Source organism: Streptomyces sp. NPDC051567 (assembly GCF_044454165.1).
Lineage (GTDB): Bacteria > Actinomycetota > Actinomycetes > Streptomycetales > Streptomycetaceae > Streptomyces.
This window is the reverse complement of the sequence record NZ_JBITDK010000027.1, coordinates 19,270-76,940: the sequence shown is the minus strand read 5'-3', so window position 1 is coordinate 76,940 and position 57,671 is coordinate 19,270. Positions and strand designations below refer to the sequence as shown.

The 57,671-nt window shown below is 73.8% G+C and carries 44 protein-coding genes (1 of these 44 running past the window's edge); 26 read left to right on the top strand and 18 right to left on the bottom strand.

Annotation, left to right across the window (positions count from 1 at the left end):
* Both ACIA5F_RS24900 and ACIA5F_RS24895 read right to left on the bottom strand, forming a co-directional pair.
* Positions 1 to 261: the 5' end (the start) of an FtsW/RodA/SpoVE family cell cycle protein gene (locus ACIA5F_RS24900; protein ID WP_399356546.1), read on the bottom strand. It extends 1,134 nt beyond the left edge of the window; only the first 261 of its 1,395 coding nucleotides appear in the window; its start codon is at positions 259 to 261; its stop codon lies off the left edge, out of view.
* Positions 249 to 407 carry a hypothetical protein gene (locus ACIA5F_RS24895; RefSeq protein WP_399356544.1) on the bottom strand — a complete coding sequence of 53 codons (159 nt, stop codon included), beginning with the start codon at positions 405 to 407 and terminating at the stop codon, positions 249 to 251. Before ACIA5F_RS24895 ends, ACIA5F_RS24900 begins: the two co-directional genes overlap by 13 nt.
* Positions 408 to 705: 298 nt before the next feature.
* Between ACIA5F_RS24895 and groES the strand changes: the two genes are divergently transcribed.
* A complete protein-coding gene (gene groES, locus ACIA5F_RS24890) occupies positions 706 to 1,014 on the top strand; it encodes a co-chaperone GroES (protein ID WP_399356542.1) in 309 nt (102 codons plus the stop codon).
* A gap of 112 nt (positions 1,015 to 1,126) precedes the next feature.
* The gene (gene groL / locus ACIA5F_RS24885; protein ID WP_399356540.1) at positions 1,127 to 2,749 is read left to right on the top strand and encodes a chaperonin GroEL; all 1,623 of its coding nucleotides are present in this window, start codon (positions 1,127 to 1,129) and stop codon (positions 2,747 to 2,749) included.
* A 105-nt stretch (positions 2,750 to 2,854) separates the two neighbouring features.
* On the opposite strand, the gene ACIA5F_RS24880 is transcribed toward groL, so the two are convergent.
* From ACIA5F_RS24880 to ACIA5F_RS24870, 3 genes are all read right to left on the bottom strand, one after another.
* Entirely contained in the window at positions 2,855 to 3,556 is a 702-nt protein-coding gene (locus tag ACIA5F_RS24880) for an ester cyclase (protein ID WP_399356538.1), read from the bottom strand.
* Between the two features lie 128 nt (positions 3,557 to 3,684).
* A complete protein-coding gene (locus ACIA5F_RS24875; protein WP_399356537.1) occupies positions 3,685 to 4,458 on the bottom strand; it encodes an SDR family NAD(P)-dependent oxidoreductase in 774 nt (257 codons plus the stop codon).
* Between the two features lie 64 nt (positions 4,459 to 4,522).
* Positions 4,523 to 5,218, bottom strand: a complete 696-nt coding sequence (locus ACIA5F_RS24870; RefSeq protein ID WP_399356535.1) for an MOSC domain-containing protein — start codon at positions 5,216 to 5,218, stop codon at positions 4,523 to 4,525.
* Between the two features lie 64 nt (positions 5,219 to 5,282).
* On the opposite strand from ACIA5F_RS24870, the gene ACIA5F_RS24865 reads away from it, so the two are divergent.
* Positions 5,283 to 6,191: a LysR family transcriptional regulator gene (locus tag ACIA5F_RS24865; RefSeq protein WP_399356533.1), complete on the top strand. Its 909-nt coding sequence runs from the start codon at positions 5,283 to 5,285 to the stop codon at positions 6,189 to 6,191.
* Positions 6,192 to 6,336: 145 nt separating this feature from the next.
* Here ACIA5F_RS24865 and ACIA5F_RS24860 read toward each other — a convergent pair whose 3' ends face one another.
* Positions 6,337 to 6,684: a WhiB family transcriptional regulator gene (locus ACIA5F_RS24860; protein WP_399356531.1), complete on the bottom strand. Its 348-nt coding sequence runs from the start codon at positions 6,682 to 6,684 to the stop codon at positions 6,337 to 6,339.
* 379 nt (positions 6,685 to 7,063) lie between these two features.
* Here ACIA5F_RS24860 and ACIA5F_RS24855 point away from each other — a divergent pair, with 379 nt between their 5' ends.
* The 4 genes from ACIA5F_RS24855 to ACIA5F_RS24840 all read left to right on the top strand — a co-directional run bounded on the left by ACIA5F_RS24855 (position 7,064) and on the right by ACIA5F_RS24840 (position 11,785).
* A complete protein-coding gene (locus ACIA5F_RS24855; RefSeq protein WP_003948568.1) occupies positions 7,064 to 7,675 on the top strand; it encodes a response regulator transcription factor in 612 nt (203 codons plus the stop codon).
* A 405-nt stretch (positions 7,676 to 8,080) separates the two neighbouring features.
* A complete protein-coding gene (locus ACIA5F_RS24850; RefSeq protein ID WP_399356529.1) occupies positions 8,081 to 8,710 on the top strand; it encodes a sigma-70 family RNA polymerase sigma factor in 630 nt (209 codons plus the stop codon).
* 252 nt (positions 8,711 to 8,962) lie between these two features.
* A complete protein-coding gene (guaB, locus tag ACIA5F_RS24845; protein WP_399356527.1) occupies positions 8,963 to 10,477 on the top strand; it encodes an IMP dehydrogenase in 1,515 nt (504 codons plus the stop codon).
* Positions 10,478 to 10,660: 183 nt separating this feature from the next.
* Positions 10,661 to 11,785 (top strand): GuaB3 family IMP dehydrogenase-related protein, encoded by a 1,125-nt coding sequence (locus tag ACIA5F_RS24840; RefSeq protein WP_399356525.1) that lies wholly within the window; start codon positions 10,661 to 10,663, stop codon positions 11,783 to 11,785.
* A gap of 81 nt (positions 11,786 to 11,866) precedes the next feature.
* On the opposite strand, the gene ACIA5F_RS24835 is transcribed toward ACIA5F_RS24840, so the two are convergent.
* The 4 genes from ACIA5F_RS24835 to ACIA5F_RS24820 all read right to left on the bottom strand — a co-directional run bounded on the left by ACIA5F_RS24835 (position 11,867) and on the right by ACIA5F_RS24820 (position 16,629).
* On the bottom strand, positions 11,867 to 13,651 hold the full coding sequence (locus ACIA5F_RS24835; protein ID WP_399356523.1) for a M16 family metallopeptidase: 1,785 nt from the start codon (positions 13,649 to 13,651) through the stop codon (positions 11,867 to 11,869).
* Between the two features lie 9 nt (positions 13,652 to 13,660).
* A complete protein-coding gene (locus ACIA5F_RS24830) occupies positions 13,661 to 14,623 on the bottom strand; it encodes a hypothetical protein (RefSeq protein WP_399356521.1) in 963 nt (320 codons plus the stop codon).
* A 176-nt stretch (positions 14,624 to 14,799) separates the two neighbouring features.
* The gene (locus ACIA5F_RS24825; RefSeq protein ID WP_399356519.1) at positions 14,800 to 15,273 is read right to left on the bottom strand and encodes a hypothetical protein; all 474 of its coding nucleotides are present in this window, start codon (positions 15,271 to 15,273) and stop codon (positions 14,800 to 14,802) included.
* A gap of 126 nt (positions 15,274 to 15,399) precedes the next feature.
* On the bottom strand, positions 15,400 to 16,629 hold the full coding sequence (locus tag ACIA5F_RS24820) for a nucleotide sugar dehydrogenase (protein ID WP_399356517.1): 1,230 nt from the start codon (positions 16,627 to 16,629) through the stop codon (positions 15,400 to 15,402).
* Positions 16,630 to 16,874: 245 nt separating this feature from the next.
* On the opposite strand from ACIA5F_RS24820, the gene ACIA5F_RS24815 reads away from it, so the two are divergent.
* The 6 genes from ACIA5F_RS24815 (at position 16,875) to ACIA5F_RS24790 (ending at position 29,714) form a co-directional block, all read left to right on the top strand.
* The gene (locus ACIA5F_RS24815; RefSeq protein WP_399356515.1) at positions 16,875 to 18,593 is read left to right on the top strand and encodes a glycerol-3-phosphate dehydrogenase/oxidase; all 1,719 of its coding nucleotides are present in this window, start codon (positions 16,875 to 16,877) and stop codon (positions 18,591 to 18,593) included.
* Positions 18,594 to 18,872: 279 nt separating this feature from the next.
* Positions 18,873 to 21,107: a serine/threonine-protein kinase gene (locus tag ACIA5F_RS24810; protein ID WP_399356513.1), complete on the top strand. Its 2,235-nt coding sequence runs from the start codon at positions 18,873 to 18,875 to the stop codon at positions 21,105 to 21,107.
* 113 nt (positions 21,108 to 21,220) lie between these two features.
* The gene (locus ACIA5F_RS24805; protein WP_399356511.1) at positions 21,221 to 23,992 is read left to right on the top strand and encodes a serine/threonine protein kinase; all 2,772 of its coding nucleotides are present in this window, start codon (positions 21,221 to 21,223) and stop codon (positions 23,990 to 23,992) included.
* A 125-nt stretch (positions 23,993 to 24,117) separates the two neighbouring features.
* The gene (locus ACIA5F_RS24800) at positions 24,118 to 26,073 is read left to right on the top strand and encodes a protein kinase (RefSeq protein WP_399356509.1); all 1,956 of its coding nucleotides are present in this window, start codon (positions 24,118 to 24,120) and stop codon (positions 26,071 to 26,073) included.
* A gap of 152 nt (positions 26,074 to 26,225) precedes the next feature.
* Positions 26,226 to 27,854 (top strand): succinic semialdehyde dehydrogenase, encoded by a 1,629-nt coding sequence (locus tag ACIA5F_RS24795; RefSeq protein ID WP_399356507.1) that lies wholly within the window; start codon positions 26,226 to 26,228, stop codon positions 27,852 to 27,854.
* A gap of 33 nt (positions 27,855 to 27,887) precedes the next feature.
* A complete protein-coding gene (locus tag ACIA5F_RS24790; RefSeq protein WP_399356505.1) occupies positions 27,888 to 29,714 on the top strand; it encodes an FAD-dependent oxidoreductase in 1,827 nt (608 codons plus the stop codon).
* A 593-nt stretch (positions 29,715 to 30,307) separates the two neighbouring features.
* Here the strand turns inward: ACIA5F_RS24790 and ACIA5F_RS24785 are convergent.
* The gene (locus ACIA5F_RS24785) at positions 30,308 to 30,598 is read right to left on the bottom strand and encodes a chorismate mutase (RefSeq protein WP_399356503.1); all 291 of its coding nucleotides are present in this window, start codon (positions 30,596 to 30,598) and stop codon (positions 30,308 to 30,310) included.
* A 294-nt stretch (positions 30,599 to 30,892) separates the two neighbouring features.
* On the opposite strand from ACIA5F_RS24785, the gene guaA reads away from it, so the two are divergent.
* The 3 genes from guaA (at position 30,893) to ACIA5F_RS24770 (ending at position 34,485) form a co-directional block, all read left to right on the top strand.
* Complete coding sequence (gene guaA, locus ACIA5F_RS24780) at positions 30,893 to 32,479, top strand: glutamine-hydrolyzing GMP synthase (protein WP_399356501.1); 1,587 nt, start codon at positions 30,893 to 30,895, stop codon at positions 32,477 to 32,479.
* A 220-nt stretch (positions 32,480 to 32,699) separates the two neighbouring features.
* Complete coding sequence (locus tag ACIA5F_RS24775; RefSeq protein WP_399356499.1) at positions 32,700 to 33,965, top strand: hypothetical protein; 1,266 nt, start codon at positions 32,700 to 32,702, stop codon at positions 33,963 to 33,965.
* 19 nt (positions 33,966 to 33,984) lie between these two features.
* Complete coding sequence (locus ACIA5F_RS24770) at positions 33,985 to 34,485, top strand: TQO small subunit DoxD (RefSeq protein ID WP_399356497.1); 501 nt, start codon at positions 33,985 to 33,987, stop codon at positions 34,483 to 34,485.
* Here the strand turns inward: ACIA5F_RS24770 and ACIA5F_RS24765 are convergent.
* Together ACIA5F_RS24765 and ACIA5F_RS24760 are read right to left on the bottom strand one after the other, a co-directional pair.
* On the bottom strand, positions 34,431 to 34,655 hold the full coding sequence (locus ACIA5F_RS24765; protein ID WP_399356495.1) for a hypothetical protein: 225 nt from the start codon (positions 34,653 to 34,655) through the stop codon (positions 34,431 to 34,433). The genes ACIA5F_RS24770 and ACIA5F_RS24765 overlap by 55 nt on opposite strands.
* Positions 34,642 to 35,961: a PspC domain-containing protein gene (locus ACIA5F_RS24760; RefSeq protein ID WP_399356493.1), complete on the bottom strand. Its 1,320-nt coding sequence runs from the start codon at positions 35,959 to 35,961 to the stop codon at positions 34,642 to 34,644. The genes ACIA5F_RS24765 and ACIA5F_RS24760 overlap by 14 nt, the downstream gene beginning before the upstream one ends.
* Positions 35,962 to 36,086: 125 nt before the next feature.
* Between ACIA5F_RS24760 and ACIA5F_RS24755 the strand changes: the two genes are divergently transcribed.
* The 3 genes from ACIA5F_RS24755 (at position 36,087) to ACIA5F_RS24745 (ending at position 39,422) form a co-directional block, all read left to right on the top strand.
* Positions 36,087 to 37,391 carry a PspC domain-containing protein gene (locus ACIA5F_RS24755; protein ID WP_399356491.1) on the top strand — a complete coding sequence of 435 codons (1,305 nt, stop codon included), beginning with the start codon at positions 36,087 to 36,089 and terminating at the stop codon, positions 37,389 to 37,391.
* Complete coding sequence (locus tag ACIA5F_RS24750; RefSeq protein WP_399356489.1) at positions 37,388 to 38,149, top strand: LuxR C-terminal-related transcriptional regulator; 762 nt, start codon at positions 37,388 to 37,390, stop codon at positions 38,147 to 38,149. The genes ACIA5F_RS24755 and ACIA5F_RS24750 overlap by 4 nt, the downstream gene beginning before the upstream one ends.
* A gap of 169 nt (positions 38,150 to 38,318) precedes the next feature.
* Positions 38,319 to 39,422, top strand: coding sequence for an alpha/beta hydrolase (locus tag ACIA5F_RS24745; protein ID WP_399356487.1), 1,104 nt, complete (start codon positions 38,319 to 38,321; stop codon positions 39,420 to 39,422).
* Positions 39,423 to 39,496: 74 nt separating this feature from the next.
* On the opposite strand, the gene ACIA5F_RS24740 is transcribed toward ACIA5F_RS24745, so the two are convergent.
* The gene (locus ACIA5F_RS24740) at positions 39,497 to 40,522 is read right to left on the bottom strand and encodes an NlpC/P60 family protein (protein ID WP_399356485.1); all 1,026 of its coding nucleotides are present in this window, start codon (positions 40,520 to 40,522) and stop codon (positions 39,497 to 39,499) included.
* Positions 40,523 to 40,702: 180 nt separating this feature from the next.
* Positions 40,703 to 41,056 carry a hypothetical protein gene (locus ACIA5F_RS24735; protein ID WP_399356483.1) on the bottom strand — a complete coding sequence of 118 codons (354 nt, stop codon included), beginning with the start codon at positions 41,054 to 41,056 and terminating at the stop codon, positions 40,703 to 40,705.
* Between the two features lie 196 nt (positions 41,057 to 41,252).
* Here ACIA5F_RS24735 and ACIA5F_RS24730 point away from each other — a divergent pair, with 196 nt between their 5' ends.
* Positions 41,253 to 43,883, top strand: coding sequence for an ATP-dependent DNA helicase (locus tag ACIA5F_RS24730; RefSeq protein ID WP_399356481.1), 2,631 nt, complete (start codon positions 41,253 to 41,255; stop codon positions 43,881 to 43,883).
* An 82-nt stretch (positions 43,884 to 43,965) separates the two neighbouring features.
* Here the strand turns inward: ACIA5F_RS24730 and ACIA5F_RS24725 are convergent, their stop codons facing one another.
* Entirely contained in the window at positions 43,966 to 45,600 is a 1,635-nt protein-coding gene (locus ACIA5F_RS24725; protein WP_399356479.1) for a peptidoglycan DD-metalloendopeptidase family protein, read from the bottom strand.
* Between the two features lie 540 nt (positions 45,601 to 46,140).
* Between ACIA5F_RS24725 and ACIA5F_RS24720 the strand changes: the two genes are divergently transcribed.
* The gene (locus ACIA5F_RS24720) at positions 46,141 to 46,542 is read left to right on the top strand and encodes a cobalamin B12-binding domain-containing protein (protein ID WP_399356477.1); all 402 of its coding nucleotides are present in this window, start codon (positions 46,141 to 46,143) and stop codon (positions 46,540 to 46,542) included.
* Positions 46,543 to 46,721: 179 nt separating this feature from the next.
* Here the strand turns inward: ACIA5F_RS24720 and ACIA5F_RS24715 are convergent, their stop codons facing one another.
* Entirely contained in the window at positions 46,722 to 48,302 is a 1,581-nt protein-coding gene (locus ACIA5F_RS24715; RefSeq protein ID WP_399356475.1) for a DUF5691 domain-containing protein, read from the bottom strand.
* Between the two features lie 303 nt (positions 48,303 to 48,605).
* Positions 48,606 to 49,940, bottom strand: a complete 1,335-nt coding sequence (locus ACIA5F_RS24710; protein WP_399356473.1) for an SWIM zinc finger family protein — start codon at positions 49,938 to 49,940, stop codon at positions 48,606 to 48,608.
* Positions 49,941 to 50,074: 134 nt separating this feature from the next.
* On the opposite strand from ACIA5F_RS24710, the gene ACIA5F_RS24705 reads away from it, so the two are divergent.
* From ACIA5F_RS24705 to sucD, 5 genes are all read left to right on the top strand, one after another.
* On the top strand, positions 50,075 to 51,181 hold the full coding sequence (locus tag ACIA5F_RS24705; RefSeq protein WP_399356471.1) for an AAA family ATPase: 1,107 nt from the start codon (positions 50,075 to 50,077) through the stop codon (positions 51,179 to 51,181).
* The gene (locus ACIA5F_RS24700; RefSeq protein ID WP_399356469.1) at positions 51,178 to 53,589 is read left to right on the top strand and encodes a DUF5682 family protein; all 2,412 of its coding nucleotides are present in this window, start codon (positions 51,178 to 51,180) and stop codon (positions 53,587 to 53,589) included. The genes ACIA5F_RS24705 and ACIA5F_RS24700 overlap by 4 nt, the downstream gene beginning before the upstream one ends.
* A 191-nt stretch (positions 53,590 to 53,780) precedes the next feature.
* Positions 53,781 to 54,893 carry a VWA domain-containing protein gene (locus ACIA5F_RS24695; protein WP_399356580.1) on the top strand — a complete coding sequence of 371 codons (1,113 nt, stop codon included), beginning with the start codon at positions 53,781 to 53,783 and terminating at the stop codon, positions 54,891 to 54,893.
* 420 nt (positions 54,894 to 55,313) lie between these two features.
* Complete coding sequence (gene sucC / locus ACIA5F_RS24690) at positions 55,314 to 56,492, top strand: ADP-forming succinate--CoA ligase subunit beta (RefSeq protein WP_399356468.1); 1,179 nt, start codon at positions 55,314 to 55,316, stop codon at positions 56,490 to 56,492.
* Positions 56,493 to 56,513: 21 nt separating this feature from the next.
* Positions 56,514 to 57,404, top strand: a complete 891-nt coding sequence (sucD, locus tag ACIA5F_RS24685; RefSeq protein ID WP_399356466.1) for a succinate--CoA ligase subunit alpha — start codon at positions 56,514 to 56,516, stop codon at positions 57,402 to 57,404.
* Positions 57,405 to 57,671: the final 267 nt, after the last annotated feature.

The window sequence follows — 57,671 nt, the reverse complement described above, 5'->3', positions numbered from 1 at the left end:
CCCCAGCCCGGTCAGCAGCATGGCGAGGGGGAGGACCAGCGGGTCCGCGTAGGCCGCGAACCGGCGCACGCCCAGGTGCCCCACCAGCGACAGCAGCGTCATGCTGATCGTGAAGCCGGCCAGGTTGGGCGGCAGCTCGTCGTTCATGGCCAGACCGGCACTGGCACGGCCGGCGACGGTGATGAGGACGACGAGGGCCAGCAGCAGCGCCTCGGTACGGCGGCGGGCGCCCGCCGCCGTCAGGGGCCTCAGGCCACGCACCGCGCGCCGCCACCGCTCGGCTCCGGCACGGCGGCGGCCCCCGCGGCACCCGCCGCGCCCACGCCCGCCGCGCCCACGCCCGGTGTGTCCGGGCTCGCGGGGCTCGGGAGCCCGGTCCGTTCGGCGGTGCGGAGCGTTGTTTTCATGCCGTTTACGACGTTGTCGCCCTCCCCGTGGTTCCTGACGGCCGCCTCGGCGGGCGGTCCGGAGGCGGTCCGGGCGGCGGACGGAGCGCCGGTTTCCGGCCGTCCGCATCACACCCGGGGGTCGGGAATTGGCACTCCGCTTGACCGAGTGCTAATCGCCGGAATAGTGTCGCACCTGGCACTCACCCCTGGTGAGTGCCAACACAGCGACAGGCAGATCCGGCACCCGCGACGACGGATCGACCTGGTCGCCACCTCAGACAGTTAACCCCGGATCTCCGAAGGGGGAGGTCGGATCGTGACGACCACCAGCTCCAAGGTTGCCATCAAGCCGCTTGAGGACCGCATTGTGGTCCAGCCGCTCGACGCCGAGCAGACCACGGCCTCCGGCCTGGTCATCCCGGACACCGCGAAGGAGAAGCCCCAGGAGGGCGTCGTCCTCGCGGTGGGCCCGGGTCGCTTCGAGGACGGCCAGCGTCTTCCGCTGGACGTCACCGTGGGCGACGTCGTGCTGTACAGCAAGTACGGCGGCACCGAAGTGAAGTACAACGGCGAGGAGTACCTCGTCCTCTCGGCTCGCGACGTTCTCGCGATCATCGAGAAGTAGTCACTTCACCAGTCTTGCTTTGAGCTGCGCCCCTGGTCACCCCGCTGATTGCCGGGCGGCGAGGGGCGTAGTTCGTTGAACCCCGAGTATCCGAGAGGGCTGAACCGCTTCCATGGCGAAGATCCTGAAGTTCGACGAGGACGCCCGTCGCGCCCTTGAGCGCGGCGTCAACAAGCTTGCCGACACGGTCAAGGTGACGATCGGCCCCAAGGGCCGCAACGTCGTCATCGACAAGAAGTTCGGCGCTCCGACCATCACCAACGACGGTGTCACCATCGCGCGTGAGGTCGAGCTGGACGACCCGTACGAGAACCTGGGCGCCCAGCTCGTCAAGGAGGTGGCGACCAAGACCAACGACATCGCGGGTGACGGCACCACCACCGCGACCGTGCTGGCCCAGGCGCTGGTCCGCGAGGGTCTGCGCAACGTCGCCGCCGGCGCCTCCCCGGCCTCCCTGAAGAAGGGCATCGACGCCGCGGTCAAGGCCGTGTCCGAGGAGCTCCTCGCGACCGCCCGCCCGATCGAGGACAAGTCCGACATCGCCGCCGTGGCCGCGCTCTCCGCGCAGGACCAGCAGGTCGGCGAGCTCATCGCCGAGGCGATGGACAAGGTCGGCAAGGACGGTGTCATCACCGTCGAGGAGTCCAACACCTTCGGCCTGGAGCTGGAGTTCACCGAGGGCATGGCCTTCGACAAGGGCTACCTCTCCCCGTACATGGTCTCCGACCAGGAGCGTATGGAAGCCGTCCTCGACGACCCGTACATCCTGATCAACCAGGGCAAGATCTCCTCGATCCAGGACCTCCTGCCGCTGCTGGAGAAGGTCATCCAGGCCGGCGCCTCCAAGCCGCTGCTGATCATCGCCGAGGACGTCGAGGGCGAGGCGCTCTCCACCCTCGTCGTCAACAAGATCCGCGGCACCTTCAACGCGGTCGCCGTCAAGGCCCCCGGCTTCGGTGACCGTCGCAAGGCGATGCTCCAGGACATGGCCACCCTCACCGGTGCCACCGTCATCGCCGAGGAGGTCGGCCTCAAGCTCGACCAGGCCGGTCTGGACGTGCTGGGCACCGCCCGCCGCGTCACGATCTCCAAGGACGACACGACCATCGTCGACGGTGGCGGCAGCCACGAGGACGTCGTCGGCCGCGTCAACCAGATCAAGGCCGAGATCGAGTCCACCGACTCGGACTGGGACCGCGAGAAGCTGCAGGAGCGCCTGGCGAAGCTCGCCGGTGGCGTCTGCGTCATCAAGGTCGGCGCCGCCACCGAGGTGGAGCTCAAGGAGAAGAAGCACCGCCTTGAGGACGCCATCTCGGCGACCCGCGCCGCGGTCGAGGAGGGCATCGTCTCCGGCGGTGGCTCCGCGCTCGTCCACGCCGTCAAGGTCCTTGAGGGCAACCTCGGCCTGACCGGTGACGAGGCCACGGGTGTCGCGGTCGTCCGCCGCGCCGCCGTCGAGCCGCTGCGCTGGATCGCCGAGAACGCCGGTCTCGAGGGTTACGTCATCACCGCGAAGGTCGCCGAGCTCGACAAGGGCCAGGGCTTCAACGCGGCCACCGGCGAGTACGGCGACCTGGTCAAGGCCGGTGTCATCGACCCGGTCAAGGTCACCCGCTCCGCGCTGGAGAACGCCGCTTCCATCGCCTCCCTGCTGCTCACGACCGAGACCCTGGTCGTCGAGAAGCCTGCGGACGACGAGGGCGACGCCGGTCACGGTCACGGCCACAGCCACTGATCGCGGCCCCACCGAGGAAGGCCCCGGCCACCCCGCCGTTCAGGCGGCGGTGACCGGGGCCTTCCCGCGTGTGCGGGGCTGTACGGGTGCCGTTCCGGGCCGGGGCTACCGCGCGGCCAGCTGGCGCATGAGGCCCGGCGCGTCGTAGTACCACCAGCCCTCGGCGATCCGCCCGTCCTCCAGGCGGAAGGTCGTGCAGCCCGCCATGGTGACCTCCCTGCCGGTCGGAGCGACGCCCATGAACTCGCCCCGGTGCGTCCCGGTCCAGTTCCACAGGGTGGTGACGGTGTCGCCCTCGGCGAGCTGGCGCGTCCGGTCGAAGGAGAAGTCGAAGCCCTCCCGCCAGGTGGCCGCGGTGGCGCGCAGGCCCTCGCGCCCGGTGGCCCCGCCGGCGCCGGCGCCGGACATGATGTCGTGCTCGGTGTAGCCCGCCGCGACGCACTCCTCGAAGAAGCCGTCGTCGCCGCCCTTGCCCGCGAGCCCGTCGAAGACCTGGTTCACGACCAGCTTGTCCAGGTGCTCGTCCCGGATCACGTCGAGGTTCCTGAAGGTGGGCATGGACTCGCAGAGCGCCACCATCTCCTGGAACAGGGCCTCCGTCTCCGGGAGCCGGGAGTTGCGCATGGCCTCCTCGTACGAGGGGAACTCGACGAGGTCCACGTAATGGGTCCCGGCGTCGCGGTCCCGCCCGATCAGGGTGTGGGTGGCCGTGCGTCTGCCGCTGCTGCGCTCCGCCCAGTGGTCGATGAGCGAGTTCATCTCATCGGACTGCTTCGTCTCGTAATCGATGAGCTGTACGAATGTCATCGTGTCGCCTCCCAAATGGACGGGACACATCCAGTTTAGGGATATTTCACCCGATTGACGGGTTTACCCACAGGTAGACGGGGAAAGCGAAACCGGGCGGGCAGGGCAGGCCTGGGCCGGGCCCGGGGTCACTGCGGCCCGTACTTGCGGCCCGTACGGGAGGACACCCCGCCCAGGACCCCGCGCGGGGTCAGCTTCACCAGGCCCATCAGTGCCTTGTACCGGGGGTCCGGGATCGAGACCGTCCGGCCCCGCGCCAGGTCGGTCAGGGCCTCCGCCACCAGCTTGTCGGCGTCCAGCCACAGCCAGCGCGGGATGTTGCCCGTGCCCATGCCGGCCCGCTGGTGGAACTCGGTCCGCACGAAGCCGGGGCAGAGCGCCATCAGCCGCACCCCCGACCCGGCCAGGTCCTTCGCCGCGCCCTGGGTGAACTGCACGACCCACGCCTTGCTGGCCCCGTACGTGCCGCGCGGCAGGAAGGCCGCCACCGAGGACACGTTGATCACACCGCCCCGGCCCCGGGCGCGCATCGACTCGGCCGCCGCCGAGGTGAGCCGCAGCACGGCCTCGATGTGCACCTTCACCATGGCCAGCTCGTCGGCCATGGGCACGTCGAGGTAGCGGCCCTTGTTCCCGAAGCCCGCGTTGTTGACCAGCAGGTCCACCGGGTGCGTACGGTCGCCGAGGCGCCGCTCGACCGCCGCGATGCCCTCGTCGGTGGAGAGGTCGGCGGTCAGCACCTCGGCCTCGATGCCGTGCCGGTCGTGCAGCTCGGTGGCCTGTTCCGTGAGCCGCCGGGTGTCCCGTGCCACCAGCACCAGATGGTGTCCCTGGGCGGCGAGCCGCCGGGCGAAGGCGGCGCCGATGCCCGCCGTGGCTCCCGTGATCAACGCAGTCGTCATAGGCGCAACCTAACCGGCGCCTCCGCGCGGCCCGACCCCGGTCCCGCTCCGGCCCGTGCGCCCCTCAGGCAGGCCCGTACTTCTCCAGGTGGCGCAGGGCTCTCTCCCGGGCCTCCGGCTCCAGGGCGGCGCCCGCCGCCAGGGTGCGCGGGAGCAGCGAGCGGTCGGTGGTGAAGGCGCGGAACCAGAGCTCGACCGTCACGTCGTGGTCCGGGCGGTGGACGATCGCGATGGTGTCCCCGGGGGAGACCGAGCCCTCCCGGAGCACCCGCAGGTACGCGCCCGGGCGGGCCTCCCGGGTGAACCGCCCGACCCAGCCGGGCTCGCCGAGGGCGCCCTGGAAGGTCCGGCAGGGGATGCGGGCCGAGGCCACTTCGAGGACGAGCTCCGCGCCGACCCGCCAGCGGTCGCCGATCCGCGCGGTGTTCAGGTCGATGCCGGAGGTGGTGAAGTTCTCGCCGAAGATCCCGCCGGGCAGCTCGCGCCCCAGCGCCCGCTCCCACCGGTCCAGGTCCTCGCGGGCGTACGCGTAGACCGCCTGGTGGTCGCCGCCGTGGTGGCGCCCGTCGCAGACGTCGTCCCCCTCGACGCCGCTGCCCCCGGTGCCCTTGGGCCCCGGGGCGAAGACGCGGACCGGCCCGGGGACGGGGCGCTTGCCGATGCCGGTCACCCCGCCCTCCGCGTCGGTGTGGTCGACGACCGTCGCGCGGCCGGTGTTCACGGAGAGCAGGCGCGGGGGACCCGGGGGAATCACGCTCACCCCCTTACCCAAAGTGGCGTGAAGATATTCGCCCCACGGTCAAAGCGGGGCTTATGCTCGAAGGGTGATCGAGGCACGTCATCTCCGGGTTCTGCGCGCTGTCGCCGGGACCGGTTCCTTCTCCGCCGCAGCCCGCGAGCTCGGCTGCACCCAGCCCGCCGTCTCCCAGCAGATGAAGGCGCTGGAGCAGTCGGCGGGCACCCCGCTGCTCATCCGTACCGGCCGCGAGATGCGGCTGACCCAGGCCGGTACGGCCCTGGTCCGCCACGCCGCCGGGATTCTCGCCGGGCTCACCGCCGCCGAGGAGGAGGTCGCGGCCATCGCCGGGCTGCGCGCGGGCCGGGTCCGGCTCGTCTCCTTCCCCAGCGGCAGTTCCACCCTGGTACCGACCGCGCTCGCGGCGATGCGCGCCGCGCACCCGGGAACCCGGATCTCCCTGGTCGAGGCCGAACCCCCGCGCTCGGTGGAGATGCTGCGCGAGGGCGACTGCGACGTGGCGCTGGCCTTCCGGTACGGCGGGGAGCGCGGGGCGGCGGGGGCCGCCGCCGAGTGGGAGGAGCTCGTGGTGCGCCCGTTGCTGACCGACCGGCTCGTCGGGCTGGTCCCCGAGGGGCACCGGCTGGCCGGAGCCGGGCGGGTGGGCATGGCGGAGCTGGCCGACGACCCCTGGATCGCGGGCTGTCCGCGCTGCCGCCGCCATCTGGTGGAGGTGTGCGAGGAGGCGGGCTTCACCCCGCGCATCGACTTCGCCACCGACGACTACCCGGCGGTGGTCGGCCTGGTCGGCGCGGGGCTGGGCGTCGCGGTGCTGCCGGAGCTGGCGGTGGAGTCCGTCCGGGCCAAGGGCGTCGCCACCCTGTCCGTGGAACCGGCCGTCGAGCGGGAGGTCGTGGCGCTGACCCTGCCCGACCTGGCCCGGGTGCCGGCCGTGGCCGCGACCCTGGCCGAACTGGAACGGGCCGCCACCCGCTGACCGGCCGTACGGCGGTACGGCCGGGCGGGTGGGTGCGGTGCAGGGCTGGCGGGGGCCGGCGGGGCGTCCGAGGAAACGTTCCTTCGTGCCGTCGCGTCCGTCGCGTCCGTCGCGTCCCGTCCGTCCGGCCGGCCGGTGCGGCGGGTCAGTGCGGCGGGGTCGGTCCGGTCGCCGCGGTGGTCGCGGTCGTCACGGTCGACGCGGGGACCAGACGGTGCCTGGCGCGGCCCATCAGCTCCTCGCGCTCGTCCTCGGTGAGGCCGCCCCACACCCCGTAGGGCTCACGGACGGCGAGGGCGTGCGCGGCGCATTCCGAACGCACCGGGCAGCGCATGCAGACCTCTTTAGCCGAGGTCTCGCGCGCGCTCCTGGCCGCGCCCCGCTCGCCTTCCGGGTGGAAGAAGAGGGAGCTGTCGACCCCGCGGCAGGCTGCCAGCAGCTGCCAGTCCCAGAGGTCGGCGTTGGGTCCGGGGAGGCGGGAGAAATCTGCCATGGGTAGTCCTCTTGGTGCCGGTACTGAGGCGGATACGGTTCATGTCTCCACACCTACTGTCGTAGTAGATGTAAATATGACTCACTGGGAATCTAGCCTCAGACACGGGCAAAACGGAAGGAAAGCCGCCAAATAGGGCATAGCTCCAGATGGTGGACGGAAGGCTCGTGGCTCCTGTCCCGTGACCGCTTCCTCACGTAGAGTGCCGAAGGTGTCCGTCCGACCCGTAACTCTTTCGAGTGACCATCGTTGAGAGTGCGAAGGCGGTTGAACCAAGAAGCCCTCGGACAGCTGTCCGAGGGCATCGACCGCACAGGTGACGATACGTACCAGCCTGGAGGCTCAAGGTGACGCGCATCAGCAGCTGCGGAGGGCGGTCATGACATCCGTCCTCGTCTGCGACGACTCCCCGCTTGCCCGAGAGGCGCTCCGTCGCGCGGTTGCCACCGTGCCCGGCGTCGAGCGTGTGACGACGGCTGCCAACGGCGAGGAAGTCCTCCGCCGCTGGGGTGCCGACCGCTCCGACCTGATTCTGATGGATGTACGGATGCCCGGACTCGGCGGTGTGGAGACGGTTCGCCGCCTGCTCTCGGCCGACCCGGGCGCCCGCATCATCATGCTGACGGTCGCCGAGGACCTGGACGGCGTGGCCCTCGCGGTCGCCGCCGGCGCCCGGGGTTACCTGCACAAGGACGCCTCGCGCGCCGAACTGCGGGCCACGGTCACCCAGGCCCTCGCCGACCCCACCTGGCGGCTGGCCCCGCGCCGGCTCCGCTCGGCCGAGATGGGCGCCGCGCCCACGCTCACCGCGCGTGAGATCCAGGTACTGGAGGGCATGAGTCACGGCCGGTCCAACGCGGAGATCGGGCGCGAGCTCTTCCTCTCCGAGGACACGGTCAAGACCCACGCCCGCAGGCTCTTCAAGAAGCTCGGGGCCTCCGACCGGGCGCACGCCGTGGCCCTCGGTTTCCGCTGGGGCCTGGTCCGCTGACCTCCGGGTCACGGGCCGCCGGGAGCGGTCCCGTCCGCCACGGCGGACGGGACCGCCCGCCGCTCACCGGCGGCCCCGTGCGGCGCCCCGGAACAGCGCCGCCCGCCGCCTCGCCGCGTGCGTCGTGCGCGGTTTCCCCGCCCCGTCCTGCCCGGCGCGCCGCCGGGGACCGGCGGGGTGAGATCCGGGGGACGTGACGTTTCAGGGCCGCGTCCCGGTGCGCGCCGTAGTCCGCTTCGCGCGCGATGCCGCATCCTTGGGAGTGTGGAGTTCCTCGGGGACCATTCGGCCGAGCGGGAGGGGAGGGCGCAGAGCATGACTTCCGGCGCACCCGCTCATAACGCTTCGACGCACAACACGGACCGTGGTGCCGCGAATCGGCCCGGGTCCAGGCACCATGGACCGATGCGCGACGACGAGGCCCCGGGGTCACCCACGGCCACCGGCCCCACCGACGCCGCCCACAGCGGCGGCACCGGGGGTGCCAGCGCGCTCGTACGCCGTGCGGTGGAGGGCGACGAGCAGGCCACGCACGACCTGCTCGCCTTCGTGCACCCCCTGGCCATCCGCTACTGCCGCACCCGGCTCTCGCGGCTTCCCGGTGACGCTCGCCACTTCGTGGAGGACCTGGCGCAGGAGGTCTGCGTCGCCGTCCTGATGGCCCTGCCGCGCTACCGGGACACCGGGCGGCCCTTCGAGGCGTTCGTCTTCGCCATCGCCGCGCACAAGGTCGCCGACCTCCAGCGGGCCGCGATGCGTCACCCGGGCAGCACGGCCGTGCCGTCCGACGAGATGCCCGAGCGGCCCGACGACTCCCTGGGCCCCGAGGAACGGGCACTGCTCAGCAGTGACGCCGCCTGGGCCAAGAAACTTCTGGCCAACCTGCCGGAGAACCAGCGCGAGCTGCTCGTCCTGCGGGTGGCGGTCGGGCTGACGGCCGAGGAGACCGGGCAGATGCTCGGGATGTCCCCCGGAGCGGTCCGGGTGGCCCAGCACCGGGCGCTCAGCCGGCTCCGGGCCCTCGCCGAGCAGTAGGCCGCGGCGGGGGGACCGCAGGGCCGGGCGGCGGAGAAACCGCAGGACAGGCGGGGGTCGGGCGCGCGGCGAGTGCGCGGCGGACGGGCGCCGGGCCTCCGGTGGGGCGGATCTGCGCGGATCTTTGCGGGCCGTCGCGGGCCGTCGTAGGAAGCGACGAAACTTCCGCGCGGCCCGGCTCGTGGAATGAGACGCGGTGGTAGGCCGTTAGCATGGACATCCGCGCTGAGCAAGACCATTCGGGAAGGTGTCATGACTGTCAACGGCGGTAATTCCGACGGGATGCCCGACAAATTCGCCACGCTCGGGCTGACCTACGACGACGTCCTGCTGCTGCCGGGTGTGTCGGACATGGCGCCTGACCAGATCGACACCTCCTCCCTCATCTCCCGGAACGTGCGGGTCAACGTTCCGCTGCTGTCCGCCGCCATGGACAAGGTGACCGAGTCGCGGATGGCGATCGCGATGGCCCGCCAGGGCGGCGTCGGCGTCCTGCACCGCAACCTCTCCATCGCCGACCAGGCCAACCAGGTCGACCTGGTCAAGCGCTCCGAGTCCGGCATGGTCACCGACCCGATCACGGTGCACCCGGACGCGACGCTGCGCGAGGCCGACGAGCTGTGCGCGAAGTTCCGCATCTCCGGCGTCCCGGTCACCGACCCGGCGGGCAAGCTGCTCGGCATCGTCACCAACCGTGACATGGCCTTCGAGACCGACCGCAGCCGCCAGGTGCGCGAGGTCATGACCCCGATGCCGCTGGTCACGGGCAAGGTCGGCATCTCCGGTGTGGACGCCATGGAGCTGCTGCGCCGCCACAAGATCGAGAAGCTGCCGCTGGTCGACGAGGCGGGCGCCCTCAAGGGCCTCATCACGGTCAAGGACTTCGTCAAGGCCGAGAAGTACCCGAACGCGGCCAAGGACAAGGACGGCCGGCTGCTGGTCGGCGCGGCCGTCGGGGTCGCCGGGGACGCGTACGAGCGCGCCCAGGCCCTGATCGAGGCGGGCGCCGACTTCATCGTCGTGGACACCGCCCACGGTCACTCCCGGCTGGTCGGCGACATGGTCTCCAAGATCAAGTCGAACTCCTCGGTCGATGTCATCGGCGGCAACATCGCCACCCGTGACGGCGCCCAGGCGCTCATCGACGCCGGCTGCGACGGCATCAAGGTCGGTGTCGGACCCGGCTCGATCTGTACCACCCGCGTCGTCGCCGGCATCGGCGTCCCGCAGGTCACCGCGATCTACGAAGCGGCGCTCGCCGCCAAGGCCGCGGGCGTCCCGGTCATCGGCGACGGCGGTCTCCAGTACTCCGGTGACATCGCCAAGGCGCTCGTCGCCGGCGCCGACACGGTGATGCTCGGCTCGCTCCTCGCGGGCTGCGAGGAGTCCCCGGGCGAGCTGCTCTTCATCAACGGCAAGCAGTTCAAGTCCTACCGGGGCATGGGCTCGCTCGGCGCGATGCAGTCCCGCGGCGACCGCAAGTCCTTCTCCAAGGACCGCTACTTCCAGGAGGGCGTGGGCGGCGACGACAAGCTCATCCCCGAGGGCATCGAGGGCCAGGTGCCCTACCGCGGCCCGCTCTCCGCGGTGGTCCACCAGCTCGTCGGCGGCCTGCGCCAGTCGATGTTCTACGTCGGCGGCCGTACGGTGCCGGAGCTCCAGGACCGGGGCCGTTTCGTCCGGATCACCTCGGCGGGGCTCAAGGAGAGCCACCCGCACGACATCCAGATGACGGTGGAAGCGCCGAACTACTCCCGTAAGGGCTGAGTGCGCCAGGCGTGACGAAGGGCGGGCCCGGACGGGCCCGCCCTTCGCCGTTGCCGGGGCTGCGCCCCGCGCCGGCCGGGCGTACGGGGGGGCGCGGGCGGGTCCGGTCCGTGGTCGCGGGAACGCGGGCCTCCGGCGTTCGGGGATACTGGACGGGCAGACCCAGAGGAAAGGCCACCACACGTGACTGAGATCGAGATCGGGCGCGGCAAGCGCGGCCGCAGGGCGTACGCGTTCGACGACATCGCCATCGTCCCCAGCCGGCGTACGCGCGACCCGAAGGAGGTCTCGATCGCCTGGCAGATCGACGCGTACCGCTTCGACCTCCCGTTCCTGGCCGCCCCCATGGACTCGGTCGTCTCCCCGCAGACCGCGATCCGCATCGGCGAGCTCGGCGGCCTCGGCGTGCTGAACCTCGAAGGGCTGTGGACCCGGTACGAGGACCCGCAGCCGCTGCTCGACGAGATCGCGGAGCTGGACGAGGAGACCGCCACCCGGCGCCTCCAGGAGATCTACTCCGCGCCGATCCAGGCCGACCTGATCCGCCGGCGGATCAAGGAGGTCCGCGACGCGGGTGTCGTCACCGCCGCCGCGCTCTCCCCGCAGCGCACCGCCGAGTTCTCCAAGGCCGTGGTCGAGGCGGGCGTGGACATCTTCGTGATCCGCGGCACCACCGTCTCCGCCGAGCACGTCTCCGGCGCCGCCGAGCCGCTCAACCTCAAGCAGTTCATCTACGAGCTCGACGTCCCGGTGATCGTCGGCGGCTGCGCCACCTACACGGCGGCCCTGCACCTGATGCGCACCGGCGCCGCAGGTGTCCTGGTCGGCTTCGGCGGCGGCGCCGCGCACACCACGCGCAACGTGCTCGGCATCCAGGTCCCGATGGCCACCGCCGTCGCGGACGTGGCCGCGGCCCGCCGCGACTACATGGACGAGTCCGGCGGCCGGTACGTGCACGTCATCGCCGACGGCAGCGTGGGCTGGTCGGGCGACATCCCGAAGGCCGTCGCCTGCGGCGCCGACGCCGTGATGATCGGCTCCCCGCTGGCCCGTGCCACCGACGCGCCCGGCAAGGGCAACCACTGGGGCATGGAGGCCGTCCACGAGGACGTGCCGCGCGGCAAGAAGGTCGACCTCGGCACCGTCGGCACCACCGAGGAGATCCTCACCGGCCCGTCGCACACCCCGGACGGCTCGATGAACATCTTCGGCGCGCTGCGCCGCTCGATGGCCACCACCGGCTACAGCGAGCTCAAGGAGTTCCAGCGGGTCGAGGTCACCGTCTCGGACGCGCAGCACAGCCGCTGACCTCACGGTCTTGTCCGGCGTACGGCGAAGGGCCGGCACCCCCAGGACGGTTTCCCGGGGGTGCCGGCCCTTCGCCGTGGGTCAGCCCCGGCCGCGCAGCCTCCGGCGCAGACAGACGCTCCACGGGACGAGGAAGACCGCCGAGACGATCCACAGGACGCCCAGGACCACCCAGTCGGACCTGCCCTGTGCGCCGGGATCGGAGAGCATCACCAGGGAGGCGATGGCCGAGAGCGCGCCGAGGAGCAGGGCGGGGGTGCCGAGCAGCCAGAGCACGACGGTGAGCCAGGTGCGCCGCGGCGCGGGGACCTCCTCCGGTTCGGGGAGGGCGGGCCGCGGCACGGACTCCGGGTCGCGGGCGGCCATCCGGACCACCACGGCGGGCGGGACACCGGCGTCCAGGGGGGCCAGTTCGGCCGCGGTGATGCCGTGCAGGGCCGGTTCGACGGTGAGGGTGAAACCGTCGTGGCCGACGAGGTGGCGGGCGCCGTCCGGGTAGACCTGCATCAGGGAGCAGGCGGCGTAGCGGACGGTGACCTGGCTCCCCGGGCGAACCATGCTGACGCCCTCGGCCGACACGAGCAGGGCGACGCCCTTCTCGCCCACCGCGGAGTACCGCCGTCCGGTGATCAGCTCGGCGGAGTCGGTGGGCGCCGCCGTGAGCCCGGCCCACTCCAGTCCCCGGCCGGGCACCTGCACCAGGGCGTTCGACCAGAGTTCGCGGGCGACCCGGTGGAGCGCCTCGACGGTGACGGCCTCGATCGCGGCGCGTGCCTCGGCGACGGTGCGTTCGTCGCGGCGCAGCAGCAGGTTCATGGCGTACCCGGGGAGCATGGCCGCGGCGAGCTCCGGGGTGTCGAAGCGGGCCAGCGCGGTGGCCCGTACGGAGTCCAGGTCGGCCTGTTCGATCCGGCCGGCCCGCAGCGCGGCGAGGACGTCGACGAAGGCGCCGATCATCGCGTCCTGCTTCTCGGGCAGGGAGTCGGCGTACGCGGTGACGGTGGCGTGGCCGCTGTCGCGCGAGCTGTACTCGGCGGCGGCGGTGTAGGAGTAGCCGCCCTTCTGGCGCAGGGCCCGGAACAGTTCCTTGCTCAGGATCTCGGTGAACAGGCCGGCCTCGGTGGAGCGGGGCACGACCGAGGTCAGCACCAGCGCGCCGTCCTGGCCCCGGAAGTACGCCGGGGTGGCGGGCAGGGCGGAGGTGGGCTTCGGGGCGGGGCGCCACTCGCCGTCGGGGAGGGTGAGGTCGAGGCCCTCGGGGAGGGTGTCGCTGGTGATCCACAGGACGGCGTTCTCGGCGGTGAACCAGGTACGGGCCCACTCGCGGACGTGGTGCGCGGTGATGCCGCGCAGCCCGGCCTCGGCGTAGCTGGTGAGGCCGTAGGAACGGGAGCCGTACCGCCACAGGGACATGCCGTGGCCCGGACCGTGGCTGCGGCCGGCGGCCTCGGTGCGCAGGATCTCCTTCTCGGTCTCCAGGCGGTCCATGGGCAGGTCGCGCAGGGCGGCGCAGACGCCGTTGAGGTACTCGACCACGTCGGAGGGGGAACCGGTGACGTGGAAGTGGGTGTGGGCGGCGGCGGTCGCGCCGTTGTAGTGCAGGTCGCCCAGGCCGTGGTGGTGGAGGGCGAGGTGCTCGACGAGGTGGGTGATCCCGCTGGTGGCGAGGGTCTCGTCGGCGCGCCCGACGCGGAAGAAGAGGCCCGCGGTGACGGGGCCGGAGCCCGGGGCGAGGACGGTGCGGATGCCGTTGACGCGGGTGGTGGTGATGCCGTCGGCATCGGTGGTGCCGGCATTGACGGTGGTGGCAGCGGTGGTGGTGACAGCGGCAGTGGTGGGCGTGCCGGTGGCCTTGGCGGTGTCCATGGGGTCCCCTCAGCCCTTGGCCAGGGCGCTCTTGCGGTGGCGGACGAACTCTTCCTCGTGGTTGCCGAGGTAGGACCACGGGAACTCCTCGGCGGCGTCGCCGAGGGCGCGGAAGTGCGGGGCCGCCTCGGCGTGGCGGCCGGCGGCGCTGTGGACCGCGGCGAAGGCGTTGTGGGCGCCGACGGCCTGGTGGGCGTCGGCGCGGGCGGCCGGGTGCAGGACCGAGCGCGCACCGGCTTCGAGGAGCCGGGTGAGCTGCTCCGGGTCGCGCAGATACGTTTCCGCCCGGCTCTTGCCCTCCTTCTCCGCCAGCTCGACGTACTGCTCGATCTGGGCGAGGGCGACCAGGGCCCCGTTGGGGCCGCCCTCCGGTGCCCGCCGCGCGCACTCCCGGGCGAAGCCGTGCGCGGCCTCCCAGGAGCCGCCCCACTTGGGGCAGAGCTGCTGGAGGAGTTGCATCTGGCCCGAGAAGTGGTGCGGGTGGTGCTCGGCGAGCCGGTCGTAGCGGCGGCGGCTCTCGCTCTGGCCCAGTTCGAGCCCGCGCGCGGTGAGGGAGCGCAGGTACCAGGCCAGGGCGTACGCCGGGTGCTCGGCGCAGACCTCGATCAGCAGGATCTCGGCGCGCCGCAGGTGGGCGTGGAAGTCGCGGAACTGCCGCTCCGACACGTGTTCGGCGCGGGAGTCGGAGCGGATCTCCCAGCCGGTGATGATCAGTCGTTCGGCGAGCAGGGTCCGGGGCAGCGGATCGCCGGGGAGGCGGTCCGCCACCTCCTGGAGGAAGGTTTCCGCGCCGTCGGTCTCGCTGACGACCCGGCAGGCGAGGGCGCGGTCGTCCTCGTCGGGGAGGGCCTCGAAGGCGGCGGCGACACCGGTCCAGTCCTTGCGCTGGACACAGGCGCGCAGTGCGGCGAGGGAAGGGATGCGGTCGACGGGTTCGAACACGGGCCGACCGGGTGGAGGAAGAGCAGACACGCGCGGATCATATGGCCGGGGGCGTGGCCGCCGACAGGTCATTCCCTTCGGAATCGGTCCGGTCTCCGGCCGCTTCCCGACCGGCCGCTTCCCGTCGGGCTGCTTCCCGACCGGCCGGGGCCGGGCGTACCGGGCCGGGCGGGCGGGCGCGGGCCGGGCCGGCGCGGGGTGGGCGGTCAGGTACCGGCCTTCCGGGCCAAGCCGAAGGCGACGGCGGTGCCGATCGCGAGGAAGAGGAAGTCCAGCGCCTTGACGTGTTCCTTCCAGACGCCGTTCAGCCCGTCGAGGCCCATCGTGGCGACGACCTCCAGCACCCCGGTCCCGGTGAAGTCGGCCGCGGCGAGCGCGATGGAGGTGAGCTGGCCCAGGTAGACGGCGGCGAGCGAGAGGGCCGCGGCGAGCGGCGGGAGGACCGCGCTGCGCCCGCCGACCCGGCCGGCGGCGATGCCGACGAGGAGGCCGACCGCGACGGCGGCGAAGGCGACCTGCCGGTCGATGGCGTTCATCAGGACGCCGTACGCGACGGCCGCGACCAGGGCCGTGACGGCGGCGGCGGCGATGCCGAGCGCCGGATTCCCGGCGCGCGCCGGGGCGGGGTCCGGGGCCGGGGTGAAGGAGTCGGGCGCGGGCGGCGGGACGTGCTGGCTCATGGGAAATCCCCCCCAGGGATTCGGGCGCGCGTACGCCCGTACGACGTAGGTGCGGGATAGGCGATGCCGCAGGCTAGCAGCCGCTCCCCGCCCCGGGCGGTCGGCTGCGCCGGTCGCGGGGGCCGGTCAGAGCCGGTGGGCCGCGCCCGCGGGGCTGGCGCCGCGGGTGTCCAGGAGCAGCTGGGCCTTGACCGCCAGGCCCTGGAGGTCGTAGGTGCGGTGGTGCTGGAGGAGGATCGTCAGGTCGGCGCCGGCGGCGGCCTCGTACAGGGATTCGGCGCGGGGAACCGGCTGGTCCCGGACCCGCCAGCCCGCGATGTAGGGGTCGTGGTAGCTGAGCAGCGCCCCCAGGTCGAGCAGGCGGCCGGCGATCTCGCGGGCCGGTGAGCCCTCCTGGTCGCCGAGGTCGGGCTTGTACGTGACCCCGAGCAGCAGGACCCGGGCGCCGCGGGCGGATTTCCCGTGCTCGTTCAGCAGGGTGGCGGAGCGCTGGATGACGTACTGCGGCATCCGGTCGTTGATCTCCTGGGCCAGGCCGACCATGCGCAGGGGGTGGCCGGGGGTGCGGGTGGTGTGGGGGAGGTAGTTGGGGTCCAGGGGGACGCCGTGGCCGCCGACGCCGGGGCCGGGGCGGAACGCCTGGAACCCGTACGGCTTGGTCTCGGCGCACCGGATGACGTCCCAGAGGTCGACCCCGAGGTCGTGGCAGAGGACCGCCATCTCGTTCATGAGGGCGATGTTGACGTGCCGGTAGTTGGTTTCGAGGAGCTGGACGGTCTCGGCCTCGCGCAGGCCGCGGGCGCGGACCACCTTCTCGGTCAGGCGGGCGTAGAAGGCGTGCGCGGACTCCGTGCAGGCGGGGGTGAGGCCGCCGATCACCTTGGGCGTGTTGGAGATGGAGTGGGTGCGGTTGCCCGGGTCGAGCCGGCTGGGGGAGTAGGCCAGGTGGAAGTCCCGGCCGGCCCGCAGTCCGGAGCCCGCTTCGAGGAGCGGGCGCAGGTACTCCTCGGTGACGCCGGGGTGGGCGGCGGATTCGAGGATCACGGTGGTGTGCGGGCGCAGCCGGGCGGCGAGCGCGCGGCCGGCCTCGCCGACGGCGCTGAGGTCGAGCGCGCGGTCGGCGCCGAGCCGGGTGGGGGCGCAGATCACGGCGGTGCGGACCCGGCCGAGTTCGGCGGGGTTGGTGGTGACCCGGAAGCCGGCCGCCGACATGCGGCGGATCTCGGCGGCGGTGAGGGTGGAGTCCGTGGCCGGGCCGCTCTCGTAGCCGACCGTCTCGATCCCGGCGGCGACGGCCGCCTGGGCGAGCGGGAGACCGAGGTGGCCGAGTCCGATGACGGCGAGATCTGCGGGCATGGGGGTGCCGTCCCTTCCCTTGCATGAGGGGGCTGCGCGCGCAAGTCCTGTGGACCACGGGAGGTGGCGCAATGTCAGACTAGGCGTATATATGACGTATATGTCGCATTCCCGGGCGCCGGTCGCCGTTGTGTTGTCCACAGGCGGTGGCTGATGTGGGCGCGGGCGGTCAGAATCATGAACGGGAGATGTGAGCGGGATCACCCGCACGACGCGGGGAGTACCCGCACCAACGGGAGGCAGCCGTGAGGACAGCGACACTGGGACCGGCCCAGCGGGCCGAGGCACTCGCCCGGATGGCCGAGCGGGAGCTGGACGTGCTGGTCGTCGGCGCGGGCGTGGTCGGCGCCGGTACCGCGCTCGACGCGGTGACCAGAGGCCTGGCGACCGGGCTGGTGGAGGCCCGGGACTGGGCCTCGGGCACCTCCAGCCGCTCCAGCAAGCTCATCCACGGCGGCCTCAGATACCTGGAGATGCTCGACTTCGCCCTCGTCCGGGAGGCGCTGAAGGAGCGCGGCCTGCTGCTGGAGCGGCTCGCCCCGCACCTGGTGAAGCCGGTGCCGTTCCTCTACCCCTTGCGGCACAAGGGCTGGGAGCGGTTCTACGCGGGATCGGGCGTCGCCCTGTACGACGCGATGTCGGTGTCCAGCGGGCACGGCCGGGGGCTCCCGGTCCACCGCCACCTCTCGCGCAGGCAGGCGCTGCGGGTGGCACCCGCCCTGCGCAAGGACGCGCTGGTGGGGGCCCTGCAGTACTACGACGCCCAGATGGACGACGCGCGGTACGTCGCCACGCTGGTGCGGACGGCCTCGGAGTACGGGGCGCACTGCGCCAACCGGGCGAGGGTGGTCGGCTTCCTGCGCGAGGGCGAACGGGTGGTCGGCGCGCGCGTGCGCGACGTGGAAGGGGGGCAGGGGCGGCCCGGGGAGTACGAGATCCGCGCGAAGCAGATCGTCAACGCGACGGGGGTGTGGACGGACGACACGCAGGCGCTGATCGGGGAGCGCGGGCAGTTCCACGTCCGGGCCTCCAAGGGCATCCACCTGGTCGTCCCGAAGGACCGGATCCATTCGAGCACCGGGCTGATCCTGCGGACCGAGAAGTCGGTGCTCTTCGTCATCCCGTGGGGCCGCCACTGGATCGTGGGCACCACGGACACCGACTGGGACCTCGACAAGGCGCACCCGGCGGCGTCGAGCGCGGACATCGACTACCTGCTGGAACACGTGAACTCGGTGCTGGCGGTGCCGCTGACGCGCGACGACGTCCAGGGGGTGTACGCGGGCCTGCGCCCCCTGCTGGCCGGGGAGTCGGACGCGACGAGCAAGCTCTCGCGCGAGCACACGGTGGCGCATCCGGTGCCCGGCCTGGTGGTGGTGGCGGGCGGCAAGTACACGACGTACCGGGTGATGGCCAAGGACGCGGTGGACGAGGCGGTGCACGGGCTGGACCAGCGGGTGGCGGAGTGCGTCACGGAGGACGTGCCGCTGGTGGGGGCGGAGGGGTACCGGGCGCTGTGGAACGGCCGGGCCAGGATCGCGGCCCGGACGGGACTCCACGTGGTCCGGGTCGAGCATCTGCTGAACCGGTACGGGTCGCTGACGGAGGAACTGCTGGACCTGATCGCCGCCTCGCCGGGGCTCGGGGAGCCGGTGTCCGGGGCGGACGACTACCTGCGGGCGGAGATCGTGTACGCCGCCTCGCACGAGGGCGCGCGCCACCTGGACGACGTGCTGACCCGCCGGACACGGATCTCGATCGAGACGTTCGACCGGGGGACGCGGTCGGCCCGGGAGTGCGCGCGGCTCATGGCTCCGGTGCTCGGGTGGGACGAACAGCAGATCGAGAAGGAGGTGGAGCACTACGAGAAGCGGGTGCAGGCGGAGCGGGAATCGCAGCGCCAGCCGGACGACCAGACGGCGGACGCGGCGCGGCTGGGGGCGCCCGACATCGTTCCGTTGTGACTCCGGTACAACTCCGCGATGTGGAGGGGGAACCGTGGACCCGGGGCGGTCGCCGCTCGCCGGGTGAGGAACAATGAAGGTTCCGCCGGGGCGGGTTACCGCGCATCCCGGCCGCTGGTGGGGCAGCCGGGGCAGGCGGAACGATCGCAGAGGGGACGCATGTCGAAGCCGGAGCACACCGAGTCCGCCGGGTCGCCTGTGGCGGAGCCCGGGGGGTCGGGACGGGCCGAGGCTGCGGGGCCGCCTGCGGCGGAGCCCGAGGGAGTCAAACCCGGGGGCGTGAAACCCGAGGACGCGGCGCCGGGACCGGGCCGCACCGGGACCCCCGAGGACGCGAAGCCCCCGGCGAGGGCGAAACCCCGGGCGGACGCGAAGCCACGGGCGGGCGCGTCGGACGCATCCGCCGGGCCGGCCGATTCCGCCGGGTCGGCCGCGCCGAAGGCCGTGCCCGCCGGGAAGCCGGGGCCGGGCCGGGCCACGGGCGCCGCCGCGCCGAAGGCCGGAGCCGCCGGGAAGGCGGGGCGGGCCGGGGGCGCGGAGCCGGAGGGGTCCGGGGAGGACCAGGGCAGGCTGCTGGCCGGGCGGTACCGGCTGGGCTCCGTGCTCGGCAAGGGCGGCATGGGAACGGTGTGGCGGGCCGAGGACGAGACCCTGGGCCGGACCGTCGCCGTCAAGGAACTCCGCTTCAGCACCGGGGTCGACGAGGACGAGAAGCGCCGCCTCATCACCCGCACCCTGCGCGAGGCCAAGGCCATCGCCCGTATCCGCAGTGGCGGCGCCGTCACGGTGTACGACGTCGTCGACGAGGACGGCCGCCCCTGGATCGTCATGGAACTCATCGAGGGCCCCTCGCTCTCCGAGTTCGTCCGGGAGCACGGCCCCCTGACCCCGCACCGCGCCGCCGAGGTCGGCCTCGCCGTGCTCGACGTGCTCCGCGCCGCGCACGGCCAGGGCATCCTGCACCGGGACGTGAAGCCGTCCAACGTGCTCATCGCCGGCAGCGGCCGCGTCGTCCTGACCGACTTCGGCATCGCCCAGGTCGAGGGCGACCCGTCCGTCACCTCCACCGGCATGCTCGTCGGCGCCCCCTCCTACATCTCGCCCGAGCGCGCCCGGGGCAACAAGCCCGGCCCGCCCGCCGACATGTGGTCGCTCGGCGGACTGCTCTACGCCGCCGTCGAGGGCGTGCCCCCATACGACAAGGGGTCCGCGCTCGCGACCCTGACCGCCGTGATGACCGAGCCGGTGGACCCGCCGAAGAACGCCGGTCCGCTGCTGACCGAGGTCATCTACGGCCTGCTCGCCAAGGACCCGGTCCACCGGCTCGACGAGGAGCGCACCCGGCGGATGCTCACGGCCGTCCGCGACGCGCCCGTGCCCGTCGCGTCCGTACCGGTCCCGTCCGCCGAGGAGACCCGCCAGATCTCGGTGGCGGACGCCAGGGCTGCGGCGGAGAAGGCCGCGGCCGAGAAGGCCGGGCGGACGGCCGCGGAGAAGGCCGCCGCGGCGGAGCGGGCCGCCGAGAAGGCGGAGAAGAAGGAGCGTGAGCGGCGCGAGCGCGAACAGCGCGAGCGGGCCCGCGCCGCGCTGAAGTCGGCCCGCAAGGCCGCCGCCGCGGAGAAGGCGGCGGCCGAGAAGGCGGAGAAGACGGCCGCCGAGCCGCCGTCGTCCCGGCCCGCGCCGGTCGTGGCGCCCCTCACCGACGTCATGCCGCGCCGCACCATCGTCCTCGCGATAGCCGTCGTCGTCGTGCTGGCGGTGGTCGGTTCACTGATCGGCTACGTCCTCAGCAACAACGACAACGGCGCCGCCAAGGGGGAGGACAAGGCCGGTACGGGCGCCGCCGCGCCCGCCGTCCCGCCCTCGGGCGGGTCCGCGAACCACTCCGGGAAGTCCGGCGAGCCGGGCACCGGGGCCGCCACCGGCCAGGCCGACCACGGACAGCAGACCCAGGGTCAGACCCAGGGCCAGGGCAACGGTCAGGCGCAGACCCAGGGGCAGGGGCAGCCCCCGGCGCAGAGCCAGGGCGCGACCCCCGGGGCGCCGGGCGGCGGGCTCCCGCCGGGGTACGCCACGTTGACGGACGCGAAGTTCCGTTTCTCCATGGCGATGCCCGAAGGCTTCCGGCAGACGGGCATCGCGGGCACGAACTCCGGCGCCATCCACAGCCGCGACGGCGGCTTCCCCCGCATCCAGGTCGACTTCACCACCACGCCCGGCAACGACGCCCGCGCCGCCTGGGCCAAGCAGGCCCCGGACGTCGAGAAAGGCAGCCAGAACTACCGGCTCATCAAGATGGACCCGGCGGAGTACCGGGGCTACCCGACCGTCGCCGACTGGGAGTTCGAGCGGGAGCAGCAGGGCATCAAGGTCCGTGTGCTCAACCGGGGCTTCAAGGCGGACGCGAACCACGGCTACGCCATCATGATCAGCTGCGCCGCCGATCAGTGGGACGGCGCCGAGTGCGCCCAGATGCGTGAGACCGCGTTCCAGACCTTCCAGCAGCAGGGCTGAGGGAGACCCCGCCGGCGAGTCGGCACGAGCCTTCCCAGGTCCAGGACGCGGGCGCCCCCGGCGACGTATCGTGGCAGCGGGACCATGGGCCCGACGCACTCGGGGGAGGCGATGTGGAGGAGTACGCGGGCCGGATACTGGCCTGCCGCTACCGCCTGCCGCTGCCGTCGGCGGACGAGTACGAACCGGCCGAGACCCGCGCCTTCGACACGCGCAGCGGGCAGGAAGTCCTGGTCCGGCAGGTGCCGTTGCCGGAGATCGTGGACGCCGAGCTGCTGGACGGGCCCGAAGCCCCGGCGGCAGGGCGCCGCCCGGCGGGGGAGCTGCCGGCCGTGCGCCGCGCGATCGAGGCCGCGCAGGCCGCCGCCTCGGTACCGGACCACCCACGGCTGGACCAGGTCTTCGACGTGTTCGCCGAGGACGGGTCGCTGTGGATAGTGAGCGAGCTGATCCCGGCCCGGCCGCTGGCCGCCCTGATCGCCGACGAGCCGATGAGCCCGTACCGGGCGGCGGAGGTCGCCTCGGACGTGCTGACCGCGCTACGGGTCCTGCACGCCCACGGCTGGACCCACCGGAACATCACCGTCCGGACGGTACTGGTCTGTGACGACGGCCGGGTCGTGCTGACCGGGCTGGCGGCGGGCGCCGCGGAGGACGCCCTGTGCGGGTACGACCCGGTCCCGGCGGACGGTCCCGGCGGCGGGGCGGGGGTGTTCGGGCCCGGGTACGCGTTCGACCCCGGCCCGGAGGCCGGTCCGCTTCCCGGCCCGTTTCCCGGTCCCGGCGCGGAATCCGGTACGGAGCTGGTCGTACGGGGCCAGGCCGGGCCGGAGGTCGCGGGACACGGGGCCGGGCACGGGTTCGCCGAGGGCCCGGAGACCAGGCCGCAGCCCTGGCCGGGACCCGCCACCGGAGCGGGGGACCACGGGCCGCAGGCGGGGCCCGGGTACGCGCCGCTGGTGGCCCCGGGGTACGACACCGGGCCGCGCTACACCGATCACATCACCCCCGGACGCCCGGAGGAGCGGCCCGACCTGAAGGCCGCCGCGCGGGCCGGGGCCATCGCCGCCTACCGGGCCGGAGCGCAGGCCGCCGCGGCCCGGGCCGCCGGGGAGCGCCGGGCCGGGGCCGATGCCGGGCCGGAGGAGCGGCCCGAGGGATCGACCCTGCCGCAGGGGTACTCGTACCCGTACGGCGGCCCCGGGGCCGGTGCCGCCGCCCCCTGGCACGGGGCGGCCCCGCGCCGCCCGGCCCTCCCGCCGCCCGGCCAGGAACCCGAACCGCACCCCGGGCCCGAGCCGGATGCCGGTCCGCTCCCCGGGGGCCGGTCCGGGCAGTCGTGGTCCGGTGACGAGGCCCCGCGGCCCGGGTCGGGGCAGCCGTGGTCCGAGCCGCAGCCGGGGGCGCCGGTCCGGCCCGTGCTGCCCGCGCAGCTCGCGCTGCCACAGGGGTACCGCCAGGCCGAGACCCCGGCCCCCGGCCCCCTCGGCGGGCCGCCGCAGCCGCCGGAGCCCGGCGCCGCGCACCCTCCCGTACCGGCCCGGCCGCTGTCCTCGCCGTCGCCGTCGCCGCAGGTTCCGGGCCGGGACCGCGCGGAGCCCGCCCAGGCGTCCGTGGCCGTGCCCGTGCCCGGAGGCGGGGCGGAGGGCTCGGGCGCCGGAGGCTGGGGCACCGCTCCGAGGAGCGGGCTCGACGCCGAGCGGGCGCGGCAGACGCGCATGGCCGTCGTCGGGGCCGTCACCGAGCGGTGGGCCCCCGAGCAGGCCGGGCCCGTCCAGGGGAACTGGCAGCTGGCGCCCCCGGTCGGTCCCACCACCGACCTCTGGGCGCTCGGCGCGCTGCTCTACCGCGCCGTGCAGGGGCACGCCCCGTACCCCGAGGACAGCGTCGCCGAGCTGGTCGAGATGGTCTGCGCCGAGCCCCCCGCCTTCGCGGAGGAGTGCGGCGCGCTGCGGCCGGTCGTGGAGTCGTTGCTGCGTCAGGACCCGACCGAGCGGCCCGACTTCGAGGAGCTGCGCGGCTGGCTGCGCTCGCTCGTGCGCTCCGCCCCCGAGCCGGAGTCCGGGCACGCCGTGTTCCCGGTGGTGGAGCCCGATCCGGCGCGGCTGCCCGTCGTCCGCAGGCGCGGCGAGCTCCACGGGCGCCACCGCAACCCCGAGGGCCCCCGTACCCCGCGCAAGCCGCGCTCCCTCGGCCGGGCCCTGGTCGTCGGCGTCCTCGCCGTCCTCGCCGGGGCGGTGGCGTACGCGCTGGTCTTCATGCCCCGGGTCGCCACCGGCCCCGGCGAGGGCGCGCGGACCGCCGCCCAGGCGTCGCCGGAGCCGGGCGGGACCGGCAGTGCCGGACCTTCCGCCCCCGCGCCCTCCGCCCCCGCAGGTACGCCCGAGCCCGGGCCCGCGCCGCAGACGACGGCGACCGTGCCCGCCGCCCCCGCCCCGCCCGGGTACGCCAGCCGGCAGGACCCGGAGCACTTCGAGATCGTCGTGCCCGAGGGCTGGGAGCGCCGGGGCATCAACGAGTCCGGCCAGGTGCGGTACACCGAAGGGCCGTTCACCCTGACGGTCGTCCCCGGCCGGGACAAGGTCCAGGGCAACCCGGACCCGGCGGCCTACCAGAAGGACAAGGAGCCGGAGCTGACCCCGTACCGCACCTCCACCTGGTCCACCGTCACCGATGTCCGGACCACCAAGGTCGGCCAGCAGCTCCGCGCCACCGGCACCTACACCTGGATCGACGGCACCGGCCGCAACGTCGTCGCCCGCAACTACGTCGTGGCGCTCGGCGGCAGTTACCACGTCGTCATCGTCACGGGCCCGCAGGACGAGGCGGGCAAGGTCACCGAGGTCTTCGAGAAGGCCACGGCGAGTTACCGGGTGGGCGGTTGAGGCGCCACTGACGGGGATTCAGTACGGCGATTGCGTCACAGTGCCGTCTTTCCGCGCCCGTGCGGTTCCGGCAGTGCCCGGGGGCTCCGTAATCTGGCCCGAAGTACACAGAGCGGCGAGGTTTCGTGGAGCAGCAGACAGGCGCGGGTGCGGTGCTCGCGGGCCGGTACCGGCTCGTCGAGCCCATCGGCAGCGGTGGCATGGGCAAGGTGTGGCGCGCGCACGACGAGCTGCTCCACCGGACCGTGGCCGTCAAGGAACTGACGGCGGGTCTCTACGTCGCCCAGGCCGACCGGGACGTCCTGCACGCCCGGACGCAGAAGGAGGCGCGGGCCGCCGCCCGGATTCAGCACCCGGCGGTCGTCACCGTCCACGACGTGCTGGAGCACGACGACCGGCCGTGGATCGTCATGGAGTACATCGACGGCCCCTCCCTCGCGGAGGCGGCCAAGGCGGCCGGCCGGATCGAGCCGCGGGAGGCGGCCCGGATCGGGCTGCACGTGCTGGGCGCGCTGCGCGCCGCGCACGCGGTCGGCGTCCTGCACCGGGACGTGAAGCCGGGCAACGTCATGCTCGCCAAGGACGGCCGGGTGCTGCTCGCGGACTTCGGGATCGCCGCGATAGAGGGCGACTCCTCCATCACGCGGACCGGTGAACTCGTCGGCTCCATCGACTACCTGGCCCCCGAGCGGGTCACCGGCGGGGCCCCCGACCCGGCCTCGGACCTGTGGTCGCTGGGCGCCACCCTGTACACGGCCGTCGAGGCCCGTTCCCCGTTCCGCCGCACGTCGCCGATATCCAGCCTCCAGGCCGTGGTGAACGACGAGCCGCCCGCCCTGCGCCAGTCCGGGGCGCTGGGGCCGGTCATCACGGCCCTGCTCCGCAAGGACCCGGCGCAGCGGCCGTCGGCCACGGAGGCCGAGCGGATGCTGCTGGAGGCGATGGAGGGCCGGGAGCCGAAGGCGGCGCAGGCGTACGTGCCCACGCGCGCGGTGACCGCGAGGGAGCGGCCGGGGGCCGACGAGGAGCCCGCCGCCCCGGCCGGGCACCGGCAGCCGTACGGGCCGCCGCACCTCCAGGGGTACGGCCCGCCGCCCGCCCCGCAGCACCAGCACCAGCAGCCGCACGAGCACGAGCAGTCGCACGACCAGGACCACCGGCACGAGCACTCGCCCCACCAGCACCAGCACCAGCACCAGCAGCAGCAGCACCCGGACCAGCAGCGCGAGCAGCCGCAGCAGTACCCGCACGAGCAGCCGCACGCGCGGGAGCCGCGCCCGAAGGGGCCGTCGGAGCCCGCTGACGGCCCCGGTTCTGGCCCCGGCCCCGGTCCCGGCTCCGGTCCGTCCGCACCGGCCCCGCCCGCCGGTGGGGCCGTGTCCGACCCGGCCAAGGGCCGGGTCAGGCGCGCCGCGGTCGTCGCCCTGGTGGCGGCGCTGCTCGGTGGCGGCGGTGTCTTCGGCGTGCTCAAGTACACCGGCGACACCCAGGGTTCCGGGGCCGACGCCCAGGGCGGTGGTGCGGACAAGGCCACGAGCACCCCCGACCAGGTGCCGTCCGGCGACCCGGCGAAGGCGCGCGGGGAGGCCACCGCCCCGGCGGGGTGGAGCCGGGTCACCGACCCGGAGGGGTTCACGCTGTTCGTGCCGGACGGCTGGAAGCGCCGCCTGGAGGGCAGCCAGATCGACTACACCCCGGACGAGGGCAAGCACCGCATCCGGATCGCGCTGGACAGGACCCCCGACTTCACCAGCCCACAGGCGCATCTGCTCGATCTGGAGTCGCAGGTCAGGACGCGGCTGCCCGACTACAAGCGGCAGACCCTGCGGCAGAACACCTTCCGTGACACCACTCGTGCCGCTCTGTGGGAGTTCACCTGGACGGAGAAGGGCAACACCCCGGGGCCGCGCCGGGCGATCGAGCAGATGTACATCGCCGCGGACGGCACCGAGTACGTGGTGTACATGTCGGGCCCGGTCGCGGACTGGGCCACGACGCGCGCGCAGTTCGACACGGTGCTCAGCGGCTGGCAGCCCGCCCCCGCCCCCGGCTCCCCCGGCGTGGCTACCGGCACCCGCTGACGCCGGTCCTGGTCCCCGTCCCCGTCCTGGTCCCCGTCCTGGTCCCGGTCCGGCCGTCTTCGCGTCATCCCGCCAGCGTTCACTGGCATCCATGGCGAAATCCGGTTACCCGCGGGTACCCAAAGCCTCCCGGGCGGAATACGCTCACCGCCATGACGGACTCGCAGCCCCCCGCCCCCCTCCGCACGGCCCCGGCCCCCACCAACCCGGTCGCCCCGGCCCCCGCCGGGGCCCGGACCGCGGCCGACGTGGTGACCCCCGCCCTGGTCGCCCGGCTGACCCGCGGGGTGAGCGGCTCCGGCCGCACCGCCAACCACTCCCCCTTCACCGGGGACCGGCTGGCGGAGCTTCCCGAGGCCACCGCGCAGGACGTCGCCGAGGCGTTCGAGCGGGCCCGCGCCGCGCAGCCCGCCTGGGCGGCCCTTCCCGTCCGCGCGCGGGCCGCCGTACTGCTCCGCTTCCACGACCTGGTCCTGGCCCGCCAGGCCGAGGCCCTCGACCTCATCCAGCTGGAGACCGGCAAGGCCCGCCTGCACGCCCACGAGGAGGTCCAGGCCGTCGCCGTCGCCGCCCGGCACTACGGCCGCAAGGCGCCCTCGTACCTGCGTCCCCGGGGCCACACGGGCGTCATGCCCGTGCTGACCAAGGTGACCGAGCTGCGCCAGCCGCGCGGGGTCGTCGGCCAGATCGCCCCCTGGAACTACCCGCTCGAACTCTCCGTCGGCGACGCCCTGCCCGCCTTCGTCGCCGGGAACGCCCTGGTCATGAAGCCCGACACCGAGACCGCGCTCACCGCCCTGTGGGCCCGTGACCTGCTGATCGAGGCCGGGCTGCCCGCCGAGGTCTTCCAGGTCGTCCTGGGCGAGGGCCCGGTCGTCGGCCCCGAGGTGGTGCGCCACGCCGACTACGTCTCGTTCACCGGCTCCACCCGCACCGGCCGCGAGGTCGCCCGGGGCGCCGCCGACCGCCTCGTCGGGGTCTCCCTCGAACTCGGCGGCAAGAACGCCATGCTCGTCCTGCACGACGCCGATGTCGAGAAGGCCGCCCAGGGCGCCGTCCGCGCCTGCTTCGCCTCCGCCGGGCAGCTCTGCATCTCCATCGAGCGGATCTACGTCCACGCCTCGGTCGCGGACGCGTTCGTGGCCCGCTTCGCCGCCCGGACCAGGGCCATGCGCCTCGGCGGCGCCCTGGCCTACGGCGCGGACATGGGCTCGCTGGCCGGCGCGCGCCAGCTGGAGACCGTACGGCGGCACGTGGACGAGGCCGTGGCCAAGGGCGCCACCCTGGTCACGGGCGGCACCGCCCGCCCCGACATCGGCCCCCTCTTCTACGAGCCCACCATCCTCGACGGGGTCGAGACCCCGATGGCGGTGTGCGGGGAGGAGACCTTCGGCCCGGTCGTCTCCGTCTACCGCTTCACCGACGAGGACCGGGCGATCGCCGAGGCCAACGCCACCGCCTACGGGCTGAACGCCAGCGTGTGGACGGCGGACGCCCGCCGGGGCCACGCCGTCGCCGCCCGCCTGCGCACCGGCACCGTCAACATCAACGAGGGGTACGCCCCCGCCTACGGCAGCGCCCAGGCGCCCATGGGCGGCATGAAGGACTCCGGCCTCGGCCGCCGCCACGGCTCCGAGGGCATCCTCAAGTACACCGAGGCCCAGACCGTCGCCCACCAGCGGCTGCTCCCGATGGCCCCCTCGCTGGGCATGGACGACGAGAAGTACGCCGCGTTCATGACCCGCAGCCTCAAGGTCATGAAGGCGCTCCGCCTGCGTTAGTGAGCCCCGGTCACAGCACTAGGAGGCACCGCAGTGTCGAACCATCACGGCAACGGCCGCCCGGACGACGGGTCCGGCGGTCACCTCGACTACGACGTCATCGTCATCGGATCGGGCTTCGGCGGGTCGGTCGCGGCGCTGCGGCTCAGCGAGAAGGGGTACCGGGTCGGTGTCCTGGAGGCCGGGCGCCGGTTCACCCGCGAGAGCCTGCCGCGCACCAGCTGGAACCTGCGCGACTACCTGTGGGCCCCGGCGCTCGGGCTCTACGGCATCCAGCGCGTCCACCTGCTCGGCAAGGTGATGGTGCTCGCGGGCGCCGGGGTCGGCGGCGGCTCGCTCAACTACGCCAACACCCTGTACGTGCCGCCCGCCGCCTTCTTCGAGGACCGGCAGTGGGCGGCCATCACCGACTGGCGCGAGGAACTCGCCCCGTACTACGACCAGGCCGAGCGGATGCTCGGCGTCCGGCTCAACCCGACCATGACCCTCTCCGACGTCCACCTCAGGGCCGTCGCCGAGCGGATGGGCGTGGCGGACTCCTTCCACATGGCCCCGGTCGGCGTCTTCTTCGGCGACGGCCAGGACGCCCGGGGGCAGGCCCGGGTCCGGCCCGGCGAGGAGAGCCCCGACCCGTACTTCGGCGGCGCCGGACCCACCCGCAGGGCCTGCACCGAGTGCGGCGAGTGCATGACGGGCTGCCGCCACGGCGCGAAGAACACCCTGGCCGAGAACTACCTCCACCTCGCCGAGGGCGCGGGCGCCGTGATCCACCCGATGACCACGGTCACCGCGCTCGCCGAACACCCCGCCGGCGGCTACCGGGTCCGCACCGTTCCCACCGACGCCCGCCGCACGGGCGCGGCGAAGGTGCTGCGCGCCGCGCACGTGGTCGTCGCGGCGGGCACGTACGGCACCCAGACCCTGCTGCACACGATGAAGGACCGCGGTGAGCTGCCGCGCCTCTCGGACCGGCTCGGGGAGCTGACCCGGACCAACTCGGAGGGGCTGGTCGGCGCGCAGACCCACGACCGCCGCTACCGCAGGCGCCACGGCCCCGGGAGCCGGGCCGACTTCACCCGGGGCGTGGCGATCACCTCGTCCGTCCATCCCGACGCGGACACGCACATGGAACCGGTCCGCTACGGCAAGGGCTCCAACGCGATGGGGTTCCTGACCGTCCTCCAGGTCCCGTACGGCAGCCACCGGGTCCGGGCCTGGCTGGCCAGGTCCGCGCGCCACCCGGTGCAGCTGGTGCGGTCGCTGTCGAACCGGCGCTGGTCGGAGCGGACCATCATCGGCCTGGTCATGCAGTCGCTGGACAATTCGCTGACGACCTACCGCAGGCCGGGCGGGATCGGCCGGGGCCTGCTCACGGCCCGTCAGGGCCACGGGGCCCCGAATCCGGTCCAGATCGCGGAGGCGACCGTGGCCGCGACCCTGCTGGCGGAGGAGATCAACGGCTTTGCGGGCAGCAACGTCGGGGAGCTGACGGGCACCCCGCTGACCGCGCACTTCCTCGGCGGCTGCCCGATCGGCGCCTCACCGCGGGAGGGCGTGGTGGACCCGTACCACCGGCTCTACGGGTACCCGGGCATCTCGGTGGTGGACGGTTCGGCGGTCTCCGCGAACCTCGGGGTCAACCCCTCGCTCACGATCACGGCGCAGGCGGAGCGGGCGATGGCGTACTGGCCGAACAAGGGCGAGCGGGACCCGCGTCCGGAACAGGGTGCGGGCTACACCCGTCTGACGGCGGTGCGGCCGGTCCGTCCGGCGGTTCCGCCGGAGGCGTTCGGCGCGCTGCGGCTGCCGTTCCTGCCGGTGCCGCCGCTCCCGCCGCGCGGCGGGCGGCCGGCCGGCTGAACCGTCCGGCCGGGGTGAGGTACCGGGGCGGGCACCGCGCTCCCCCTCCGAGCGCGGTGCCCGCCGCGGTACATATGTGACAGGTGTTCAACCCGGATGGTTGTACCGGAATCCGGGCGACCGCCCTGTGGCGTCCATCACATAGCGAAGTGTGCAATTGCGACGCGGGCCCGGAGCGGCGGTGACCCCGGCCTCCGGGCGGGTGTTTCACGTGAAACACGGCCGTCCCGCGCACGCGGCGACAGCGAGCGCCCTGGGTGCCATGGCCGGCGCGGGACGTGCGGGCGCCGGGGCGGTGTCACGCGCGACGGCCGGCCCGGGGGGTCCCCGGGCCGGCCGTCTTCCTGCGGGGTGACCGGGCTGCTGTCCCCTGCCGTCCGGTCACGCGAAGGAGCGAGGTCCCACGACGTCCGCCCCACGGGGGCGTGCGTCTCATCGCTCCGGCGTGCCACGCGTGGTGGTGCGGTCCCGCGCCTGGCTGGCACGGGCACTGTCACCAACGAAGGGTCACCGGGCCGGTCACGCGCCGTACGGGTGACGAACGACCGGTCGCGGGCCCTCGCGCCCCTGTCCACGCGGGCCCGGCCGTCGTCTCAGGCCCGGCCGCGGCAGAGTTCCAGCAGGGTCATCGCGAGCGCGGTCCCCGGCTTGCCGAGGGCGTCGTTCCAGTGCGCGAGCACCTCCATCTCGCGGGACAGGTGCACCCGGCGGCCACCGGAGGCGATCCGGGCCTCCTGGATGACCGTGGAGACGGCCGTCCGCTCCTGGATCAGGCCGATGATCCGGTCGTCGAGGGCGTCGATCCGCTCGCGGGAGCCGGCGATCAGCTGCTCGGGGGTGAGGGCGGCGGGGGCAGGGACGGTGGCGGTGGCGGTGGCGTTCATGGGTCTCTCCTGTGGGTCGTGCCGACAGGAGAGGGAACGCGGGAGCGCCCCGGTCCTGTCGGACCGGGGCGCTCCGGGAAGTCAGTGGCTCAGGCGAGCATCACGAGGACCCATGGCGACCGGACCGACCGGTGCCATAGGTAAAGAGGAAGCTCAGCTGCTCGCGCACGGAACGGATTATTACCTTCCGACGAGCCCCGGGCCAAGCGGGTTCGTATGGTGAGACGAAGCCGGGTACGGCGCCCCCGTTAGAATCGACGGATACAGCCCCCTCTCCCGCCGGAAGGCCGCCCCGTGCCAGAAGCACCCTCCGCCGCCCACGACAGCGCCCCGGACACGGTTCTCGTCGTCGACTTCGGCGCCCAGTACGCCCAGCTCATCGCCCGCCGCGTCCGCGAGGCACGGGTCTACAGCGAGATCGTGCCCAGCACGATGCCCGTGGCCGAGATGCTGGCCAAGAACCCCAAGGCGATCATCCTCTCCGGCGGTCCGTCCTCCGTGTACGAGGAGGGCGCGCCCACCATGGACCGCGCCCTGTTCGAGGCCGGGGTCCCGGTCTTCGGCATGTGCTACGGCTTCCAGCTGATGGCGGTCACCCTCGGCGGCCGGGTCGACAACACCGGCGCCCGCGAGTACGGCCGTACCGCGCTCGCCGTCTCCAAGAACGGCTCCACCCTCTTCGAGGGCACCCCGGCCGAGCAGTCGGTGTGGATGTCCCACGGCGACGCCTGCGCCGCCGCCCCCGAGGGCTTCACCGTCACCGCGTCGACCGACGTCGTCCCGGTCGCGGCCTTCGAGAACGACGAGAAGAAGCTGTACGGCGTGCAGTACCACCCCGAGGTGATGCACTCCACGCACGGCCAGCAGATCCTGGAGCACTTCCTCTACCGCGGCGCCGGCCTGCGTCCCACCTGGACCACCGGCAACATCGTCGAGGAGCAGGTCGCGGCCATCCGCGCGCAGGTCGGCGACAAGCGCGCCATCTGCGGTCTCTCCGGCGGCGTGGACTCCGCAGTCGCCGCGGCCCTCGTGCAGAAGGCCATCGGCTCCCAGCTGACCTGCGTCTACGTCGACCACGGCCTGATGCGCAAGGGCGAGACCGAGCAGGTCGAGAAGGACTTCGTCGCCGCCACCGGTGTGCAGCTGAAGGTCGTCGACGCGCAGGAGCGCTTCCTGACCGCGCTCGCCGGGGTCTCCGACCCGGAGACCAAGCGGAAGATCATCGGCCGCGAGTTCATCCGCGTCTTCGAGCAGGCCCAGGCCGAGATCATCGCCGAGGGCGGCGCCGACGTCGCGTTCCTGGTCCAGGGCACCCTGTACCCGGACGTCGTCGAGTCCGGCGGCGGCACCGGCACCGCGAACATCAAGTCGCACCACAACGTCGGCGGGCTCCCCGACGACATCGAGTTCGAGCTCGTCGAGCCGCTGCGCCAGCTGTTCAAGGACGAGGTCCGCATGGTCGGCCAGGAGCTGGGCCTGCCGGACGAGATCGTCCAGCGCCAGCCCTTCCCGGGCCCCGGCCTCGGCATCCGCATCGTCGGCGAGGTCACCAAGGAGCGCCTGGACCTGCTCCGCGAGGCCGACGCCATCGCGCGCGCCGAGCTGACCGCGGCCGGTCTGGACCGCGAGATCTGGCAGTGTCCGGTCGTGCTGCTGGCGGACGTCCGCAGCGTCGGCGTCCAGGGCGACGGCCGGACCTACGGCCACCCCATCGTGCTCCGCCCGGTCTCCTCCGAGGACGCGATGACCGCCGACTGGACGCGCCTGCCGTACGAGGTGCTCGCCCGCATCTCGACCCGGATCACCAACGAGGTGCCGGACGTCAACCGCGTGGTCCTGGACTGCACGAGCAAGCCGCCGGGCACCATCGAGTGGGAGTAGTCCCCCCACCCGTACGTGACGAAGCCGCCGCCCGGTCCTGCCGGGCGGCGGCTTCGTCGTTCCCGCGTCGGCGCGGCGGCGGTCCGGGCCGTCGGCGCGGGTGGCGTCAACATCATGAACCGTTAATCACCTGCTCTGACATCGTGCGCAATCCGGAACACTGCCTCAGTAGTGCACAATTCGCTGGCACTGCACCGTAGTTCAGAGAGGCGGCACGCGCGTGGCTGTCCAAGAGGCACCCCGAGGCACCTACCTCTCCGGCTGCACCTGCGAGGACTGCCCGTACGGAGCACGTGAGGGACACCGCCGGGCGGTCGCCGCGTTCGTGGAGATGCGGGAGGAGTTCGCCGCCGGGCAGGGGCTGCCGGCCTCCCTGTCCCGCTCCACCGGGGCGTCCCGCCAGTGGGTCTCCGACGAACTGGCCGTCTCGGCCAGGGCCGTCGCCGACCGCAGCCGCGAGGCCGGGACCTCCTGGCTGTACCTCTTCTCGCGGCGGGCCGTGCTCGCCGTGTGGATCGCCGCCGGGGTGCTGCTGGTCGTGCAGGTCGCCGCCGCCCTCGGTACCGGCTGGTCCACGGCGCGCACCGCCGCCCTGCTGGCCGCCCTGGCCCTGGCCGGGCTGCTCACCGTCGCGGCCAGGGCGCAGTCGGTGCGCGGCGGACTGCTGGCCCCGCTCGTCGGCGAGGACAACCGGCTCTCCACCTCGAAGGCGGTGCCGAGCGCCTGGGTGGTGCTGACGGCGTTCGCCGCGCTGCTGCCCGCGCTGCGGCTGGCCGCGATGGGCCCCGGCCCGGAGCGGGAGGTGCTGTACGCGGGGCTCGGGCTCGGCCGGGCGCTGCCGCTGCTCGCGGTGGTCGCGCTGACCTCGGCGGTGGCGGTGCTGGCGCGCCGGACGGCCTGTGTGCGGATCAGGGGCCGGCGGATGCAGAAACTGCCCGCGGACCGGCCGCGCGGGGTGGACCTGCTGACCGACGACGCGGGGCGCGGGAGCTTCCCGGACGCCCAGTACGTACTGGTCTCGGCGGTGGTCCTGGCCTTCGCGGCGGTCTCGCTGGCCCGGTTCCCCGACCGGCTGCCGCAGCTGCCGTGGGCGCTGGCGCTGCTGGTGGCCCTGTCGGCCACGGTCTACCTCGCGGCGAAGTACGCGGAGGACACGCGTCCGCTGGTCCTGTCGGTGGTGCGCAGACGCGAGCCCGGCGCTCCGGACGGGCCCGTCCGCCCCGGCGACGACATCGAGATCCGGGGCGTCGGCTTCGTCCCGGCCGGGGCGCAGACGCCCGAGATGCTGGCCCGGCTGGTGGTGCGGATCGGGACGACGCACGTGTACGTGCCGCTGATCCCCGTCGCGGGCGGCTTCGCCAACCCCACGGACGTGGTCCTCACCGTCCCCGTGCCGGCCGGGGTGGAACCGGGCCGCACCGAGATCCAGGTGGTCACCGCCGCCGGGGTGGAATCCAACCGCTGCGTCATCGACGTGGCGGGGTGAACGCGGTACACATGGGGGCGTGACCCGAACCGACGCCCTCCGCGCACCCGCCGGACTCCGGGAGCAGGCCGCCCGGTACGCCCTGCTGCCGCTCCGGCTCTTCCTCGGCGTGACCTTCGTCTACGCGGGTCTGGACAAACTCACCGACCCCGCCTTCCTCGCCGCCGACGGCGCCGGCTCCATCGGCGAGCTGATGCGCGGGGTGCGCCACACCGCCGCCGTCCCCGGCCTCGTCGGTCTGGGCCTGGAGGCGCCCGTCACCTTCGCCGTGGCCCTGGCCTTCGGGGAACTCCTCGTCGGCCTCGGGGCCCTCGCCGGTCTGCTGACCCGGCTCGCGGCCGTCGGCGGCGCCGTGATCTCGCTCTGCCTGTGGCTCACGGTCTCCTGGGCGGTGACCCCGTACTACTACGGCAACGACCTGGTCTACCTGATGGCCTGGACCCCGCTGGTCCTCGCCGGGGCGCCCTACCTCTCGCTGGACTCGCTGATCCGGTCGCGCCGGTCCCTGCGGACCGCGTAGGTCACCATCCCCACCAGCCCCGCCAGGCAGAGCCCGCCGAAGGCCATGGGGACGACCGCGAACCACGGCAGCCGTGTCTCGCCCGCCGCGTCGAGCAGGTACAGCACGCCCGCGGTGAGCAGGACGGCCCCGGCCAGCAGCCGTCCCGGCTGGAACTCATGACGCCGCACGGGCCACCTCCACCTGTCCCACACCCGCTCCGAGGTGCAGCTCGATCGTTCCGCCGGCCTCGGTGCCGGCGGCGGGCGCCAGGGTCACCTGCCGGGATTCGCCCCCGGCGCGCAACCGCAGGTCCGCCTCGGACTCCCCGGGCAGCTGGACGTCGCCCAGCGTGCTGATGCCGATGTCGGCGCGGGCCGTGACCTCCCGGGGCACGATCACCTTCAGCCTCCCCGCCTCGACCGAGGCGCGGACGGTCAAGGTCGTGCCCTTGGCCACGTCCAGGCGGCTCAGGTCCAGCGTGGCCAGCCCGGTGCCCGCCGTGTACGCGGGCCGGACGTCGGCCACCGCGGCCGGACGCCACGCGACCCGCCGCCAGTCGGTGCCGATCTCGCCGGGCAGGGCCGCCGACCCCGCCAGCAGTCCGGCGGTGAGCAGGGCCAGCACGATCGTGCCGAAGCCGGTACGGCCCTTGACGGAGCTGACCGCCAGGCCGAGCCCGAACACGGCCAGGGCGGCGGCGAACCCGGTCTGGAGCGCGTGGCCGAGCGTGCCGCCGTGCCAGACGGCCGCCGCCCCGGCCGCCCCGGCCAGCAGCGCCAGGACGAAGACCCGCCCCCCGATGCCCCCGCGCGGCCCGGCCGCGGCGCTGTCGGCCGCGCCGGCCGGGCCGACGGTGGGCGGCGCCGCGCTCGGCCCGGCGTCCTCGTCGGGCCCCCACAGGTAGCCGGTGGCGCCGACCGGGCCGGTGGTGCCGTCCTTGACCAGCGGGTCCCGCCACCAGGACGGGCCGCCGGGCGCGGGCGGCGCCTGTGTCTCGGGCGGCGCGGGCGAGTGCGCGGGCCGCTGCGCGGCCGGAGCCTGCGCCCGCGGTGCCGCGCCCCGGCGCCGCACCCCGTAGGAGGCCGCGCACAGCGCCAGGACGACCAGGACGGAGAAGACGGCCGGCCCGCCGTTGCCCAGCGTCGACAGGAACAGCGCACAGCCCACCAGGGCGGTGAAGACCGCCGCCAGCGTGGCGCCCTCGACCCGGCCCGTCAGCAGCTTCTTCGCCTCGCTGTCCTCCTCGCCCTCCTGGGGCAGCAGCAGCCACGCGAAGCCGTAGAAGATCAGGCCGATGCCGCCGGTCACCGCGAGGACACCGAGGACGACCCGGAAGATCACCGGGTCCAGGCCGAGGTGGCGGCCCAGCCCCCCGCAGACACCCGCGAGGACTCGGTCGCGCCTGCCGCGGCGCAGCGGCGGCCGGTCCGCGGCCGTCTCCGGGGCCCCGGGCCGGGCCTGCGGGGCGTCGTGCACTTCGGTCATGTCCCCCATGGTGACGGCCCGCCGCTCCCCGGGGCCATCCGGTCCGACCCTGGCACAACCCTGATGTTCCCCCGACGGCAGTGGGGGACCGGCCCTGATGCCGGCCCGCCCGCGCGCGTGTGACCATCGATGACATGCCCGTAGCCGCCGCACCCCGCACCCCGCACCCACCGGACCCCGGGCCCGGCCCGGACGCGCCGCAGCGCAGGCTGTACCGCAGCGCCGACGGCCGGATGCTCGGCGGTGTCGCGCGCGGCCTCGCCGGACACCTCGGACTCCCCGTCATCTGGGTCCGGCTCGCCTTCCTCGGCATGTTCATGTTCGGGGAGGGGCTCGGCGTCCTGCTCTACGCCGCCTTCTGGGTCTTCGTCCCGCTCGGCGTCGGCGGCCGGGCCGCGGACCGCTCCCTCTTCGAGACCCTGCCCGACGGCACCCGCCGCCTGCGCAAACCCGACAAGGGGCAGCTCACCGCCCTGGCCGCGCTGCTCGTCGGCGCCGCCGTCTTCCTCTCCAAGGTCCAGGTCGGCGGCGCGTCCGGGCGGTACGTGTGGCCGACGCTGCTGGTCGGCGCCGGGGTGGTCCTCGTATGGCGGCAGGCCGACAACGCCCGCCGCGCCCACTGGAACGCCGCCGGCGGACGCCGCGCCCAGTTCCTCCAGGCCGCCCGCGCGCTCACGGGCGTCGCCCTGGTCGGCGTCGGCCTCACCGTCTTCATCGTCGTCCAGGGCTCCGCCGCCCAGCTCGGCAACGTCCTCACCGCCACCCTCGCCGTCCTCGTCGGCGTGGCCCTGCTCGCCGGACCCTGGCTGATCCGGATGACCCAGGACCTCTCCGAGGAACGGCTGATGCGCATCCGCGCCCAGGAACGCGCCGAGGTCGCCGCCCACGTCCACGACTCCGTCCTGCACACCCTCACCCTGATCCAGCGGGGCGCGGAGGACCCCGCCGAGGTCCGCCGCCTGGCCCGCGCCCAGGAGCGGGAGCTGCGCAACTGGCTCTACCGGCCCGAGGGCACCGGCAAGGACGAGGCCGAGGAGCCCACCACCCTCGCCGAGGCCGTGAAGAAGACCGCCGCCGAGGTCGAGGACCACCACGGGGTCCCGATCGAGGTCGTCGTCGTCGGCGACTGCCCGCTGGACGAACGGCTGGCCGCGCAGGTCCAGGCCGCGCGCGAGGCGATGGTCAACGCCGCCAAGTACGGTGGCGAGGGCGGGCCCGTCCAGGTGTACGCCGAGGTGGAGGCCGGGACGGTGTTCGTGTCCGTACGGGACCGGGGGCCGGGCTTCGACCTCGACGCGGTACCCGACGACCGCATGGGCGTACGAGAATCGATCATCGGCCGGATGCGGCGCAACGGCGGGACCGCGCGGCTGCGGTCCGCGCCCGACGGCGGCACGGAAGTCGAGCTGGAGATGGAGAGGGCGGCGAAGGCAGCATGACCGAAGACCGGACGACCGAAGAGCGGACGACGCGGGACCGGGCGGCACAGGACCGGGCGGCACAGGACCGGGCGGTACAGGACCCGGCGGCCGTGGCCCGGCGGGTCCGCGTGGTGCTCGTGGACGACCACCGGATGTTCCGCACGGGCGTACAGGCCGAGATCGGCGAGACCGCCCGGACCGGCGTCGAGGTCGTCGGCGAGGCGGCCGACGTCGACCAGGCCGTCACCGTCATCACCGCCACCCGGCCCGAGGTGGTCCTCCTCGACGTGCACCTGCCCGGCGGCGGCGGCGTCGAGGTGCTGCGCCGCTGCGCCCCGCTGATGACGGCGGCCGAGAACCCCGTACGGTTCCTCGCCCTGTCGGTGTCGGACGCCGCCGAGGACGTCATCGGGGTCATCCGCGGCGGTGCGCGCGGGTACGTCACCAAGACCATCACCGGCGCCGACCTGGTCACCTCCGTCTTCCGGGTCCAGGAGGGCGACGCGGTGTTCTCGCCCAGGCTGGCGGGGTTCGTGCTCGACGCCTTCGCCTCCACGGACGCGCCCCCGGTGGACGAGGACCTGGACCGCCTCACCCAGCGCGAGCGCGAGGTGCTGCGGCTGATCGCGCGCGGCTACGCGTACAAGGAGATCGCCAAACAGCTCTTCATCTCGGTGAAGACGGTCGAGTCCCATGTCTCGGCGGTGCTGCGCAAGCTCCAGCTCTCCAACCGGCACGAGCTGACCCGCTGGGCCACCGCGCGCCGCCTGGTCTGACGTTCCGTCCGGTCCGGTCGTCCCGCGCGGCGGTCGTTCCGTCCGGTCCGGTCGTCCCGCGCGGCGGTCGCCCGGTACGGCGGTCGCCCGGTACGGCCGGGCGCTGTGATCCACTCCGCAGGGGGCACGGGCAACCGGGGCGGGCCGTACGGCCCTCTTCGACGGTGTGATGAGCCTGACCGGGACCCCCCTCTTCGTGACGGTGATCGCCCTCACCGCGATCGCCGTCCTCCTGCCCCTGGCCGTGTGGAGCCGGATGCGCGGGCCCGCCGTCGTGCGCGCCGGCGGGCGGGTCCTGATGGTGGTCCTCGCCCAGGCCCTCGCCGTCGTCCTGGTCTTCGTCGGGATCAACCGGAGCGCGAACTTCTACGCCTCCTGGGACGACCTGCTCGGCACCGGCGACTACGTCACCGCCGCCAAGGACCTCGGCCCGGACGGCCTCGGCGGCGCGAAGGCGGCGGAGCGGCCGAAGGTCCGCCAGGAGTTCCGCCCGGCCGACGGCCTCGGCGGCCGGGTCCAGTGGACGGAACTGGAGGGGGCGGTCTCCGGCGTCCGGGGCGACGTCCACGTCTGGCTGCCGCCGCAGTACGACGACCCGGCCTGGAAGGACCGGAAGTTCCCGGTCGTCGAACTGATCGCGGGCACGCCGGGCACGGCCCGGTCCTGGTTCCAGGGGCTCAAGGTGCACCAGACCCTGGAACCGCTGATGCGCGACGGCACCGTCCAGCCGTTCATCCTGGTCTCGCCCCGGACCATGCTGCTCGGCAACGCCGACACCGGCTGCGCCAACATCCCGGGCAAGGTCAACGCGGACAGCTGGCTCAGCGTGGACGTCCGCAAGATGGTCACCGACAACTTCCGGGCCTCGCCGGAGGCCCGCTCCTGGGGCGTCGCCGGGTACTCGGCCGGAGGCTACTGCGCCGCCAAACTCGCGCTCGCCCACCCCGACCGCTACAGCGCGGCCGTCTCCCTCTCCGGCTACAACGACCCCACCCTGGTGCCCTCCTCGCCCGTCGCCCAGGACCCGGAGCTGAGCCGCACGCACCACCTGCTGGCGATGCTCAAGGCCGCCCCGGCGCCGCCGCCGGTCTCGCTCTGGCTCTCGGGCACCCCGCAGGACGGCTACCAGGCCGGTCTGGAACTCAAGGGCGCCGCGCAGCCGCCGACGCTGATCCACGCGGAGAAGGTGGCGGGCGGCCACAACATCGAGTCCTGGGTCCGCCAGCTCCCGCAGACCTTCGGCTGGCTGGGCACCCAGGTCAAGATGCCGTAGGAGCCGACGGGGTGGGGCCGGGCCGTTTCACGTGAAACCAAGCCGGTCCGTGCGGGTCAGGCGGTCCGTGCGGGTCAGGCCGGGCGGGCCGCGCCCGCCCAGGGCATCGAGTCGACGGGCGCCAACCGGACCGTCGAGCCGGGCCGGGGCGCGTGCACCATCTGGCCGTTGCCGACATAGAGGCCGACATGGGTGATCCCGGAGTAGAAGAAGACCAGGTCACCGGGGGCCAGCTGGTCGCGGGAGACCCGCTGCCCGGAGTTGATCTGCGTATAGGTGGTCCGGGGGAGCGAGACCCCGCCCGCGCGCCAGGCCGCCTGGGTCAGCCCCGAGCAGTCGAAGGCCCCTGGCCCCGTCGCGCCCCACACGTACGGTCTCCCGATCGCCCCGTGGGCGAAGGCGACGGCGCGCCCGGCCCGGGAGCCGTCGGAGGGCGGCGGGACCGCGCCCGCGCCCCCGCCCACAGACCTCGCCTCGTACGCGGCGCGCTCCTCGGCGGTCAGCCGGGCCAGCAGCTGCCGGGCGGTGGCGAGCTTCTCCTCGATCCCCGTCCTCTCCCGGGCGAGCTCCTCCTGCCGGGCGTGCAGGTCGGCGAAGCGCCCGGCGGCCCTGGTCCGTACCCGCCCGACCTCGTCGAGCTGGCGGCGTACGGAGGAGATCCGGGCGGCGTTGCGGTCCCCGGCGCGGGCGAGGAGCGCGGCCCGGTCCAGGTACTCCTGCGGGTCGGCGGCCATCGCGAGCCGGACGGCGGTGCCCAGGGACCCGCTGCGGTACTGGGTGGCGGCCAGCGTGCCGAGCGCGCCCCGGGCGGAGTTGAGCCGGTCGGTCCGGCGGGCGGCCTCCTCGTGCAGAGCGGCCAGCGCGCGCTCGGCCTCCCCGGCCTTCTCCTTCGCTCCGTTGTACCGCTCCGTCGCCGCCCCGGCCTCCTCGTAGAGCCGGTCCACCTCCGAGGTGACCTGGGCGGTGCCGGGCAGGGGGTCGGCCTGCGCGGTGCCCTCGAAGGCGGTGGCGGTGGCAGCGCCCGCGAAGGCGAGGGTGGCGGCGGTGCGCGCCGTCCCGCCGGAGAACAGGCGCTGCCGGGGCTTTCGATGACGGGCCACGAGGGCCTCACGTCCTTCCTCGCTCGATGTCAGCTCGGTGACAGCTGGTGACATCTGGGTGTCAGGAGGGGGACGCTAGACCGGAAGGTCACGGCCGGAGAACGCATTGACCGCAAGTGACACGATGCGACCGGACCGGACCGGAGATGGCCGCCGGGGACCGGAGATGGCCGTCCGGGATCAGTGCCAGAGGACGGCGATGAAGATATTGACCACGGTCAGTCCGCCGACCGCGCCGAACAGCGGCTTCTCCACCCGCTCCTCGTCGCGCTTGACGTAGACGAGGGCGAGGACCACGAAGAGGACGGCGAGCTTGATGCCGATCTTGACGTGGTTCAGGCTCCCGCCGTTCATCTCGTGGAAGCCGACGAGGAGCACGCCGGTCACGAGCATGGTGAGCGCGCCGTGCAGCATGCCGGGCCCGAACCGGGCCGTGCCCGTGCCCATCGCCTTCATCTGGGTCAGGAAACCGCCCAGGAGGGCGGCTATTCCGATGATGTGCAGGCCGACGAAAGCGTTGATGAGTACGTCCATGGCGCCGAGCGTACGGGGTGGCCGCCGGCGGATTCCGGGCGGGCACCGGGCGCTGCGCGGTGCACCGGAGCGGGGCCGGAGCCGGGCCGGAAGCCGCCGGGACCGGGGCCGGGGCCGGTCAGGAGTCGGGCCGGACGTCGTGGATTTTCCGGGCCCGGGACCGGCTGTCGGTCCCGGCCTCTAGACTCGGGAGGCGATGAGCAGCCTCTTTGACGACAGCTTCCTGGCGGACCTCACCCCCTCCGACGAGGTCCCCCCGCCGCCCGAGGACCACGCCGCCCCGGAGCCGGGCGCGGACGACCTCTTCGGGGGCCGGTTCGACGCGCCCATGAGCGGGGACGCGTACTACCGGGACGGGGCCCCCAGGCCCGTGATCGACCCGGCGACGCTCCTGGAGGGGCTCAACGAACAGCAGGCCGCGGCCGTGGTGCACGCGGGCTCCCCGCTGCTGATCGTCGCCGGGGCGGGCTCCGGCAAGACCCGGGTGCTCACCCACCGCATCGGGCACCTGCTCTCCGCCCGGAACGTCCACCCCGGGCAGATCCTGGCGATCACCTTCACCAACAAGGCCGCCGGGGAGATGAAGGAGCGCGTCGAGCACCTGGTCGGCCCGCGCGCCAACGCCATGTGGGTCTCCACCTTCCACAGCGCGTGCGTCCGCATCCTGCGGCGCGAGTCGAAGCGGCTCGGCTTCACCTCGTCGTTCTCGATCTACGACGCGGCCGACTCGAAGCGCCTGATGGCGCTCGTCTGCCGTGACCTGGACCTGGACCCGAAGAAGTTCCCGCCCAAGGCGTTCAACGCCAAGATCTCCAACCTGAAGAACGAACTGATCGACGAGGACGCCTTCGCGGGGCAGGCATCCGATGGTTTCGAGAAGACCCTCGCCCAGGCGTACGCGATGTACCAGGGGCGGCTGCGCGAGGCCAACGCGCTCGACTTCGACGACATCATCATGACCACCGTCCACCTCCTCCAGGCGTTCCCGGACGTGGCCGAGCACTACCGGCGCCGCTTCCGCCACGTCCTGGTGGACGAGTACCAGGACACCAACCACGCCCAGTACACGCTGGTGCGCGAGCTGGTCGGCACCGGCTACCCGGACCTGCCGCCCGCCGAGCTCTGCGTGGTGGGCGACGCCGACCAGTCGATCTACGCCTTCCGCGGCGCGACGATCCGCAACATCCTCCAGTTCGAGGAGGACTACCAGGACGCGAAGACGATCCTGCTGGAGCAGAACTACCGCTCCACGCAGACGATCCTCTCCGCCGCCAACGCGGTCATCGAGCGCAACGAGAACCGCCGCGCCAAGAACCTGTGGACCGAGGCCGGCACCGGCGCCACGATCACCGGTTACGTCGCGGACACCGAGCACGACGAGGCGCAGTTCATCGCCGACGAGATCGACCGGCTGACCGACGCGGGCGACGCGAAGGCCGGGGACGTCGCGATCTTCTACCGGACCAACGCGCAGTCGCGTGTGTTCGAGGAGATCTTCATCCGGGTCGGGCTGCCGTACAAGGTCGTCGGCGGGGTCCGCTTCTACGAGCGCAAGGAGGTCCGGGACGTCCTGGCCTACCTGCGGGTCCTCGCCAACCCGGAGGACAACGTCCCGCTCCGCCGGATTCTGAACGTGCCCAAGCGCGGCATCGGCGAGCGCGCCGAGGCGATGATCGACGCGCTCGCGATGCGCGAGAAGATCACCTTCCCGCAGGCGCTGCGGCGCGTGGACGAGGCGTTCGGCATGGCCGCCCGCTCGACCAACGCGGTGAAGCGGTTCAACGTGCTGATGGAGGAGCTGCGCACCATCGCCGACTCGGGCGCGGGCCCGGCGGTGGTCCTGGAAGCGGTCCTGGAGCGTACGGGTTACCTGGCCGAACTCCAGGCGTCGACCGACCCGCAGGACGAGACGCGCATCGAGAACCTCCAGGAACTGGCGGCGGTGGCCCTGGAGTTCGAGCAGGCCAGGACGGCCGCCGCCGCGCAGGCCCCGGCGCAGGCCGCCCCGGACGGCGCCGATGCCGATCCGGATGCCGATGCCGATGGGGTTGTCGGCGCGGATGCGGATGCGGACGTGGATGCAGGTGCGGGCGGGGCCGTGGCTCCCGCCGCCGGTCCGGGCCCCGGCACGCTGGCCGAGTTCCTGGAACAGGTCGCCCTCGTCGCCGACTCCGACCAGATCCCGGACGAGGAGACGGACGGCAGCGGCGTCATCACCCTGATGACCCTGCACACCGCCAAGGGCCTCGAATTCCCGGTGGTCTTCCTGACCGGCATGGAGGACGGGGTCTTCCCGCACATGCGCGCGCTGGGCCAGACCAAGGAACTGGAGGAGGAGCGCCGCCTCGCCTACGTCGGCATCACGCGGGCACGCGAGCGGCTGTACCTGACCCGTTCCTCGATGCGCAGCGCGTGGGGCACCCCCTCGTACAACCCGCCGTCGCGGTTCCTGGAGGAGATCCCGGCCGAGTACCTCCAGTGGAAGCGGACCGGCGCCTCCCAGAAGCCGGCGGGACCGGTGCGCGGCTCCGGTTCCGGTTACGGCTCGGGGCAGGGTGGGGGCCGGGCGACGTTCGGGACCTCGCCGGAGTCCTTCCTCTCCTCGTCGCGGACGAAGGCGGGCCCGTCCGGGTTCGCGACGCGCCGGGCCGCAGACAAGCCGGTCATCGCCCTGGCGGTCGGGGACCGGGTCACCCACGACCAGTTCGGCCTCGGCACGGTCATGGAGGTCAGGGGCGCCGGCGCGGACGCGCAGGCCACCGTCGACTTCGGTGACGACAAGCCGAAGCGGCTGCTGCTGCGGTACGCGCCGGTCCAGAAGCTCTGACGCCCGGGGCCGGGCCCGGCCTGCCGGAACCGGCGGGCCGGATCGGGCCGGGCCAGTTCGGGTCAGGCCGGATCGGGCCAGGTCAGGTCGGGTCGAGGCCGTGGAGGCGGAGCCATGCCAGCGGGTCGATCGCGCTCCCGCCGCCGGGCCGTACCTCGAAGTGGAGGTGCGGGCCGGTGGAGTTGCCGGAGTCCCCGGCGTAGGCGATGACCTCGCCGGCCTTGACCTTGCCGCCCCGGATCTTGGTGCTGCTCAGGTGGCAGTACCAGGTCTCGGTGCCGTCGGGCGCGGTCACTATGGCCATGTTCCCGTAGGCGCTGTTGAACTGCGTGCGCACGATGCCGTCCGTGGCGGCCATGACCGGGGTCCCGTACGAGACGGGGAAGTCGATACCGGTGTGCGCGGACATCCACATGCCGCCGGCCTGTCCGAAGCTGGCGCTGAGGCCCTGCTGCGTGACGGGGATGGCGAACTTGGGGCGGGCCGCCTCCTTGGCGGCGGCCTCCTCCGCCTTCCGCTTCTTCTCGTCCTCCTGGCGCTGGTGCAGGTCGATGCGTTCCTGCGTGCGGCTCGCGCGGTCCGCGAAATCGCCCGCGTCGGCGCTGAGCGCGGCCAGTTGGGTGTCGAGCTTGCTGTTCGCGGCGACCGGCTTCACCGAGGCAGGGTCGGGCGCGGCCATGGTGGTGGTGTCCTCAAGGGGCGCCTCCGCACCGGTCAGCCCGCCCACCGACGCGGCGGCGACCCCGGCGACACCCATCACACAGGCGGAAGGCACGGCCACGGTCAGCAGCGCCGAGCGCTTCGCCGGGGTGCGGCGACGGCTGCTGGCACCCGTCCTGGTCTCGGTCCTGCCGCTGTTCCGGGCAGCGTTCTTGTCGGCGGCCCTGCCCCGGCCCGTGCTCCGCGTGCCCGTCGCGGGCGGGGTCGCGGGCATGGTCTGGGTGGGGAAGTCGTGCACCCCGGCCCGGGGGGCCACGGGCTCCGGGCCCTCGTCGGTGACGGCCTCGAAGACGGCGGTCGCGGTGTACCCGGCCCCGGCCTCGTACCCCGTACCGGTCCCGGCCGGGGACTCGTAGCCGTACGCGTACGCCTGCTCGTACGCCTGGCCGTGTCCCTGTTCGTGTCCTTGTTCGTGTCCCTGTTGTCCGTACGCCTGACCGTGCGTCTGCTCCGTCGGGTACGGGTACGGGTACGGCGCGGCGGTTCCGGACGGGTCGGCCGGACTCTCCGTGACGGTGTTCCAGGCGGTGGCGTCGTAGGCACCGGTCCCGGTGCCGGTGGTCCCGTAGCCCGGCATCGCCCACTGCCCGTTCCCGCCCTGCCCGGCCGGGGTGCCGTGGCCGAAGACGTCCGGCTGGTACTCCGCGTACTGGGGGTACGAGCTGGTGTTCCCCTCCCATGACCCGGCGGTCCCCTCGGGGAGGTCCTGCCCGGGGACGGACGACAGGTAGCCGTCGGCGGGGCCGCCGCCGTGGCCGGTGCCATCCGCGGGGGTGGGGCTGTCGTGCGACGGGCCGCCCTGGGGGTGGCCGGTCGGGGAGGTCCACGCGGTGGTGTCGTACGCGCCGGTCTCGTAAGAGCCGCCGTAGGCCGCGTAATTGAACCCCTGACCCTGCGTTTCATAGGAAACGAAGGCCGAGTCACCAGCGAAAGTGGTGGTGGAGAGGCCGTCGTACCCGGTGTCCGGGTACTGGCCCGGCGAGGGGCGGTCGTTCACCAACTTCTCTTTCGCCTCGGCAGTGGGGCCTGGGTGGCCGGGGAACTAGAGGTTCACCGGAGGAGAGCAGTGGCGTGACTGTACCCGGCGGTCACTGGCAACGACAATCTTCGGAGGGTTTCCTGCCCCAACGAACCGGGCATTCGGCCGCCTTTCGATCCCCGGAAGGAGCAGCCTTGGCCGTGGGTTCGAAATGCGTTCGACTATCGGGCAGTCGCTGTGACGCACAGTGAGCGGCCGTCCGTGCTCGCGGTCCGGTCGTGGTGGCGGCGGCCGGGTGCGGGGCGGGCGGCGGGGGCGTGGGCCGATGCGCCTGCGGCGGTCCGGGGTGGGTCCGGCGGGGCCGGTCGGCCGTTTCCGTCAACGGCCGCGTCACCGTGCCGTGCGGCTGCCGGCGCGGTGACGCGGTGCATCGGTGGTGGTGCGTCAGCGACGGTGGATCGACACCGTCCCCCGTGTGATTTCCCCCTCGTGGCCGACCGCGAAACGGCGGCGTGCGCGATGCTGTACTTAACGTTCGTTCACTCGGGAGGCAGTGCGATGGGTGTGACCGGTCCGATCCGTGTGGTGGTGGCCAAGCCGGGTCTCGACGGCCACGACCGGGGCGCCAAGGTGATCGCGCGGGCGCTGCGTGACGCGGGCATGGAGGTCATCTACACCGGCCTCCACCAGACGCCCGAGCAAATCGTGGACACCGCCATCCAGGAGGACGCCGACGCGATCGGCCTCTCGATCCTCTCCGGCGCGCACAACACGCTGTTCGCGCGCGTCCTGGAACTCCTCAAGGAGCGTGACGCGCAGGACATCCAGGTCTTCGGCGGCGGCATCATCCCGGAGGACGACATCGCTCCGCTCAAGGCCAAGGGCGTGGCCGAGATCTTCACCCCGGGCGCGACCACGACCTCGATCGTCGACTGGGTCCGCGCCCACGTCCGCCCCTGACCCCATGTCCGCCCCTGCCCCCCGGCCTCCCTGACCCCCCGGCCGGGGTGCCCGTTCCGGGGCTTGCGCCCCGGCCCCTCCTCCTGCGGGCCCGGCCCGGGCGCGGCCTGCGGGCCCCGTGCCCGCCCGGGGGCGCCGGGCCGGGCGCCGGGGCCCGCGTACCGGGTGGCCCGGTGGGGTCAGGCGGCGGCCGGGGCCAGTTCCGCCAGCATCGCCGCGCGGAGGCGGAGGGTGGCCACCAGGCGCTGGAACGCCTCCGCCCAGTACGCGGCGGCCCCGGGGGAGGCGTCCGGAGGATCGTCCGCGGCCGAGGTCAGGGCATCCAGCCGCCCCGCCTCCGCCGGGTCGAGGCAGCGTTCCGCCAGGCCCATCACCCCGCTGAAACTCCACGGGTAACTGCCCGCCTCCCGGGCCGACTCCAGTGCTTCCACCACCGCGCGGCCCAGTGCCCCGGCCCACGGCACCACGCACACCCCGAGCAGCTGGAACGCCTCCGACAGCCCGTGGGCCCGTATGAACTCCGCGACCCAGTCGGCCCGTTCCCCCTCCTCCAGGACCTCCAGCAGCTTCGCCCGCTCCGCCAGTGACGCCGTGCCCGGCCCCGCCGCGGGCGGTGCCGACGGCGTGCCGAGCAGCGCCCGCGCCCATCGCGCGTCGCGCTGGCGCACCGCGGCCCGGCACCAGGCCGCGTGCAGTTCCTCGGCCCAGCCCTCGCCCTCGGCCACCGGGAGCGCCAGGATCTCCGCCGGGCCGATCCCCCCGAACCGCTCCCGCCAGCAGGCCAGCGGCGCGGCCTCCACCAGCTGGCCCAGCCACCAGGCCCGCTCGCCCCGCCCGGCGGGCGGCCGTTCGGCCACGCCGTCCCGCAGCATTCCCGGATCGCACTCGGCCGGCGGGGTCACCCCCTCCGGGCCGACGCAGGCCAGCGCCCGCTGTGCTATCCGCCCCGCCAGCGCCGACCGGGGGAGCGCCGACAACAGCTCGGCGGCCGTCGCCCGGACATTGCGGCTGCGGTCGCCCAGGGCCGCTTCGAGGAACGGTTCGTCCCCTTCCGACAGCCCCGACCTCAGCGAGTCGAGGAACATCAGCCGGTCCTCGGCCCGTTCGGTGGTCCAGGTGGTCGTGAGCAGCCGGAGCGCCGCCGCCGGCTCACGCGCCCGTACGGCGCCGAGCAGCGCCACCCGCTCCGCGAACAACCCCTCCTGCCAGAGCCGCTCCACCGCCGGGCCGTCCGTCACGTCCGGCAGTCCGCCGCCCGCCGCGCCGCGCAGTGCGAACCGCCAGTCCGGATTCAGCCGGGCCAGCCACAGCCCCCGCGCCCCGGCCAGGGCCAGGGCCTGGGGCCGTAGATCCGTACGGGACCGGGCCGCGTCCAGCAGCGCCGGGAGCAGTTCCTCCGGTGCGCGGTAGCCGTGCCGGCCGGCCGCGGCCAGCCACTGCGGCAGCAGCTCGGTCAGGTCCGGGGCGGTCCCCCGCCGCCCCCCGCCGCCCGCGGTGGCCCGTCCGGCCAGCAGTTGTGCGAGCCGGTGGCGGGCCGGCTCCGGCGGTGCCGGGCGCGGGTCCCGGGCCGCGGGCTCCGGTCGTGCCCCCGCCGGGCCGGGCCGCAGCCCGGCCCGGCGCCGTACGGTGTGCACGGCCGCCGCGTCCAGCAGCGCCTCCGGCGAACCGGCCGGGCCGGTGCCCCGCCGCCGGTCGGTGCCCAGCAGTGCGGCGCCGACCAGTTCCTCCCACGTTCCGTACCCCTCGTCCGCCTTGCCCATCGAACCCCCTTCCTCGTCGTGAGTCGTGCGTCGTGCGCGGTGCGCCGTGCTCCGGTCCCGTCCCCTCCACGGGACCGGAGCTGTCACCGCTCTGTTCAGCTGGCGTGGTTGTCGTTCATCAAAGCCCCCCGGCTTCTCGTCGTTGCCGCGCCGACGCCCCCGCGCCGCCGCGTCCTCCCCCTACGACGCCCCCGCGTCTTCCCGCTCCCCTTCCTCGTGCTCCTCGTGCCCGTCGTCGTGCTTTCGGTTCTCCGGAACCGGCGGCCCCCCGGCCCCCGGTCCCCCCCCCGCCCTCCCTTCGGGTCAGCCCAGTGCGACCGGGTCCGGTGAACCCGGGCGCCAGGCGGTCAGGGGTGTGAAGCCGCGGTGGCCGCATTCGCCGAAGACGGTGACGGGGCCGCCGCCCGAGAGGGCGGCCAGCCGCCACAGCCCGGACCGCGAACCGGCGCCGGAGAGCGTGACCGGCAGCGCGCAGCCGCCCTCCGCGTCCGCCAGCTGCCAGCCGAGCTCACCCGGTACGGGAACCACCGGACCCAGTACCACCGGCCAGGAATCCAGCCACGGGTCCTCCCGCAGCGCGGCCCCGTACGCCTCCAGCGCCGCCCCCGTGCTCACCCCGGCCGGGGTGCTCCGGCACGGCGTGGCCGCCCCGGAGCGCTCCCCGAGATCCGCCCGCAGCCCCGCGGAACCGGGCCGGAAGCGGGCTTCCGCCTCCAGTACCAGCCCCACCGGGAGCGTCGGCCCCGGCAGGCGTCCGGGTGGTCCGAACTCCAGTACCAGGGCCGGCCGCCCGCCCGTCAGTCCGCGCAGCCAGGTCCGGCGGGTGGTGAGCCGGCCGTCCGGTGACGCCGTGTCGTGGTGGGCGAGGACCAGCCAGTGGTCCCGTACGGCCTCCCCCTCCCCGGAGGCCGGCAGTCCCACCCGGCCGCGGACCGTCGCCGCCAGGGAACCGGGCAGCCCGGCCACCCCCAGCCAGGCCCGGTCCAGCAGGTGCAGCAGCGCCGCCTCCTCCAGCATCCGGGCAGGCCAGGCGGGCCCGCAACCGGGTATTGCCCCCAACTCCCGGACCCGCCCGGCCAGTCCGGGCGCCTGGGCGTCGACCATCCGGGCGGCGGTCTCCTCCCATCCCGCGTAACCCGACCGCTCCTGGCCCGCGAGGCCGCCGCGCAGCAGATCGGTGAGCCGCTGCTCCAGCTCGGTGACCCCGGCGCCGACCCGGGCCGCCCGCCGTTCGGCCCGCCGCCGGGCGCCCTCCTCGTCGGCCGGCCCGCCCGGTGCGGCCGGGCGGGTGGCCTTCGCCGCCCGCCCGGCCAGCCACCGGGCGGCCCATTGCGGAGCCTCGCCGCCCTCGTCCGCCCCCTGGGCCGCCCAGAGCAGCAGCAGCCCCAGCGCGTGCTTGCACGGGAACTTCCGGCTCGGGCAGGAGCACGTGTACGCCGGGCCCGTCAGGTCCACGACCGTCCGGTACGGCGTGCTGCCACTGCCCTTGCACAACCCCCACAACGAACCGGAAGCGGAACCTCCGATTTGTGACCATGGACCCTCCCCGCCGAGCCTGGCCCCCGCCTTGCGCGAGGCATCGTCAGGAGCCAGAGCCAGTACCTGTTCCGCCGTCAGGCGGACCCCCTGCTGAGTCATGTGAACCACCGTAGGGACCCCCACTGACAATCGCTCTGACCTGCAACGACACTGCGAACAGGGGTCGTTGTCAGTGGCGTGGTGCACCGTGGACACAGCAGTCGGGACCGGCTGCCGAGCATTGGAGGGGGACCATGACCATGCCCGGGAACGGCACGGGCGCCGAGGCACTGCGACCGCATGCCGAGGACGCCTTCGCACACGAACTGAAAGCCCTGGCGGCTGCCGACGACCGGCCCCGCCCGGTCCGCTGGAAGCTCTCCCCGTGGGCCGTGGCCACGTACCTGCTCGGCGGCGAGCTCCCGGGCGGCACGGTGATCACACCCAAGTACGTCGGGCCGCGCCGCATCGTCGAGGTCGCCGTCACCACCCTGGCCACCGACCGGGCCCTGCTCCTCCTCGGTGTCCCCGGCACCGCCAAGACCTGGGTCTCCGAACACCTCGCCGCCGCCGTCAGCGGGGACTCCACCCTCCTCGTCCAGGGCACCGCGGGCACCCCCGAGGAAGCCATCCGGTACGGCTGGAACTACGCCCGGCTGCTCGCCCACGGCCCCAGCCGCGAGGCCCTCGTCCCCAGCCCCGTCATGCGGGCCATGGCCGAGGGCATGACCGCCCGCGTCGAGGAACTCACCCGCATCCCCGCCGACGTCCAGGACACCCTCATCACCGTCCTGTCCGAGAAGACCCTCCCGATACCCGAACTGGGCCAGGAGACACAGGCCGTGCGCGGCTTCAACCTCATCGCCACCGCCAACGACCGCGACCGCGGGGTCAACGAACTCTCCAGCGCGCTGCGCCGCCGCTTCAACACGGTCGTGCTGCCGCTGCCCGCCACCGCCGACGCCGAGGTCGACATCGTCGCCCGCCGCGTCGACCAGATGGGCCGGGCCCTCGACCTGCCGGCCGCCCCCGAGGGGCTGGAGGAGATCCGCCGCGTCGTCACTGTCTTCCGCGAGCTGCGCGACGGCGTCACCGACGACGGGCGGACGAAGGTCAAGTCGCCCGGCGGCACCCTGTCCACCGCCGAGGCCATCTCCGTGGTCACCGGCGGCCTGGCCCTGGCCGCCCACTTCGGGGACGGCGTCCTGCGCCCCTCCGACGTGGCCGCGGGCATCCTGGGCGCCGTGGTCCGCGACCCGGTCGCGGACAAGGTCGTCTGGCAGGAGTACCTGGAGACCGTGGTCCGCGAGCGGGAGGGCTGGAAGGACTTCTACCGCGCCTGCCGGGAGGTGACGGCATGAGCCCGGCGCCGGGGACGGCGGTGAGGGCGCGCGCGGCGAAGGACCCGGCCGGCCCGGCCCGGGCCGGGAAGGGACCGCTGCTGCTGGGCGTACGCCACCACGGGCCCGGCTCGGCCCGCGCGGTGCGGGCCGCCCTGGAGGCGGCCCGCCCGGCGGCCGTGCTGATCGAGGGACCGCCGGAGGGGGACGCGCTGCTGGCGCTGGCCGCCGACCCCGCGATGCGCCCGCCCGTGGCCCTGCTCGCCCACGCCGCGGACGACCCGGGCCGGGCCGCGTTCTGGCCGCTGGCCGGCTTCTCCCCGGAGTGGGTCGCGATCCGCTGGGCCCAGGAATCCGGGACCCCCGTCCGGTTCATCGACCTCCCGGCCGCGCACACCCTGGCCGGACCCGGGACGGAGGACGGCGAGGAGGAGGGCCCGGAGGCGGACGGGGACCGGGGCGCACCCGTCCCGGTACGGCTGGACCCGCTCGCGGTGCTCGCCACGACCGCCGGGTACGACGACCCCGAGCGCTGGTGGGAGGACGTGGTCGAACACCGGGGCACCGGGGGCGCCGCCCGGGACCCGCTCGCCGTGTTCGAGGCGCTCGGGGAGGCCATGGCAGCCCTGCGCGAGACGTACGGGGACGGCGGCCACCCCCGCGACCTGGTGCGCGAGGCGCACATGCGGCAGCGGATACGGGCCGCCCGCCGGGAGTTCGGCGACGACTGCGCCGTGGTGTGCGGGGCCTGGCACGTCCCGGCGCTCCGGGCCCGGGCGGCCACGGCGACCGCCGACCGGGCGCTGCTCACCGGGCTGCCCAAGGTCAGGGTGGAGACCACCTGGGTGCCCTGGACGCACCGCCGGCTGGCCCGCGCCGGCGGGTACGGCGCGGGCATCACCTCGCCCGGCTGGTACGGGCACCTCTTCACGGCCCGGGACCGGCCCGTGGAGCGGTGGCTGACCAAGGTCGCGGGCCTGCTGCGGGAGGAGGGACGGCAGGTCTCGTCCGCGCACGTCATCGAGGCGGTCCGGCTCGCCGGGACGCTGGCCGCGATGCGCGGGCGGCCCCTGCCCGGCCTGACCGAGACCCTGGAAGCGGTCCGGGCGGTGATGTGCGACGGCTCGGACATACCGCTCGCGCTGATCGAGGACCGGCTCGTCGTCGGGGACGTGCTCGGCGAGGTCCCCGACGCGGCGCCCGCCGTACCGCTCCAGCGGGACCTGACCAGGCGCCAGAAGAGCCTGCGGCTCAAGGCCGAGGCGCAGGAACGCGAGGTGGAACTCGACCTGCGCAAGGACACCGACGCGGCGAAGTCCCTGCTGCTGCACCGGCTGAGGCTGCTCGGCATCGGCTGGGGCACACCGGCCGCCTCGCGCGGGAGCACCGGGACCTTCCGGGAGACCTGGCGGCTCCGCTGGGAACCGGAACTGTCGGTACGGGTCGCCGAGGCGGGCATCTGGGGCACGACCGTCCTGGCGGCGGCCACCGCCAGGGCCGAGGCGGACGCGACGGGCGCCCGGGAGCTGGGCGAGGTGACGGCCCTGGCCGAACAGTGCCTGCTGGCCGGGTTGTCCGGGGCCCTGCCCGCGGTGCTGCGGGCGCTCGCGGACCGGGCCGCGCTGGACACCGATGTGGCACGGCTGGCCAAGGCCCTGCCCGCGCTGGCCCGTTCGCTGCGGTACGGCGACGTCCGGGGGACCGACGGGGCGGCGCTGTCCACGGTGGCGGCCGGTCTCGCCGAGCGGATATGCGTGGCGCTGCCCTCCGCCTGCGCCACCGGCCTGGACGCCGACGCGGCGGCGGAGCTGCGGGGCCAGGTGGACGGGGTGCACGGGGCGGTCGGCCTGCTGGCGGACGGTGACGAGGGGCTGCGGGAGCGCTGGTCGCAGGTGCTGCGGAAGCTGGCGGGCCGGGAGGCGGTGCCGGGGCTGATCCGCGGCCGGGCGGCCCGGCTGCTGCTCGACGACGGGCGCCTCCCGGCAGGGGAGACGGCCCGGCTGATGGGCCTGGCCCTCTCCCCGGCCGCCACCCCGGCCGACGCGGCGGGCTGGATCGAGGGCTTCGCGGGCGGCGCCTCGGGCGGCGGCACGCTGCTCGTCCACGACGACCGGCTGCTGGGCCTGATCGACACCTGGCTCGTGTCGGTGCCGGAGCGCGCCTTCACCGACGTACTGCCCTTGCTGCGGCGGACGTTCGGGGCGTACGAGCCGGGGGTGCGGCGGACCCTGGGCGAGCTGGTCCGCCGCGGCCCCGGCTCCGGCCCGGCCACGGGCAACGGCCCCGGCGGGGCCCCCGAGGGCTTCGCCCCGGAGCTGGACCCCGGCCGGGCGGACGCGGTGGTGGACCTCGTCCGGATGCTCCTCACGAGCGCGAGCGCGAGTACGGGCGCGGGCGGCGGTACGGGCTCCGGAACAGGTACGGGCTGACGGGCCGTGCCGGGTGCGCCGCCGGGGCACGAGGTCATGAAGGAAACGGGACGAGGACCAGGAAGAGGAAAGGGGCGGGGCGGATGGCCGGGAGCGGGAAGAAGGGCGTGGCGGTGGCATCGGGGCAGGCATCGGGGCAGGCGTCGGGGGAGGCCGCGGTCGCCGGGGACGAGCGGTTGCGGCGGTGGCGGATGGTGCTCGGCGGGGGCGAGGCGGACGGGACCGGGTACGCGCCGGCCGGGCGGGACGCGGCGATGGACGCCGCGCTCACCGCGCTGTACGGCGGCGCGGGCGCGGCCGGTCCCCGCAAGGCGTCGGGGCGGCGGTCGGCCGGGCTCGGCGGGTCCGCGCCGCACGTGGCCCGCTGGCTCGGGGACATCCGTACGTACTTCCCCAGCTCGGTGGTCCAGGTCATGCAGCGCGACGCGATCGAGCGGCTCGGCCTGTCCACCCTGCTCCTGGAGCCGGAGATGCTGGAGGCCGTCGAGCCGGACGTCCATCTCGTCGGCACCCTCCTCTCGCTGAACAAGGCGATGCCCGAGGCGACGAAGGAGACGGCGCGGGCCGTGGTCCGCAAGGTGGTCGAGCAGCTGGAGCGGCGGCTCGCGACCCGCACCCGGGCCACCCTCACCGGCGCCCTCGACCGCTCGGCCCGGATCAGCCGCCCCCGCCACCACGACATCGACTGGGACCGCACGATCCGCGCCAACCTCAAGAACTACCTGCCCGAGTACCGCACCGTCGTCCCCGAGCGGCTGATCGGTTACGGCCGGGCGGCGCAGTCGGTGAAGAAGGAGGTGATCCTCTGCATCGACCAGTCGGGTTCGATGGCGGCCTCGGTCGTCTACGCCTCCGTCTTCGGCGCCGTCCTCGCCTCCCTGCGCGCGATCACCACGCGGCTCGTCGTCTTCGACACCGCCGTCGTGGACCTGACAGATCAGCTCGACGATCCGGTGGACGTGCTCTTCGGGACACAACTGGGCGGCGGCACCGACATCAACCGGGCCCTGGCCTACTGCCAGTCGAGGATCACCCGGCCCGCCGACACCGTCCTCGTCCTGATCAGTGACCTCTACGAGGGCGGCATACGCGACGAGATGCTCAAGCGGGTCGCAGCGATGAAGGGCGCGGGCGTGGAGTTCGTGACCCTGCTCGCCCTGTCCGACGAGGGCGCCCCCGCCTACGACCGGGAGCACGCCGCCGCCCTGGCCGCGCTGGGCGCCCCCGCCTTCGCCTGCACCCCCGACCTGTTCCCGGAGGTGATGGCCGCCGCGCTGGAGAAGCGGCCCCTGCCGGTTCCGTGACCCCTGCCCCGCGGGCCGGGCCGGGCGGGGTTCCGTCCGGCCCGGCGGGGCGACGGTGCGCAGGGCCCCGTACAAGAAGTCGGGCAGGGCCCGTGCGAGGAGGGCGGGCCGGGCGCGTACCGGCAGGTGGGGCGGGGTTGCGCGCAGGTGGCCGGGCGGGGCCGGAAAAGCGGTGGATCGTGCGAAGCGCCAGCTCAACCGGGAGGTGATCTGTGACCGGTATCACCGCTCAGGTGTGATCTGTGATTTAGGGACCTACGTCCCACGGGGATAACCTGCGGGACGGACATGCCGCGTCCACGGTCACCGTGTGCGCCTTCCTTGTGACAGCGCCGTCACGTTGCCCTCCGCGGCACGCCCACGCAGATAGCAGATAACCGCGAATCACTGCGAATCTTTGAAGACAAGGGACGGACGCGCGTGGACCTGTTCGAGTACCAGGCGAGGGACCTCTTCGCCAAGCACGGTGTACCGGTGCTGGCCGGTGAAGTCATCACCGAGCCCGAGGCGGCTCGCGAGGCCACCGAGCGGCTGGGCGGCAAGTCGGTCGTCAAGGCGCAGGTGAAGGTCGGCGGCCGCGGCAAGGCCGGTGGCGTGAAGCTTGCGGCCACCCCGGACGAGGCCGTCGCCCGTGCGACGGACATCCTCGGCATGGACATCAAGGGCCACACGGTCCACAAGGTGATGATCGCCGAGACGGCTCCGGAGATCGACGAGGAGTACTACGTCTCCTACCTGCTCGACCGCACCAACCGCACCTTCCTGGCCATGGCCTCGGTGCAGGGCGGCATGGACATCGAGGAGGTCGCGGAGAAGACCCCCGAGGCCCTCGCGAAGGTCCCGGTCAACGCCAACGAGGGCGTGACCATCGAGAAGGCCCGCGAGATCGTCGCCCTGGCGAAGTTCCCGGAGGCCGTGGCCGAGCAGGTCGCCGAGATCCTGGTGACCCTGTGGGCGACCTTCATCGCCGAGGACGCGCTCCTCGTCGAGGTCAACCCGCTGGCCAAGGTCGCCGACGGCCGTGTCATCGCGCTCGACGGCAAGGTCTCGCTGGACGAGAACGCCGAGTTCCGCCAGCCGGGCCACGAGGAGTTCGTGGACCACGCCGCCGCGAACCCGCTGGAGGCCGCGGCCAAGGAGAAGAACCTCAACTACGTCAAGCTCGACGGTGAGGTCGGCATCATCGGCAACGGCGCGGGGCTCGTCATGAGCACCCTCGACGTCGTCGCGTACGCCGGTGAGAACCACGGCGGGGTCAAGCCCGCCAACTTCCTGGACATCGGTGGTGGCGCCTCCGCCGCCGTCATGGCCAACGGTCTTGAGATCATCCTCGGTGACCCGGACGTCAAGTCCGTCTTCGTCAACGTCTTCGGTGGCATCACCGCGTGCGACGAGGTCGCCAACGGCATCGTCCAGGCGCTGAAGCTGCTGGAGGACAAGGGCGAGGCGGTCACCAAGCCGCTGGTCGTCCGCCTCGACGGCAACAACGCCGAGCTGGGTCGCAAGATCCTCTCGGACGCCAACCACCCGCTGGTACAGCGCGTGGACACCATGGACGGCGCGGCCGACAAGGCCGCCGAGCTCGCGGCTGCGAAGTAAGGGCAGAGGTCACAGACTCACATGGCTATCTTCCTCAACAAGGACAGCAAGGTCATCGTCCAGGGCATGACCGGTGCCACGGGCATGAAGCACACCAAGCTGATGCTGGCTGACGGCACCAACATCGTCGGCGGCGTGAACCCGCGCAAGGCCGGCACCACCGTCGACTTCGACGGCACCGAGGTACCGGTCTTCGGTTCCGTCGTCGAGGCGATGGAGAAGACGGGCGCGAACGTCTCCGTCCTCTTCGTCCCGCCGGCCTTCGCCAAGGCCGCCGTCGTCGAGGCCATCGACGCCGAGATCCCGCTGGCCGTCGTCATCACCGAGGGCATCGCGGTGCACGACTCCGCCGCCTTCTGGGCGTACGCGACCGCCAAGGGCAACACGACGCGGATCATCGGCCCGAACTGCCCGGGTCTGATCACCCCCGGCCAGTCCAACGCCGGCATCATCCCGGGCGACATCACCAAGCCCGGCCGCATCGGTCTCGTGTCCAAGTCGGGCACGCTGACCTACCAGATGATGTACGAGCTCCGTGACATCGGCTTCTCCTCGGCCGTCGGCATCGGTGGCGACCCGGTCGTCGGCACCACGCACATCGACGCCCTCGCGGCGTTCGAGGCGGACCCCGACACCGACCTGATCGTCATGATCGGCGAGATCGGCGGCGACGCCGAGGAGCGCGCGGCGGACTTCATCGCGAAGAACGTCACCAAGCCGGTCGTCGGCTACGTCGCGGGCTTCACCGCCCCCGAGGGCAAGACCATGGGCCACGCCGGCGCCATCGTCTCCGGCTCCTCCGGCACCGCGCAGGCCAAGAAGGAGGCCCTTGAGGCCGCCGGCGTCAAGGTCGGCAAGACGCCGACCGAGACCGCGAAGCTGGCCCGCGAGATCCTGAACGCGGCGCAGTAACAGCAGCACAGCACCAGCAGTAGTAGTAACAGCAGCAACGGCAGTAACGGCAGTAGCCGTAGGAACAAGCAGTACGCAGTCGCCGCGGCGCGACGGGCAGCGGTCTCCGGCCGCCTTCCGCCGCCGTACGCGGACGGACACGGGCGTGGGGCGCCCCCCCCCCCCGGGGGGGGGCCCCCCCCCACCCCCGGGGGGCCCCCCCCCGGCCCGCGGGGGGGGGGGGGGGGCCCGCGGCCGGGGGGGGGGGGGGGGGGCGCGGCGGCCGGG

Excerpts from the sequence above, each read along its gene's own strand:
- ACIA5F_RS24895 (WP_399356544.1), bottom strand. The coding sequence starts at position 407 with ATGAAAACAACGCTCCGCACCGCCGAACGGACCGGGCTCCCGAGCCCC.
- groL (WP_399356540.1), top strand. The coding sequence starts at position 1,127 with ATGGCGAAGATCCTGAAGTTCGACGAGGACGCCCGTCGCGCCCTTGAG.
- ACIA5F_RS24880 (WP_399356538.1), bottom strand. The coding sequence starts at position 3,556 with ATGACATTCGTACAGCTCATCGATTACGAGACGAAGCAGTCCGATGAG.
- ACIA5F_RS24875 (WP_399356537.1), bottom strand. The coding sequence starts at position 4,458 with ATGACGACTGCGTTGATCACGGGAGCCACGGCGGGCATCGGCGCCGCC.
- ACIA5F_RS24860 (WP_399356531.1), bottom strand. The coding sequence starts at position 6,684 with ATGGCAGATTTCTCCCGCCTCCCCGGACCCAACGCCGACCTCTGGGAC.
- ACIA5F_RS24855 (WP_003948568.1), top strand. The coding sequence starts at position 7,064 with ATGACATCCGTCCTCGTCTGCGACGACTCCCCGCTTGCCCGAGAGGCG.
- ACIA5F_RS24850 (WP_399356529.1), top strand. The coding sequence starts at position 8,081 with ATGCGCGACGACGAGGCCCCGGGGTCACCCACGGCCACCGGCCCCACC.
- guaB (WP_399356527.1), top strand. The coding sequence starts at position 8,963 with ATGACTGTCAACGGCGGTAATTCCGACGGGATGCCCGACAAATTCGCC.
- ACIA5F_RS24835 (WP_399356523.1), bottom strand. The coding sequence starts at position 13,651 with ATGGACACCGCCAAGGCCACCGGCACGCCCACCACTGCCGCTGTCACC.
- ACIA5F_RS24825 (WP_399356519.1), bottom strand. The coding sequence starts at position 15,273 with ATGAGCCAGCACGTCCCGCCGCCCGCGCCCGACTCCTTCACCCCGGCC.
- ACIA5F_RS24820 (WP_399356517.1), bottom strand. The coding sequence starts at position 16,629 with ATGCCCGCAGATCTCGCCGTCATCGGACTCGGCCACCTCGGTCTCCCG.
- ACIA5F_RS24795 (WP_399356507.1), top strand. The coding sequence starts at position 26,226 with ATGACGGACTCGCAGCCCCCCGCCCCCCTCCGCACGGCCCCGGCCCCC.
- ACIA5F_RS24785 (WP_399356503.1), bottom strand. The coding sequence starts at position 30,598 with ATGAACGCCACCGCCACCGCCACCGTCCCTGCCCCCGCCGCCCTCACC.
- ACIA5F_RS24760 (WP_399356493.1), bottom strand. The coding sequence starts at position 35,961 with ATGGGGGACATGACCGAAGTGCACGACGCCCCGCAGGCCCGGCCCGGG.
- ACIA5F_RS24755 (WP_399356491.1), top strand. The coding sequence starts at position 36,087 with ATGCCCGTAGCCGCCGCACCCCGCACCCCGCACCCACCGGACCCCGGG.
- ACIA5F_RS24750 (WP_399356489.1), top strand. The coding sequence starts at position 37,388 with ATGACCGAAGACCGGACGACCGAAGAGCGGACGACGCGGGACCGGGCG.
- ACIA5F_RS24745 (WP_399356487.1), top strand. The coding sequence starts at position 38,319 with ATGAGCCTGACCGGGACCCCCCTCTTCGTGACGGTGATCGCCCTCACC.
- ACIA5F_RS24735 (WP_399356483.1), bottom strand. The coding sequence starts at position 41,056 with ATGGACGTACTCATCAACGCTTTCGTCGGCCTGCACATCATCGGAATA.
- ACIA5F_RS24730 (WP_399356481.1), top strand. The coding sequence starts at position 41,253 with ATGAGCAGCCTCTTTGACGACAGCTTCCTGGCGGACCTCACCCCCTCC.
- ACIA5F_RS24720 (WP_399356477.1), top strand. The coding sequence starts at position 46,141 with ATGGGTGTGACCGGTCCGATCCGTGTGGTGGTGGCCAAGCCGGGTCTC.
- ACIA5F_RS24715 (WP_399356475.1), bottom strand. The coding sequence starts at position 48,302 with ATGGGCAAGGCGGACGAGGGGTACGGAACGTGGGAGGAACTGGTCGGC.
- ACIA5F_RS24710 (WP_399356473.1), bottom strand. The coding sequence starts at position 49,940 with ATGACTCAGCAGGGGGTCCGCCTGACGGCGGAACAGGTACTGGCTCTG.
- ACIA5F_RS24705 (WP_399356471.1), top strand. The coding sequence starts at position 50,075 with ATGACCATGCCCGGGAACGGCACGGGCGCCGAGGCACTGCGACCGCAT.
- ACIA5F_RS24700 (WP_399356469.1), top strand. The coding sequence starts at position 51,178 with ATGAGCCCGGCGCCGGGGACGGCGGTGAGGGCGCGCGCGGCGAAGGAC.
- ACIA5F_RS24695 (WP_399356580.1), top strand. The coding sequence starts at position 53,781 with ATGGTGCTCGGCGGGGGCGAGGCGGACGGGACCGGGTACGCGCCGGCC.
- sucD (WP_399356466.1), top strand. The coding sequence starts at position 56,514 with ATGGCTATCTTCCTCAACAAGGACAGCAAGGTCATCGTCCAGGGCATG.